General features: G+C 67.5%; 54 protein-coding genes, 4 tRNA genes and 2 pseudogenes (1 of these 60 only partly in view). 32 read left to right on the top strand and 28 right to left on the bottom strand.

Annotation, left to right across the window (positions count from 1 at the left end; genetic code table 11):
• Positions 1-532, bottom strand: partial view of a glycosyltransferase gene (locus GVY39_RS08200; protein WP_159922591.1) — the 5' portion only. The gene continues 461 nt to the left of window position 1, outside the view; 532 of the gene's 993 nt are visible here — the first part of the coding sequence; its start codon is at positions 530-532; its stop codon lies beyond the left edge, outside the window.
• A gap of 147 nt (positions 533-679) precedes the next feature.
• On the opposite strand from GVY39_RS08200, the gene GVY39_RS08195 reads away from it, so the two are divergent.
• Together GVY39_RS08195 and GVY39_RS08190 are read left to right on the top strand one after the other, a co-directional pair.
• Positions 680-1,216, top strand: coding sequence for a GtrA family protein (locus tag GVY39_RS08195; RefSeq protein WP_159922593.1), 537 nt, complete (start codon positions 680-682; stop codon positions 1,214-1,216).
• A 134-nt stretch (positions 1,217-1,350) separates the two neighbouring features.
• The gene (locus GVY39_RS08190) at positions 1,351-3,264 is read left to right on the top strand and encodes a glycosyltransferase (protein WP_159922595.1); all 1,914 of its coding nucleotides are present in this window, start codon (positions 1,351-1,353) and stop codon (positions 3,262-3,264) included.
• 94 nt (positions 3,265-3,358) lie between these two features.
• Here the strand turns inward: GVY39_RS08190 and GVY39_RS08185 are convergent, their stop codons facing one another.
• From GVY39_RS08185 to GVY39_RS08155, 7 genes are all read right to left on the bottom strand, one after another.
• Positions 3,359-4,210: an NAD(P)-dependent oxidoreductase gene (locus GVY39_RS08185; protein ID WP_159922597.1), complete on the bottom strand. Its 852-nt coding sequence runs from the start codon at positions 4,208-4,210 to the stop codon at positions 3,359-3,361.
• 144 nt (positions 4,211-4,354) lie between these two features.
• The gene (locus GVY39_RS34300; protein WP_223519974.1) at positions 4,355-5,050 is read right to left on the bottom strand and encodes a hypothetical protein; all 696 of its coding nucleotides are present in this window, start codon (positions 5,048-5,050) and stop codon (positions 4,355-4,357) included.
• A gap of 56 nt (positions 5,051-5,106) precedes the next feature.
• Positions 5,107-6,153: a ribosome small subunit-dependent GTPase A gene (gene rsgA, locus GVY39_RS08175; RefSeq protein ID WP_159922599.1), complete on the bottom strand. Its 1,047-nt coding sequence runs from the start codon at positions 6,151-6,153 to the stop codon at positions 5,107-5,109.
• 279 nt (positions 6,154-6,432) lie between these two features.
• Positions 6,433-7,461, bottom strand: coding sequence for a glycosyltransferase (locus GVY39_RS08170; protein ID WP_236565363.1), 1,029 nt, complete (start codon positions 7,459-7,461; stop codon positions 6,433-6,435).
• A 187-nt stretch (positions 7,462-7,648) separates the two neighbouring features.
• The gene (locus tag GVY39_RS08165; RefSeq protein WP_159922601.1) at positions 7,649-8,506 is read right to left on the bottom strand and encodes an ABC transporter ATP-binding protein; all 858 of its coding nucleotides are present in this window, start codon (positions 8,504-8,506) and stop codon (positions 7,649-7,651) included.
• Positions 8,507-8,516: 10 nt separating this feature from the next.
• Positions 8,517-9,398 (bottom strand): ABC transporter permease, encoded by an 882-nt coding sequence (locus GVY39_RS08160; RefSeq protein WP_195069795.1) that lies wholly within the window; start codon positions 9,396-9,398, stop codon positions 8,517-8,519.
• A 224-nt stretch (positions 9,399-9,622) separates the two neighbouring features.
• The gene (locus GVY39_RS08155; protein WP_159922603.1) at positions 9,623-10,228 is read right to left on the bottom strand and encodes a bacterial proteasome activator family protein; all 606 of its coding nucleotides are present in this window, start codon (positions 10,226-10,228) and stop codon (positions 9,623-9,625) included.
• A 252-nt stretch (positions 10,229-10,480) separates the two neighbouring features.
• Between GVY39_RS08155 and GVY39_RS08150 the strand changes: the two genes are divergently transcribed.
• Entirely contained in the window at positions 10,481-11,683 is a 1,203-nt protein-coding gene (locus GVY39_RS08150) for a cysteine desulfurase-like protein (RefSeq protein WP_159922605.1), read from the top strand.
• Positions 11,684-11,698: 15 nt separating this feature from the next.
• Here GVY39_RS08150 and GVY39_RS08145 read toward each other — a convergent pair whose 3' ends face one another.
• Complete coding sequence (locus tag GVY39_RS08145) at positions 11,699-12,703, bottom strand: NAD(P)H-quinone oxidoreductase (protein WP_159922607.1); 1,005 nt, start codon at positions 12,701-12,703, stop codon at positions 11,699-11,701.
• A gap of 156 nt (positions 12,704-12,859) precedes the next feature.
• Between GVY39_RS08145 and GVY39_RS08140 the strand changes: the two genes are divergently transcribed.
• The 3 genes from GVY39_RS08140 (at position 12,860) to GVY39_RS08130 (ending at position 14,689) form a co-directional block, all read left to right on the top strand.
• Positions 12,860-14,038 (top strand): lactate 2-monooxygenase, encoded by a 1,179-nt coding sequence (locus tag GVY39_RS08140; protein ID WP_159922610.1) that lies wholly within the window; start codon positions 12,860-12,862, stop codon positions 14,036-14,038.
• A gap of 131 nt (positions 14,039-14,169) precedes the next feature.
• Complete coding sequence (locus GVY39_RS08135) at positions 14,170-14,580, top strand: MarR family winged helix-turn-helix transcriptional regulator (protein ID WP_195069944.1); 411 nt, start codon at positions 14,170-14,172, stop codon at positions 14,578-14,580.
• 24 nt (positions 14,581-14,604) lie between these two features.
• Positions 14,605-14,689: transfer RNA gene (locus tag GVY39_RS08130), tRNA-Ser, on the top strand.
• 61 nt (positions 14,690-14,750) lie between these two features.
• On the opposite strand, the gene GVY39_RS08125 is transcribed toward GVY39_RS08130, so the two are convergent.
• Positions 14,751-15,824 carry a nitric oxide synthase oxygenase gene (locus tag GVY39_RS08125; protein WP_159922688.1) on the bottom strand — a complete coding sequence of 358 codons (1,074 nt, stop codon included), beginning with the start codon at positions 15,822-15,824 and terminating at the stop codon, positions 14,751-14,753.
• 536 nt (positions 15,825-16,360) lie between these two features.
• Here GVY39_RS08125 and GVY39_RS08120 point away from each other — a divergent pair.
• Together GVY39_RS08120 and GVY39_RS08115 are read left to right on the top strand one after the other, a co-directional pair.
• On the top strand, positions 16,361-17,392 hold the full coding sequence (locus GVY39_RS08120) for a HoxN/HupN/NixA family nickel/cobalt transporter (RefSeq protein ID WP_159922690.1): 1,032 nt from the start codon (positions 16,361-16,363) through the stop codon (positions 17,390-17,392).
• A gap of 71 nt (positions 17,393-17,463) precedes the next feature.
• Entirely contained in the window at positions 17,464-18,537 is a 1,074-nt protein-coding gene (locus GVY39_RS08115; RefSeq protein WP_159922614.1) for an alpha/beta hydrolase family protein, read from the top strand.
• On the opposite strand, the gene hisC is transcribed toward GVY39_RS08115, so the two are convergent.
• Positions 18,534-19,607 carry a histidinol-phosphate transaminase gene (hisC, locus tag GVY39_RS08110; RefSeq protein ID WP_159922616.1) on the bottom strand — a complete coding sequence of 358 codons (1,074 nt, stop codon included), beginning with the start codon at positions 19,605-19,607 and terminating at the stop codon, positions 18,534-18,536. The genes GVY39_RS08115 and hisC overlap by 4 nt on opposite strands.
• A 117-nt stretch (positions 19,608-19,724) precedes the next feature.
• Between hisC and GVY39_RS08105 the strand changes: the two genes are divergently transcribed.
• The 6 genes and pseudogenes from GVY39_RS08105 (at position 19,725) to GVY39_RS08085 (ending at position 22,915) form a co-directional block, all read left to right on the top strand.
• The gene (locus tag GVY39_RS08105; protein ID WP_159922618.1) at positions 19,725-20,432 is read left to right on the top strand and encodes a dienelactone hydrolase family protein; all 708 of its coding nucleotides are present in this window, start codon (positions 19,725-19,727) and stop codon (positions 20,430-20,432) included.
• Between the two features lie 88 nt (positions 20,433-20,520).
• Positions 20,521-20,610 (top strand) — tRNA-Ser (locus GVY39_RS08100).
• A 34-nt stretch (positions 20,611-20,644) separates the two neighbouring features.
• A tRNA-Arg gene (locus GVY39_RS08095) sits at positions 20,645-20,717 on the top strand.
• A 171-nt stretch (positions 20,718-20,888) separates the two neighbouring features.
• A pseudogene (locus tag GVY39_RS35220) lies at positions 20,889-20,981 on the top strand (hypothetical protein); the annotation flags it as partial.
• A gap of 185 nt (positions 20,982-21,166) precedes the next feature.
• Positions 21,167-22,270: an IS607 family element RNA-guided endonuclease TnpB gene (gene tnpB / locus GVY39_RS33845; protein WP_236565364.1), complete on the top strand. Its 1,104-nt coding sequence runs from the start codon at positions 21,167-21,169 to the stop codon at positions 22,268-22,270.
• Between the two features lie 189 nt (positions 22,271-22,459).
• Positions 22,460-22,915, top strand: a complete 456-nt coding sequence (locus GVY39_RS08085) for a DUF6228 family protein (protein ID WP_159922620.1) — start codon at positions 22,460-22,462, stop codon at positions 22,913-22,915.
• A gap of 47 nt (positions 22,916-22,962) precedes the next feature.
• Here GVY39_RS08085 and GVY39_RS08080 read toward each other — a convergent pair whose 3' ends face one another.
• From GVY39_RS08080 to GVY39_RS08060, 5 genes are all read right to left on the bottom strand, one after another.
• Entirely contained in the window at positions 22,963-23,688 is a 726-nt protein-coding gene (locus GVY39_RS08080; protein ID WP_159922622.1) for a maleylpyruvate isomerase family mycothiol-dependent enzyme, read from the bottom strand.
• A gap of 71 nt (positions 23,689-23,759) precedes the next feature.
• Entirely contained in the window at positions 23,760-24,152 is a 393-nt protein-coding gene (locus tag GVY39_RS08075) for a RidA family protein (RefSeq protein ID WP_159922624.1), read from the bottom strand.
• Positions 24,153-24,286: 134 nt separating this feature from the next.
• Positions 24,287-24,985 carry a DUF998 domain-containing protein gene (locus GVY39_RS08070; protein WP_223519994.1) on the bottom strand — a complete coding sequence of 233 codons (699 nt, stop codon included), beginning with the start codon at positions 24,983-24,985 and terminating at the stop codon, positions 24,287-24,289.
• Between the two features lie 222 nt (positions 24,986-25,207).
• The gene (locus tag GVY39_RS08065) at positions 25,208-25,636 is read right to left on the bottom strand and encodes a very short patch repair endonuclease (RefSeq protein WP_159922626.1); all 429 of its coding nucleotides are present in this window, start codon (positions 25,634-25,636) and stop codon (positions 25,208-25,210) included.
• On the bottom strand, positions 25,633-26,766 hold the full coding sequence (locus GVY39_RS08060; protein ID WP_195139662.1) for a DNA cytosine methyltransferase: 1,134 nt from the start codon (positions 26,764-26,766) through the stop codon (positions 25,633-25,635). Before GVY39_RS08060 ends, GVY39_RS08065 begins: the two co-directional genes overlap by 4 nt.
• Positions 26,767-27,093: 327 nt before the next feature.
• Here GVY39_RS08060 and GVY39_RS08055 point away from each other — a divergent pair, with 327 nt between their 5' ends.
• The 5 genes from GVY39_RS08055 (at position 27,094) to GVY39_RS08035 (ending at position 35,150) form a co-directional block, all read left to right on the top strand.
• Complete coding sequence (locus GVY39_RS08055; protein WP_159922694.1) at positions 27,094-28,344, top strand: KasA/KasB family beta-ketoacyl-ACP synthase; 1,251 nt, start codon at positions 27,094-27,096, stop codon at positions 28,342-28,344.
• Between the two features lie 108 nt (positions 28,345-28,452).
• Entirely contained in the window at positions 28,453-30,381 is a 1,929-nt protein-coding gene (gene fadD32, locus GVY39_RS08050) for a long-chain-fatty-acid--AMP ligase FadD32 (RefSeq protein WP_201295188.1), read from the top strand.
• A 296-nt stretch (positions 30,382-30,677) separates the two neighbouring features.
• On the top strand, positions 30,678-32,489 hold the full coding sequence (locus tag GVY39_RS08045; RefSeq protein WP_223519999.1) for an ABC transporter ATP-binding protein: 1,812 nt from the start codon (positions 30,678-30,680) through the stop codon (positions 32,487-32,489).
• Positions 32,486-34,486, top strand: a complete 2,001-nt coding sequence (locus GVY39_RS08040; protein ID WP_159922632.1) for an ABC transporter ATP-binding protein — start codon at positions 32,486-32,488, stop codon at positions 34,484-34,486. The genes GVY39_RS08045 and GVY39_RS08040 overlap by 4 nt, the downstream gene beginning before the upstream one ends.
• A 49-nt stretch (positions 34,487-34,535) precedes the next feature.
• A complete protein-coding gene (locus GVY39_RS08035; RefSeq protein ID WP_159922634.1) occupies positions 34,536-35,150 on the top strand; it encodes a putative glycolipid-binding domain-containing protein in 615 nt (204 codons plus the stop codon).
• Between the two features lie 22 nt (positions 35,151-35,172).
• Here the strand turns inward: GVY39_RS08035 and GVY39_RS08030 are convergent, their stop codons facing one another.
• A complete protein-coding gene (locus tag GVY39_RS08030) occupies positions 35,173-36,123 on the bottom strand; it encodes a prephenate dehydrogenase (protein ID WP_223520003.1) in 951 nt (316 codons plus the stop codon).
• A gap of 58 nt (positions 36,124-36,181) precedes the next feature.
• On the opposite strand from GVY39_RS08030, the gene GVY39_RS08025 reads away from it, so the two are divergent.
• The 4 genes from GVY39_RS08025 (at position 36,182) to GVY39_RS08010 (ending at position 37,865) form a co-directional block, all read left to right on the top strand.
• Entirely contained in the window at positions 36,182-36,721 is a 540-nt protein-coding gene (locus tag GVY39_RS08025) for a tRNA adenosine deaminase-associated protein (protein WP_159922638.1), read from the top strand.
• A 43-nt stretch (positions 36,722-36,764) separates the two neighbouring features.
• The gene (locus tag GVY39_RS08020) at positions 36,765-37,199 is read left to right on the top strand and encodes a nucleoside deaminase (protein ID WP_159922698.1); all 435 of its coding nucleotides are present in this window, start codon (positions 36,765-36,767) and stop codon (positions 37,197-37,199) included.
• Positions 37,200-37,249: 50 nt separating this feature from the next.
• Positions 37,250-37,340 (top strand) — tRNA-Ser (locus GVY39_RS08015).
• 69 nt (positions 37,341-37,409) lie between these two features.
• On the top strand, positions 37,410-37,865 hold the full coding sequence (locus tag GVY39_RS08010) for a deaminase (protein WP_159922640.1): 456 nt from the start codon (positions 37,410-37,412) through the stop codon (positions 37,863-37,865).
• A gap of 5 nt (positions 37,866-37,870) precedes the next feature.
• On the opposite strand, the gene GVY39_RS08005 is transcribed toward GVY39_RS08010, so the two are convergent.
• The 5 genes from GVY39_RS08005 to GVY39_RS07985 form a co-directional block, all read right to left on the bottom strand.
• The gene (locus GVY39_RS08005; protein ID WP_159922642.1) at positions 37,871-38,815 is read right to left on the bottom strand and encodes an antibiotic biosynthesis monooxygenase; all 945 of its coding nucleotides are present in this window, start codon (positions 38,813-38,815) and stop codon (positions 37,871-37,873) included.
• A gap of 6 nt (positions 38,816-38,821) precedes the next feature.
• Positions 38,822-40,228, bottom strand: coding sequence for an amidohydrolase family protein (locus GVY39_RS08000; RefSeq protein ID WP_159922644.1), 1,407 nt, complete (start codon positions 40,226-40,228; stop codon positions 38,822-38,824).
• A gap of 53 nt (positions 40,229-40,281) precedes the next feature.
• The gene (locus GVY39_RS07995; RefSeq protein ID WP_159922646.1) at positions 40,282-40,899 is read right to left on the bottom strand and encodes a hypothetical protein; all 618 of its coding nucleotides are present in this window, start codon (positions 40,897-40,899) and stop codon (positions 40,282-40,284) included.
• A 4-nt stretch (positions 40,900-40,903) separates the two neighbouring features.
• Positions 40,904-41,212 carry a hypothetical protein gene (locus GVY39_RS07990; protein WP_159922648.1) on the bottom strand — a complete coding sequence of 103 codons (309 nt, stop codon included), beginning with the start codon at positions 41,210-41,212 and terminating at the stop codon, positions 40,904-40,906.
• A 66-nt stretch (positions 41,213-41,278) separates the two neighbouring features.
• Complete coding sequence (locus tag GVY39_RS07985; RefSeq protein ID WP_159922650.1) at positions 41,279-41,563, bottom strand: DUF6191 domain-containing protein; 285 nt, start codon at positions 41,561-41,563, stop codon at positions 41,279-41,281.
• A 184-nt stretch (positions 41,564-41,747) separates the two neighbouring features.
• Here GVY39_RS07985 and GVY39_RS07980 point away from each other — a divergent pair, with 184 nt between their 5' ends.
• Both GVY39_RS07980 and GVY39_RS07975 read left to right on the top strand, forming a co-directional pair.
• The gene (locus GVY39_RS07980) at positions 41,748-41,948 is read left to right on the top strand and encodes a hypothetical protein (RefSeq protein WP_159922652.1); all 201 of its coding nucleotides are present in this window, start codon (positions 41,748-41,750) and stop codon (positions 41,946-41,948) included.
• 217 nt (positions 41,949-42,165) lie between these two features.
• On the top strand, positions 42,166-42,420 hold the full coding sequence (locus tag GVY39_RS07975) for a hypothetical protein (protein ID WP_159922654.1): 255 nt from the start codon (positions 42,166-42,168) through the stop codon (positions 42,418-42,420).
• 59 nt (positions 42,421-42,479) lie between these two features.
• Here GVY39_RS07975 and GVY39_RS07970 read toward each other — a convergent pair whose 3' ends face one another.
• Complete coding sequence (locus GVY39_RS07970; protein ID WP_159922656.1) at positions 42,480-44,774, bottom strand: MMPL family transporter; 2,295 nt, start codon at positions 44,772-44,774, stop codon at positions 42,480-42,482.
• A 206-nt stretch (positions 44,775-44,980) separates the two neighbouring features.
• Between GVY39_RS07970 and GVY39_RS07965 the strand changes: the two genes are divergently transcribed.
• The 5 genes from GVY39_RS07965 to tgt all read left to right on the top strand — a co-directional run bounded on the left by GVY39_RS07965 (position 44,981) and on the right by tgt (position 51,151).
• Entirely contained in the window at positions 44,981-45,574 is a 594-nt protein-coding gene (locus GVY39_RS07965; RefSeq protein ID WP_159922658.1) for a TetR/AcrR family transcriptional regulator, read from the top strand.
• Between the two features lie 38 nt (positions 45,575-45,612).
• Positions 45,613-46,116, top strand: coding sequence for an Rrf2 family transcriptional regulator (locus GVY39_RS07960; protein WP_159922660.1), 504 nt, complete (start codon positions 45,613-45,615; stop codon positions 46,114-46,116).
• An 89-nt stretch (positions 46,117-46,205) separates the two neighbouring features.
• Positions 46,206-47,939, top strand: a complete 1,734-nt coding sequence (locus GVY39_RS07955) for an ABC transporter ATP-binding protein (RefSeq protein WP_159922662.1) — start codon at positions 46,206-46,208, stop codon at positions 47,937-47,939.
• Entirely contained in the window at positions 47,936-49,840 is a 1,905-nt protein-coding gene (locus GVY39_RS07950) for an ABC transporter ATP-binding protein (protein WP_159922664.1), read from the top strand. Before GVY39_RS07955 ends, GVY39_RS07950 begins: the two co-directional genes overlap by 4 nt.
• 66 nt (positions 49,841-49,906) lie before the next feature.
• Positions 49,907-51,151, top strand: coding sequence for a tRNA guanosine(34) transglycosylase Tgt (tgt, locus tag GVY39_RS07945; protein WP_159922666.1), 1,245 nt, complete (start codon positions 49,907-49,909; stop codon positions 51,149-51,151).
• Between the two features lie 5 nt (positions 51,152-51,156).
• On the opposite strand, the gene GVY39_RS07940 is transcribed toward tgt, so the two are convergent.
• Positions 51,157-51,936, bottom strand: a complete 780-nt coding sequence (locus tag GVY39_RS07940) for a queuosine precursor transporter (RefSeq protein ID WP_159922668.1) — start codon at positions 51,934-51,936, stop codon at positions 51,157-51,159.
• Positions 51,937-51,965: 29 nt separating this feature from the next.
• On the opposite strand from GVY39_RS07940, the gene GVY39_RS07935 reads away from it, so the two are divergent.
• The gene (locus GVY39_RS07935) at positions 51,966-52,478 is read left to right on the top strand and encodes a DUF4190 domain-containing protein (RefSeq protein WP_159922670.1); all 513 of its coding nucleotides are present in this window, start codon (positions 51,966-51,968) and stop codon (positions 52,476-52,478) included.
• Between the two features lie 75 nt (positions 52,479-52,553).
• Here GVY39_RS07935 and GVY39_RS07930 read toward each other — a convergent pair whose 3' ends face one another.
• The 3 genes from GVY39_RS07930 to GVY39_RS07920 are packed head-to-tail and all read right to left on the bottom strand — an operon-like array spanning position 52,554 to position 54,713.
• On the bottom strand, positions 52,554-53,210 hold the full coding sequence (locus tag GVY39_RS07930) for an RDD family protein (protein ID WP_159922672.1): 657 nt from the start codon (positions 53,208-53,210) through the stop codon (positions 52,554-52,556).
• 46 nt (positions 53,211-53,256) lie between these two features.
• Entirely contained in the window at positions 53,257-54,174 is a 918-nt protein-coding gene (gene gluQRS, locus GVY39_RS07925) for a tRNA glutamyl-Q(34) synthetase GluQRS (protein WP_159922674.1), read from the bottom strand.
• Between the two features lie 56 nt (positions 54,175-54,230).
• Entirely contained in the window at positions 54,231-54,713 is a 483-nt protein-coding gene (locus GVY39_RS07920; RefSeq protein ID WP_159922676.1) for a DUF309 domain-containing protein, read from the bottom strand.
• A gap of 424 nt (positions 54,714-55,137) precedes the next feature.
• Here GVY39_RS07920 and GVY39_RS07915 point away from each other — a divergent pair, with 424 nt between their 5' ends.
• Positions 55,138-55,347: a DUF397 domain-containing protein gene (locus tag GVY39_RS07915; RefSeq protein ID WP_159922678.1), complete on the top strand. Its 210-nt coding sequence runs from the start codon at positions 55,138-55,140 to the stop codon at positions 55,345-55,347.
• Positions 55,348-55,444: 97 nt separating this feature from the next.
• Here the strand turns inward: GVY39_RS07915 and GVY39_RS07910 are convergent.
• Positions 55,445-56,172 (bottom strand): annotated as a pseudogene (locus GVY39_RS07910) (cytochrome b); the annotation flags it as partial.

The raw sequence follows: 56,172 nt of genomic DNA, 5'->3' as shown, positions 1-56,172 counted from the left end.
CGGTCTCGATCTCGAACTCGCGCGACACGGCGGGGAAGCTCTTGACGAACCGCCGGGAGAACACCCGGAAGCCGGAGAGCATGTCTTCGACGTTGTCGCCGAACACCTTTCCGACCACGCCGTTGAGCACCTTGTTGCCGGTCTCGTGTCCCGTGCGGTAGGCCGAGGCGCCTTCGTCCTGCTTGCGCACCCCGAGCACGTGGTCGTAGGGGCCGTCCAGCAGCGTCTTGATCATCAGCGGCGCGGCGGAGGCCTCGTAGGTGTCGTCGCCGTCGATCATCAAGTACACGTCGGCCTCGATGTCGGCGAAGGCGCGGCGCACCACATTGCCCTTGCCCTTGGTGTGTTCGTGCCGCACGATCGCCCCGGCCTCACGGGCCCGTTCGGCGGTCTTGTCCGTGCTCAGATTGTCGTAGACGTAGACGACGATTCCCGGCACAGCGGCCTGCAGATCGGCTACGACCTTGGCGACCGAAGCCTCTTCGTTGTGACACGGAACCACGGCGGCAATACGGAGCTCGGTGGAGTCCACCCGGGTCAATCCTCGCGATCGGTGGTGAATGTGGGAACACGGGGAGGGTACAGGCAACTCACAGCTCGTGCGTGGCCGACCTCACCGCGCGCGGGAGCGGAATTCACCCTCGCGGGCGGTTCCCCGAGCCTGCGGTACCGTCGGGCGGTGCCATCCAGTGAGTCCACCGCACCCGCGGGCGAGCCAGTCACGCAGGAGACCGCAACGGTCCTTCGCAAGGTGCTCACCGCGCTGCGCAGAGGCGGCGCTTTCCTGGTGGTCGGCGCGATCGGTTTCCTGGTCGACGCGGGCACGTACAACCTCCTGGTCTTCTGGGGTGGCGAGGGCGTGCTCTATCACTACCCACTCCCGGCCAAGATCATCGCGATCGCGGTGGCGACGGTGGTGACCTATTTCGGTAACAAGTGGTGGACCTTCGCGCACAAACAGACCGACAATCCCGGGCGCGAATACCTGTTGTACGCCGTGTTCAACGTGGTCGCGATCGGCCTGCAACTGGGCTGTCTCGGCTTCTCCCGGTACGTGCTCGACCTGTCCAGCCCGCTGTCGGACAACATCTCCGGTACGTTGATCGGGCAGATCGTGGCCGTGGTGTTCCGGTACTGGGCTTACGACAAGTTCGTCTTCACCGGGACGCGCGCAGGCACGGGCAGCGCCACCGAAAACGAATCGGCGAACGTTTAGCAATTGTTCGAGCACACGTCGGCGTGGCTGTACGGCGGGCAAGCGCAGAGGGCGGTTGATATCCTCACCCCCGCCGTGAAGGCATCGAGGGGCGTGTCTGTCCCGTCCGGCACAATGAGAATTTCGAGGATTTCATGGATCAGTCGGCTATCGAGGCCGTTACCGAAACAAACGATCGCTCGACGGCCGCTGAGGCGCCTGCCGCGCTGCGGGCCGACCATCGGGCGCCGGACCGGCTAGTGCTGCAGCGCGGTATCTTCACCGGTCCGTCGGCGCGAGTGAGCGACGAGCTGTACGCCGTCGTGAAGGGCGGCGCGCACCGGGAACGCCTCACACTGAGATTGGACAAGGGCGCGACCGCGCACACGAACACCTACTTCGGCCGGTTCGCCGCCAGCTACTGGCAGCGCTGGACCACGGTCACCGAAGTACGGGTCACCATGGTGCTCGACGTGGTCGCCAAGGCGAAGATCCGCCTGGTGGCCTCCGACATCGCGGGCCACCGCAGAATCATCGACAACGCCCGGGTCGACGCGAGCGGCTCGGTGACGCTGAGCGCCCCGCTCGACCAGTACGTCGACGGCGGCGCGCTGTGGCTGGAGTTCGACGCCATCGGCGGCGCGCTCGGCATCGCGGAGCTGACCTGGACCGCCGTCGCGCCGGAGCGCGTTCGCCCGGTCGCCATCGCGATCTGCACCTTCAACCGCGCGGCGGACTGCGCCGAGACGGTCGCGGCGCTCGCCTCCGACCCGACCGTGCTCGCCGCGATCGACGCGGTGTACGTGGTCGACCAAGGCACCGATCTGGTCGAGAACCGGCCGCGCTACCAGGAGGTCGTGCCGGTCTTCGAAGGAAAGCTGCGCTACCTGCGCCAGCCGAACCTCGGCGGGGCGGGCGGCTTCACCCGCGGGCTCTACGAGGTGTCCGCGGTCAACGAGCACGCCGACGTCATCCTGATGGACGACGACATCCTGTGCGAGCCGGAGACGGTGCTGCGCCTCAACGCGTTCGCCAACCTGACGGTCGAGCCGACGCTGGTCGGCGCGCAGATGCTGTTCCTGCTCAACCCCGACTACCTCAACGTCGGCGCGGAGGAGGTGCACCTGCACCGGCTGCGGCACGGCCAGAAGGTGCCGAAGGCGCTGCGCAACACGAGCATGCTGAAGAAGAACCAGGAACGCCGCGTGGACGCTGGCTACAACGCGTGGTGGACCTGCCTCATCCCGGCCGAGGTGGTCGCGAAGATCGGCCTGCCGATCCCGATCTTCTTCCAGTGGGACGACGTGGAGTACGGCGTCCGGGCGCGCGAGCACGGTTTCGTCACCGTCACGCTGCCCAACGCCGCGGTCTGGCACGCGGACTTCTACTGGAAGGATTACGACGACTGGGCGCGCTACTTCAGCACGCGCAACTCGCTGATCGTCGGTTCCATGCACGCGGAACTGGACGGGAAGGAGATCAGCCGAAAGCTGTTCCGGGAGATGTCCGAGCAGCTGGTGGCGATGCAGTACGGCTTGGTGCACACCACTTTGCAGGGCATCGAGGACTTCCTCGAGGGCCCGAAGGTGTTGCGGGACGGCGGTATCGAAGCGCTGGCCGCCGCGCGCACCAGCCGGGCCGACTACCCCGAGACGATCAAGCACCCCGCTGCGACGCCGCCGGTCCGCTCGGCGGACATCACCCTGCGTCGAGCCGGTGGGGAACCCAGCCGCGCGCTGCTGGTGCTGATCAAGCGCGCGATCAACCAGTGGCTGGGCCGCACCCAGCACGGCATCATCGGCGTCACCAGGGAAGACGCCTACTGGTGGCATGTCTCGCTGTTCGACCACGTGGTGGTCACCGACGCCTCGCAGTCCGGCGTCCGGGTGCGCAGGCGCGACAAGGCCCGCGCGATGCGGTTGCTGCGCCGCATGGTGCGCGTGCTGCGTCGTTTGCGCCGGGAACTGCCCGCCCTGCAGGCGCAGTACCGCGCCGCCATGCCGGAGCTCACCAGCCGGGAGAACTGGGAGCGGTTGTACGGGATCGAGAACTCCCGGCGCGACAGCTGATCGGCGTTGGTACGTGGGGGACGGGCTGACTTGCCCATTCCCCACTGTCGGCCGCCGTCGCGGCACCTGACTGCGGCCTGGAGGCGGTCAGAGGTCAGAGAAAGAGGTCGGTGGTGAGTTCGCCGTCGCCCGGGGTGACGCGGTACCTGTCCAGGTCGGTGATGCCGTGGGCGGCCAGGACCTCGTCATCGATATAGAAGTTGCCGCTGTTCTCCTTGCCGGGCGAGGTGAGCACCAGGTAGGCGGCGTCGGCGTAGATGTCGGGGGTGCGCGAGGTGGAGATCATCTCCTCGCCGCCGAGCAGGTTCTTCACCGCGGCGGTCGCGATGGTGGTGCGCGGCCACAGTGAGTTGACGCCGATGCCGTCGTTCTTCAGTTCCTCGGCCAGCCCCAGCGTGGTCAATGACATTCCGTACTTGGCGATGGTGTAACCCAGCGCCATGCCCGCCCACTTCGGGTCCAGGTTCAGCGGCGGGGACAGGGTGAGAATGTGCGGGTTGCGCCCCGCCTTCGCGGATTCGCGCAGATGCGGGATGCTCAGCTTGGACAGCAGGAAGCTGCCCCGGCAGTTGATGTCCTGCATCAAGTCGTACTTCTTCATCGGCAGCGCGTCCGTGGGGGACAAGTCGATCGCGGAGGCGTTGTTCACCACGATGTCGATGCCGCCGAAGCGCTCCACCGTCTGCCGGACCGCCTCGGCCACCGACTCGTCGATCCGGACGTCACCCACGAACGGCAGTACCTGCCCGCCCGCCGCCTCGAGTTCCGCGGCGGCGGTGTGGATGGTGCCGGGAAGCTTGGGATGCGGCTGATCGGTCTTCGCGATCAGCGTGATGTCGGCGCCGTCGGCCGCGGCCCGCTTGGCGATCTCCAGCCCGATGCCGCGGCTGCCGCCGGACATGATCATCGTCCGGCCCGCTAGCGGCTTGGATCCCGGTTCCGTCATGTGACCTGCTCCTTCGTTTCCGCCGCGGGCAGCAGCCGGCGGCTGTACGCGCTTGCAGACCAATCGTAAACCACCACCCTATGCAACCAGTTGCATAGGGTGTGCGAAGAGAGGGCACCGGCGCGCCGGTGCCCTCTCCGCGATTCAGATCGTGGCGATGATCAGGATGTTCAGCAGGAACATCACTGCGACCAATGCCCAGACGATGTACAGGAACAACATGCCCGGCGCCTTCTGCGGAACCGGTCCGATCGCGCCGTTGAGGAAGATCACCACCGGCGCTTTGTAGTAGAACCGCGTGGCCTGTCCCTCGGCGATCGGCACGGTCACATTCGCCGGACCCATGTCGAACAACCACGGGGTGGTGACCCGGACGTGATACTGGCCGGGCCCGACCGGGATGTGATTCGCGCCCCAGCGGGTGTTGGGCACGCGCTGGCCGTTGACCAGGATCTTCGGCTTGGTCAGCGCGAGCAGGAACGTCCAGATCGAGTACGAGGCATCGATGGTGATGCCGGGCGGGTCGGCGGGCTGGCCATAGCCCTGCTGCGGAGCGAACTGCTGGGGCTGGCCGTACGGTTGCGGCTGCCCGAACTGCTGGGGCTGACCGTATGGCTGCGGCTGGCCGTATTGCGGCGCGGGTTGTCCGTACGGCGGCTGCCCCAGCTGGGGTTGAGCGAGATGCGGTTGGCTCGGATGCTGCCCCGCGGGCGGCCCGTACTGCGCGGGCGCCTGCGGAGGCGGGTACTGGCCGACTGCCGGCTGCTGACCGAACGCCGGCTGCCCAGGCCATTGGCCGGGCTGCTGGCCGTGTGGCGGGTACCCGCCGGGTTGACTCATCTATCCCTCCCAGATAGCGAACGATGCGAGGGGCACCCTACCGTGCCCCCGCTCGATCAGCGTCGCGAGTTCTTCTCCCGGAACATCTTGCGGTGCTGCTTGGTGATGCCCCGCCAAGCCCGATCGCGTTCGGCTTGCAGCCGCTTGTCGGTGCGCGCCTGCATCCACTCGTTCTCCCGCGCCAGCTTGTTGTAACTGTCTAGCCTGCGCTGGGTGAGCTCGCCGTTGTCGATCGCCTCCCGCACCGCGCACCCCGGTTCGCCGCGGTGTGCGCAATCGCCGAAACGGCACTGAGCGGCAAGGGATTCGATGTCGCTGAAGGTCTTCTCGATCCCTTCGGTCGCGTCCCATAATCCGATACCGCGCAGCCCAGGGGTATCGATCAGCGTGCCGCCGCCGGGAAGGGGGCGCAACTCCCGGTGCACCGTGGTGTGCCTGCCCTTCTTGTCCACGTCGCGGACCGCGTTGGTGGCGAAGATCTCCGCGCCGAGCAGTGCGTTGGCGAGGGTCGACTTCCCAGCACCGGAGGGCCCGATCAAGGCGACGGTGCCCCCGAGCATCGCGGTGAGCACATCGAGGCCCGCGCCGGTGTTCGCGCTCACCTCGAGCACGGCCGCGCCGGGCGCGACGGCGCGCACCTCCTCGACCGGGACGTCATAGGCCGCGTCGGCTTTGGTGAGCACCACGATCGGCTGGGCATCGCTTTCCCAGACCACCGCGAGCATGCGTTCGATGCGGCCGAGGTCCACGTCGCCGTCGGCGGCGGTGCAGATCAGAACAGTGTCGACATTGGCGGCGAGCACCTGGCCCTGCGACCGGCCGGATACCGACGACCGCACGATCGCCGACCGGCGCGGGAGCAACCCGCGTACCGCCGAGGTGGCGTCGACGGTCACCCAGTCTCCGGTGCACAGCCCGCTGACCTCGGAATCCGGGCGCGGGCAGCGGGCGCGAGCGAGCCCGGTCGGCGTGGCCACGTCGCATTCACTGCGATCCATGCGGATCACTCGCGCGGGCACACAGCCTTCCTCGATCATCGAGGCGTACCGGGCGGAAACGGCTTCGGTCCAGCCGTAAGGGACGAGAAGGTCGTGGTCGACCATGATGGAAGGAATCCTTCGTCGGGCGCTGAACCCGACGAGGGGTTCAGCGAGCGGAGAATGAGCAGGAGTTTCGTGTGGCGGCATGACCGAGGTCAGCTCGCCAAGACACGACAAACCGAACGTTCCTCGACACGGTCCACACCTCCTTACTTCTCTCGCAGTGCACCAACTCTGGCACTCGCCCGCGCTCCGCACAACCGAATTTCCGTTCCATCTATCGGAACGTGCGCCTCGCACCCGCTGAGCCGATGGCAGGGACCGAGTGTGCGAGTCCACCGATCAGTCGGGCTTGCCGAACTGCTCGTGGCGACCGAGGGAGCGGAGGTGGAACCATTCCTTCAGGCCGGCCGGGTCGCGACGGGTGACCAGGAAGAACCAGGAGAAACGGATCCATTCCTGCGGCAGCAGTTTTCGCATGCCGGGCTGGGACATCAGGTAACCGCGGTTGCGGTAGGTGAAGTAGCGCTTCACCGGATCGTCGGGGTATTGCGTATGCATCCGGCCGCCGAGAATCGGCTTGAACTCGGCCGCGCCGTTGGGATGCAGATACGCCGTCTGCAGGCAGGTGCCGAACGGCAGCCCGGAACGCACCAGCCTGCGATGCACCTCCACCTCGTCGCCGCGCACGAACAGGCGCAGATCCGGCACGCCGATCACGTCGACCGCCTGCGCGGAGATGAGCGCGCCGTTGAACAGCGAGGCTATGCCGGGCAGGAAATCCTCGTCGCCGAGTTCCGACCGCAGCCGTCGCCAGACCACGCCGCGGCGCAGCGGGAAGGCGAGGCGGTCGGGTTCATCGATATCGCAGACCACGGGTGAGACCTCGACCAGGCCGTGCCGGTTCGCGCAGTCCAACAGGACCGACAGCACGTCGGGACCTTCGGGCCTGCCGTCGTCGTCGGCCAGCCACACCCAGTCCGCGCCCATGCTCAGCGCGTGCAGCATGCCGAGCGCGAATCCGCCCGCACCGCCGAGGTTGTGCGCCGAGCCCAGGTAGGTCGATTCCACCGGCTGGTCGCGCACCAGGTCGGCGACCTCCGGCTCGTTGCCGTTGTCGACCACGATCAGGTGATCCACCGGCCGGGACTGGGACGCGACGACCTTCAGCGACTCGGCGAGCAGTTCGCGGCGCTTGTGCGTGACGACGACGGCCACGATGCGCTGCTGCGAGTCCGGCTTCGGCGTCGCGGATTCCGTCGGGAGCGGGGCGGTGAGGTCGTCGAGTTCGACGCCCTCCTCCGGCGCGGAGCCGATCCGGGCTTGCGCCCCTTCGTCGATCGGGGTGTCCTGCCCGGTCGGCTCACTCATGCTGTCGCCTTTCGCTGCCGCCTCCGGGCCTGACCACTCATGCTGTGCCTGTTGTCGGCATGAGTGGGGCCCTGCGTGGTCGCCTTTCGCTGCCGCCTCCGGGCCTGACCACTCATGCTGTGCCTGTTGTCGGCATGAGTGGGGCCCTGCGTGGTCACACTTCGCTGCCGCCTCCGGGCCTGACCACTCATGCCTGGTTCCGCTCCAATTCTCGTTCGTTCGCCCCGGCCGCCGGCTCGGTCGAGGCGGCCCGTTCTGCTTCCATTTCGCGCAACACGGTCGCGACGTGATTCCCCGCCTCCGGCCCCTCATAGGCTCGCACCACTTCTTCGATGCCGCCACGCAGGCGGATCTGACCGTGATCGATCCACAGCGCCGTATCGCACAGCTGCGCGAGGAATTCGTTGGAATGGCTGGCGAAGACCAGGATGCCGGAACGCGCCACCAACGACTGCAACCGCAGCCGGGCCTTCTTCATGAATTCCGCGTCCACCGCGCCGATGCCCTCGTCGAGCAGCAGGATCTCCGGATCGATCGAGGTGACCACGCCCATGGCCAGGCGCACGCGCATACCGGTGGAATAGGTGCGCAGCGGCATGGACAGGTACTCGCCGAGCTCGGTGAAATCGGCGATCTCATCGATCTTCGCCAGCATCTGCTTGCGTGTCTGCCCGAGGAACAGGCCGCGGATGATGATGTTCTCGTAGCCGGAGATCTCCGGGTCCATGCCGACGCCGAGGTCGAACACCGGCGCGACCCGCCCGCGGATGCGCGCGCTGCCGCGCGAGGGTTCGTAGATGCCCGAAAGCAGGCGCAGCAGCGTCGATTTGCCCGCCCCGTTGTGGCCGACCAGGCCGACCCGGTCGCCTTCGCGCAGCGAGAGGTTGATCTCCCGCAGTGCCTCGACCACGACGACGTCGGACTTGTTGCGCCCGATCGCGCCGCCCGCCTTGCCGAGGAACGCCTTTTTCAACGACCGCGATTTGGCGTCGAAGATCGGGAATTCGACCCAGGCGTCCTGGGTTTCGATACTCACACGACTCATCGGGGCGCTCCTATACCCAGTACGGCACGCGCGAACGGTACTGCTTCATGGCGAAGATCGCCACGACCCAGCCCACCAGGGTGATCGCGCCGACGATCAGCCAATGCCGCAGTTCCTGAGGTTCGCCGAGCAGGGGCGCCCGGACGATTTCGAGATAGTGGAACGTCGGCACGATCTCGGCCAGTTTCGCGCGATCGCCGGTGCCGATCTGCGATTCCAGGGTCTTCGTCGTCCACATGACCGGAGTCAGCACGAAAAGCATCAGCGTGGTGCTGCCGAGAATCGGCGCGATATCGCGGTAGCGGGTGCTGAAAATGCCGAACACGATCGACACCCACATGGAATTCAGGAAGATCAGCACGATCGCCGGGATCGCCATCAGGCTGGCCACACCGAGATTGCGCCAGACGCCGAACGCGGCGAGCATCACCACGTAGATGACCATGTTGTGGGCGAAGAACAGCAGCTGCCGCCACACCAGCCGGTAGACGTGCACGCTCAGCGCGGAAGGGAGCTGTTTGATCAGGCCCTCGTTGGCGATGAAGACCTCCGAGCCCTCGAGGATGCTCGCCTGGATCACATTCCAGATGATCAACCCGACGGTCACGTAGGGCAGGTACTCGCGCAGCGGCTGGCCGAGCAGCGCCGCGTACAGCACGCCCATCGCGATGGCTTGCAGGCCGGTGGCGATGGTGATCCAGAACGGGCCGAGCACCGAGCGGCGGTAACGCTGCTTGATGTCCTGCCAGCCGAGCGAAAGCCACAGCTCACGCTGGGAGAATCCGCCCGCGAAGTCCTGGAACGCCCGCCGGAACGTCTGGGAGTCCGAGACGATCTTCGCCTCGGTGGCTCCGGAGTGCAGGGTCTGCGCCTGCGGCGCGGCCGCGCTCACCGGAGACTCCGGTGAGTCGTCGCCGGAACGCACCGTGTGCTCGGCCGAGGAGGTCGGCGAGCTGTCATCTGAACGCGCTTGGTCATCGGAACCAACTGAGCTCTCTTCAGGACGCACCGCACCCGGGTCGGAGACCGAGTCGGAGCGAGCGGCAGCGGCGGGCACGGTGCACGAGACTACCCCTGCGGCTTACGACCACCGTGTGGCACACCGCGTCGCCGGTCTCACAGGTACTGGCCGGAACCGCCGGTGACGTGGCCGGCCTGGCCGCCGCGCGGGTCGGCGGCGTGGATGCCGGGCGGCAACGCGCCCTGACGCATCTGTTCGAGCTGGGCGCGGGCCGCCATCTGCTGGGCGAACAGCGCGGTCTGGATGCCGTGGAACAGGCCCTCCAGCCAGCCGACCAGCTGGGCTTGGGCGATCCGCAGCTCGGCGTCGGTCGGGGCGGTGTCGTCGGTGAACGGCAGGGTGAGCCGCTCGAGCTCCTCCCGCAGTTCGGGGGCGAGCCCCTGCTCCAGCTCACGCACCGAGGACTTGTGGATCTCCTTGAGGCGAATGCGGCTGGCGTCGTCCAGGGGAGCGGCCCGTACCTCCTCCAGCAGCTGCTTGATCATCGTGCCGATCCGCATGACCTTCGCGGGCTGCTCGACCATGTCGGCGAGCGCTTCGCCGGAGTCGCCCCGGTCGTCCGACTTGTCCTTACTATCGTCGTCGGTCACCACCTGCGCGGTGAAGGGCGCATCCGATCCGGCTGCCGCCGGGATGGCCAACGGCCTGCCGTCGGGTCCGACAACGACGATGTGGTCCGGTGCCTCATCCGAGTGCGTCATGGTCCCTATCATGTCGTGTCCGGTCCGAACGCGCTAAGCCGGTGCTCCCGCGCCGGGCGTCGGTACGGGGTTCGGCGCCCGTCACCGGTCCACGCCGCCGTGCGAGGTCGGCGTTCTATTCTGTTCGGGTCGTGTGGTTCGGATTTGTCGAAAGTCGGTCGCCATGCTGAGTCCCAGGTCGCTGTGCTCTCGCCACGATGCGGAGGGGAACGCGGTTACACAGGCTCGCCCGCTGCCCTTAGAGTGGCCAGCATGACTTACGACGTCGCGCGGGTTCGGGGCCTGATACCGTCCCTGGGCGACGGCTGGATCCATTTCGACCCGCAAGCCGGCATGCTGGTTCCGGACGCGGTATCCCGCGCGGTTTCGACGGGTTTTCGAACCTCTTCCTTTTCGCATATCGGACGCCACGGCGCGGCCGTGCGCAGCGCAGCGATCCTGGACGCGGCCCGCGAAGCGGTCGCGGACCTGGTCGGCGGAGATCCGGCGGGCGTCGTGCTCGGTCCCGACCGCGCGGTCCTGCTGGCCTGGCTCGCCGAATCGCTGAGTTCCCGGCTCGGCCTCGGCACCGGCATCGTGCTGTCCCGGCTGGACGACGAGGCCAACGTCGCGCCGTGGCTGCGCATCGCCAACCGCTACGGCGCGCACGTGCGCTGGGCCGAGGTGGAGATCGAGACCTGTGAGATGCCGTCGTGGCAATTCGAGGAACTGATCGGGCCCACCGCGCGACTGGTCGCGCTCACCGCCGCCTCGCCGATCGTCGGCTCCGCTCCCGCCGTGCGGGTTGCCGCGGACCGGGTGCACGAGGTGGGCGGTCTGCTGGTGGCCGACGCGTTCGGCGCCGCGCCCTACGCCCTGATCGACATCGATGAACTGAATGCCGACGTCGTCGCGTTGAGCGCACCGGCATGGGGCGGTCCGCAGATCGGCGCGCTGGTCTTCCGAGACCCCGCGTTCTTGGACCGGATCCCGTCCATGTCGTTGAACCCTTATGCGAAGGGCGCCGAAAGACTCGAGGTCGGCGGGCATCAGTACGCGCTGCTGGCCGGCCTGACCACCTCGATCGACTTCCTGGCCGGGCTGGACGAGCGAGCGCGCGGCACTCGGCGCGAACGCCTGGAGATGTCGATCACCTCGTTGCAGGACTATCACGACCAGCTGTTCGAGCACTTGATGAGTGTGCTGGACTCGATCCCGAGTCTCACCGTGATCGGCCGCGCGTCCACCCGCATACCCACGGTCAGCTTCACGCTGGCGGGCATGCAGGCGGAGAAGGTCGCGGCCAAGCTCGCCGACAACCGGATCGGCACGGTCAGCGGCGTGCACGGCGGCAGCAGGCTGCTGGACGCGCTCGGCGTCAACGACGAGGGCGGCGCGGTGACCATCGGCCTCGCGCCCTACACCACCAAGTTCGAGATCGACCAGCTCGGCAGAGCGCTGCTGGCGCTGGAGTGAGCGGCGCCGCCGCCCTCAGAGTTCCTTCACCCGCAGCACCACCTTGCCGAACACCTCACCGGAGTCCAGCAGCTGGTGCGCGTCGGCGGCCTCCTCGATCGGCAGTTCGGCGGCGATGACCGGCGCGACCGTGCCGTCGGCGATCAGCGGCCACAGCCGGCCGCGCACCTCGGCGACGATCTCGGCCTTGCTGCCGATACCGGTGGCGGGCCGCGCGCGCACGTTGGTGGCGTGGACGGTGCCCCACTTACGCAGCAGCGCACCCAGATTCAGCTCGGCGCTCACCCCGCCCTGCATGCCGATCACCACCAATTTGCCGTGCTCGGCCAGCGCGTCGACGTTGCGCCCCAGATAGGCCGCGCCCATGTTGTCCAGGATGACGTCCGCGCCGGGGCCGCCCGCGCCGGACTCCTCGGCGCGCACCGCCGCGACGAAGTCGTCCTCCTTGTAGTTGATCAGCACGCTCGCCCCCAGCTCCGCGCAGCGCGCCAGCTTCTCGGCCGATCCGGCGGTCACCGCCACCCGAGCGCCGAGGGCGCGGGCGACCTGGATGGCGTGCGTGCCGATCCCGCTGCCGCCGCCGTGGACCAGCACCAGCTGGTTCGCGCGCAGATCGGCGGTCATCACGAGGTTCGACCACACGGTCGCCGCCACTTCGGGCAACCCGGCCGCCGCGCCCAGGTCCATGCCGTCCGGAACCGCGAGCACCTGCGTCGCGGGCACCACCACCCGTTCGGCGTAACCACCGCCGGAAAGCAGCGCGCAGACCCGATCGCCCACCGTCCACTCACGCACTCCGTCGCCGATTTCGGCGATGACACCGGAACATTCGAGGCCGGGGAACGGGCTGGCGCCGGGCGGCGGCGGGTAATAACCCTGACGTTGCAACAGATCGGCACGGTTGACGCCCGCCGCGGCCACCTCGATCAGCACTTCCCCAGGTCCGGGCGCCGGATCCGGCACCTCGGCCCAGGACATCACCTCGGGGCCGCCGAAACTCTTCAGATCTATCGCGCGCACCGTGCCATAGTGCTCCGCCGGTACGCGGCGCTGCGCGCGGACCCCCGAGTCGGACCGATGGGCGCGGTGCGGCGAGCGTGGCGCGGAAACGGAACGCGGGAACGCAATCTGGCAAGCGGCCTGCGGTGACCGGCGTCACGGACTACCGTTCCGGGGGTGAGCGGCGGCTTCATCGACTTTCAGAACGAGATCTACCTGGGCGGGCTGGGTGGCGTGACCCCCGAGTTGCCCATGACCGCCGCGGGTTTGGAATCGCTCGCGCGGGAGCGGCTGGATCCGGTCGCCTTCGCGTACGTCGCGGGCAGCGCGTCCGCGGAGCGCACCGCCGCGGCCAATCGGTCCGCCTTCGACCGCTACCGCCTGCTTCCCCGGATGCTGCGCGGCTCCACCGGCCCGGGCGCCCGGGATCTGTCGGTCGAGGTGCTCGGCACCAAGCTGGCCGCGCCCGTGCTGACCGCGCCGATCGGCGTCCTCGAACTGTTGCACGAGGGCGGCGAGGTGATCGTGGCCGAGGTCGCCAAGGAACTCGGCATCGGCACGGTGCTGTCCACCGCGGCCTCCTCGACCATCGAGGACGTGGGCGCGGCGGCCGGTGCGTGGTGGTACCAGTTGTACTGGCCCGCGGACGACGAACTGGCGTGCTCGTTCGTCCGGCGTGCCGAGCGGGCCGGAGCTTCGGCGATCGTGGTCACCGTGGACACCCCCACCCTCGGCTGGCGGCCGCGCGACCTGGAACACGCGCACCTGCCGTTCCTGCACGGCAAAGGCATCGCCAACTACCTGTCCGACCCGGTGTTCCGGGGCAAACTCGCCGCCGCACCGGAGGAGAGCGACGAGGCGATGCGGACGGCCATCCTCATCTGGGCCGGGCTGTTCGGCAACCACACGCTGCGGCTCGCCGATCTGGCGCGGCTGCGCGAATGGACCGACCTCCCGATAGCGGTGAAGGGCATCCTGCATCCCGACGACGCGCGCCAGGTGGTGGACGCGGGCGCCGACGCGGTGGTCGTGAGCAATCACGGCGGCCGTCAGGTGGACGGCTCGATCGCGGCGCTGGACGCGCTCCCCGCGGTGGTCGCCACCATCGGCGACCGTGCCGACGTGCTGTTCGACTCCGGAGTGCGCACCGGTTCCGACGTGCTCGTCGCGCTGGCCCTGGGTGCGAAGGCCGTGCTGTACGGGCGGCCGTGGGCCTATGGCCTCGGCCTCGCCGGCGCCACCGGGGCTCGGCACGCGCTTCGAATCCTCCTCGCCGATTTCGACTCCGCGCTCGGCCTCTCCGGCTGCACGAACCCGGCCGCGGTGAGCCGCGCACTGCTGTCCATGGTGCGCTGACCTGCGGCAGCCGATCATTTTCGCAGTTCGCCGGGCATAGAATGGCCACCGTGCATCCCGAACCGAGCGGTCGTGTCGTGGCCGAGCCCCGCTGGCTGACCCCGGCCCAGCAGCGTGCCTGGCGCGCGTACATGGACGGCCACCAGCGCCTGATGACGGCGCTGAATCGTCAGTTGCAGCGGGATAGTGACCTGACCGTCGCCGAATACCGGATTCTGGTCCTGCTCTCCGAGGCGCCCGACCGCTCGTTGCGGATGAGCGAGCTGGCCGACGGCGTGTTGTCCTCACGCAGCAAGCTGACCCATCAGATCCGGCGGCTGGAGGCCCAGCGGATGGTCCGCCGCAACACCTGCCTCGAGGACGGCCGCGGGGTGCTCGCCGAACTCACCGACGAGGGCATGCGCCGCCTCGAAGCCGCAGCGCCCGGCCACGTCGAAGCCGTCCGCCGCCACTTCATCGACCTGCTGGCCCCCGCCCAGCTCGAAGTGATCGGTGACGTCTTCGAACGCGTCGACGAGGAAATCGGCAAGCACTCCGGCTGAGGCGTCCGCTACGATCAGGTCCCTGGAGACGTGGCAGAGCGGCCGAATGCACTCGCCTTGAAAGCGAGCGTCGCGAGAGCGACCGGGGGTTCAAATCCCTCCGTCTCCGCAAAGAAACCGGCACTTCGATCTTCGTGGCATGGACAAGCACCGGGCTTCCAGCAATGTGGTCACAGCCCTATGTCGGCATCGAAATCCCTGCGGACGAAGTTCGGCCGGATGTCCAGGTCGGGCGGGTCGTAGTAGCGGTGGAAGGTCGGGGTCAGCCCGGATGAGATCGGCGGGTTGATCCAGGACCAGTCGGTGGGGCAGGCGCGGCCCGCGGCCTCCTCGCGCTTGACGTGATCGCAGAACTGCTTGGCGACGGTGTGGTGGTCGACGATGTACACGCCCGCCTTGCGGAAGCTGTAGAGCACCGCGCGGTTGAGCTCGACCAGGGCCTGATCGCGCCAGAGATTGCGCTCGGCCCTGGTGTCCAGGCACATCATCTCCGCGATCAGCGGGAGCATGTTGTAGCGGTTGGCGTCGCTGAGATTGCGCGCGCCGATCTCCGCGCCCAGATACCAGCCGTTGAACGGCGCGAACGGGTACGTCATGCCGCCGACCTCGAGATTCATGTTCGACACCGCGGGCAGCGCGTGCCAGCGCAGTCCGAGACCGGCGAACCACTCGAACTCCGGGTGCTCGAGTTCCACCTCGCGTGCGAGCTCGGGCGGGATCTCGAACCAGCGGACCGGCTCGTCCGGCGTGCTGATCAGCAACGGAAGGATGTCGAAAGGCGTTCCGGCCCCCTGCCACCCGAGCTGCACGGCGAATTCGGTGAGCTCGATATTGGCGGCGTCGCCGGTGACCGTGCCATCCCCGTTGCGATAGCCCGCGTATCGGATGATCTGCGGGCTGACGATGCGGAACTCGCGGCCGTCCGGTTGCCGCGGCGGGCCGACGGTGATCATCGACTGGATGGCGCCGCCGTTGGTGGCCATGTGCAGGTGCTGCCAGCAGACCTCGGCCAGCTCGCGGGCCGAGCGCACGCGGCGGGCGTCGAGCAATTTGAGGGAGCGCCAATGTTTCCGGCCGACGCAGCGCGCGTGATTTCGCCAGGCGAGTTTGGCTCCGATCAGGATCTCCTCGGCGGTCTGCAGATAGGCGCCGGTCTGTTCGAGCTGCTCGAGCGCGCCACGCCTGCGCTGAGCGCTCAAGTGCGCCAGTTCGGGCAGCCGGAAGAACTCGTCGCACTCCCGCATGCGGCGTCGCAGATCGGGGATGAAAGGTTCTGTGTGCGATTCGTTCTCGATCGAGGAGACGGGTGACACTGGATTCACGATTTTCTCCGGTCGGGCATTGGTGCTGCGATGAAACAGGCGAGTCGAGCAGAGAATTCGCGCGGAAGCGCGGGCGGCAACGATTCGCGGCAGGTGGCCCACGACGGCACTCGGAACGGATGCCAGAAAATAGCCTCGGAACGGGACTTACTCGAATACCGGCGCGATGTCCACGACTGGAAACCGGGCGGACGGTCCACTTCGGACACCACGGCATACTGCGATGACCTCGGTGCTGATGGTATGGATGCGCGATCATGCCCGTCCTAGTTCGATACCCGGAGGAGGCTCGCCGCACAGCGTACGGCGAGTGTGCTGACGGTGTGCCATGATTTGCTGGATTTGCTGGATTTGCTGGGTCGTCAGAAGAAGCGGGCCCGAATCGGCGGTGTCCAGTATCGTTGACCCGATCTGCTTTTCGAGGGTTGAGGGGTTCGCTCGTGCGCAGTGTCATCGGTATGGCGATCACCGTCGTCGTGCTTCATATCCTCGGCTGGGGGACGCTTCTGCTGTTCGTCGTGCCGGGCCACTATGTGATCGGTGGTTCGGTATTCGGCGTCGGCCTGGGAGTGACGGCGTACACGCTCGGCATGCGGCACGCGTTCGACGCCGACCATATCGCCGCGATCGACAACACCACGCGAAAGCTCGTGGCGGAGAGTGGGAAACAAAAGGTCCAGACCGTCGGTTTCTGGTTCGCGCTCGGCCATTCCACCGTAGTTTTCGTACTGGTGGCTTTGCTCGCCTTCGGCGTGCGGGCGCTGGCGTCCGGGTTGGAGGATGAGGACTCCGCCCTGCAACGCTGGACGGGCCTGTGGGGAACCGGCGTGTCAAGTGCGTTCCTGATCCTGATCGGCCTGCTGAATCTGGCCTCGCTGGTAGGCATCTGGCGGGTGTTCCAGCAGATGCGCCTCGGCGAGTACGACGAGGCGCAGCTGGAACGACAGCTGGACAGCCGTGGCCTGCTCAACCGGGTGCTGCGGCCGGTGATCGGTCTCGTCCGCGAGCCGCGGCACATGTATCCGGTGGGCGTGCTGTTCGGCCTCGGTTTCGACACCGTCACCGAAGTCGGGCTGCTGGTGATCGCGGGCGGTGCCGCGGCGACCGGGCTGCCCTGGTACTCGATTCTGGTGCTGCCCGTGTTGTTCTCGGCGGGCATGGCGCTGTTCGATTCGCTGGACGGGTCGTTCATGAGCTACGCCTACGACTGGGCCTTCGCTCGGCCGGTGCGCAAGATCTACTACAACCTGGTGATCACCGGCCTGTCGGTCGCGGTCGCGCTGTTGATCGGAGGGCAGGAAATCGTCTCCATCTTCGCCGAGAAACTCGAAGTAGAGTCGGGTGTGGTTGCCTGGGTCGGGAATCTGGACCTGGGTGATCTCGGCTACATCATCGTGGGGCTGTTCGTGCTCACCTGGGCGGTCGCCGTCGCGGTCTGGCGATTCGCCGGAGTGGAGCGACGCTGGCAGGACGGACTGGCCGCGCGATGAGCGCCACACGCGTGCCCCGCCAGGGCGACGGCTGTCGTCCCACCTGCGGGGGCTCTGGCAGGATGGGTCGCATGCTGTCTCGGCGCGCGGTGCGGCGTTGGGTCTCCAGCGCCCTGATAAGCGCCGCACTTGTCTCCGGTGCGGTGGGATTGGGTGCTTCCCAGGTAACGGCGGTCCCCGGGAAACCGCCGCCGGTGAACAGTGGGTCCTCCGACGGTCCCGGCCCGGCCGAGCCGACCACCAAGCGACCCTCCATCGCGCGGATCGAGCGCATCGAACCGATCCACGATCGGTGGCTACGGGTCTACGTCGCCTCGCCCGCGATGAGCCGGGTGGTCGAAGTGCAAGTTCTGCTGCCGCGCGACCAGTCGCGCCCGCGTCCGACCGTGTACATGCTCGACGGCCGCAGCGCGAGCCCCGACAGCAACAACTGGACCGAACTCGGGCACGCCGACCGCTTCTACGCGGACAAGGACGTCAACGTCGTGCTCACCGTCGGCGGTCCCGCCAGCTTCTACACCGACTGGCAGCAGCCCGACCCGGTGCTCGGCACGAACAAGTGGGAGACGTTCCTGACCAAGGAGCTGCCTCCGCTGATCGACGCGGAGTTCGACGGCAACGGCACCAACGCCGTCATGGGCGTCTCGATGGGCGCGGAGGCGGCGATGATGCTGGCGTTCCGGCAACCGGCGCTCTACACCGCGATCGCGGCGCACAGCGGCTGCTTCTCGATGGGCACCGACATCGGCCAGGCGCAGGCGCGCGCCGTGGTCGCCACCTACATGGGCGAGCCGGACAACATGTTCGGCAAGCAGGACGATCCGGCCTGGCTCGCGCACGACGTCACCCTGCACGCGGACGCGCTGCGCGGCAAGACGATCTATCTTTCGGTCGGCAGCGGCCTGCCCGGCGTGCACGACGTGCCGGGCAACCCGAACGTCGACCTTCCCAGCGCCATCACGTTCGGCGGGCCGCTGGAGGCCGCGACCAACGCCTGCACCAGGCGGCTCACCGATCGACTGCGGTCCCTCGACATTCCGGTCACCGCGCATTTCCGGGCCACCGGTACGCACTCCTGGCCGTACTGGGAGGACGAGCTGGCCCTCTCGTGGCCCACGATCGCGCCCGCGATCGGCGTTCGTTAACCCAGAAACCGCGCGAGCACATCCGGCGCACCGGCGAAGCTCAGGAACAGGTCGTTCTCGTGCGGGTCACCGATGGTGACACGCACCCCGTCGGTTCCGTACGGCCGCACCAGCACGCCGGCCGTCGCGCTCGCCTCGCCGAACTCGGCGCTGCGCGCGCCCAGCGGCAGCCAGACGAAATTCGCCTCGCTCGGCGGCACCGGATAGCCCGCCGTCACCAGCGCGTCGCGCACGCGCGCGCGTTCGGCGACCAGAAGGTCGGTGCGATCCAGCAGCTCGTGACGGGCCTCCAGCGACGCGATCGCCGCCGCCTGCGCGAGCCGGTTCACGCTGAACGGGATGTGCACCTTCAGTAGGGCCGTGATCACGGCCGGGTCGCCCACCGCGTAGCCCACTCGCAGCCCGGCCAGGCCGTACGCCTTGGAGAAGGTGCGCAGCACAACCACATTGGGCCTGGTCCGGCCGAGCTCGACGCCGTCAGGGCGGTCCGCCAGCCGGATGTATTCGTAGTACGCCTCGTCCAGCACCACCAGCACGTGCGACGGCACCGCGTCCAGGAACCGGACCAGCGCCGCCTTGCCGACGGCGGTGCCGGTGGGATTGTTCGGGTTGCAGACGAAGATCAACTTGGTCCGCTCGGTGACGGCGGCGGCCAGCGCGTCCAGATCGTGGACCTGGCCGGGTGTGAGCGGTACCTGCACGGCGGTGGCGTTGCCCACCTTCGTCACGATCGGGTACGCCTCGAACGAGCGCCACGCGAACAGCACCTCGTCGGACGGCGACGCGCAGGTGATCTGCACCAGCTCCTGGCACAGCGCGACGCTGCCGCACCCGACCGCGATATTGTCGAAGCCGACCCCCAGGAACTCGGCCAGCGCCGTGCGCAGCTCGGTGACCTGGTTGTCCGGATACCGGTTGGCCAGCTCGGCCGCCTCGGCGATGGCTTTCGCGGCGGCGGGCAGCGGACCGACGGTCGTCTCGTTGCTGGCCAATTTGACCGCGCCGGGATTGCTGCGGCCGGGGGTGTACGCCGGGATCGATTCGAGGTCCGGCCGGATCTGCGCTGTCACACTCCAACCCTAATCCGTGCCGTGGAAGGCCTGATCGGCCTACCGGAAAATCTCTGGGCGATAGGCCCTCACGTGCAATTTCTACCGAAGATCAGCAACTCGCCCTAGGCTGGTTTCATGTCGGGCACCTACGACGATATGGCCCCGCTGCGGGGTAGCGACCGGGAAGAAGTGCGGCCGACCAGCGGTGGGCAGGTGCCCATCACGGTGGTGGAGCCGGAAGGAAATGCCCGTGGCGGAATCGTGCTGCTGCACGAGTCCGGCGAGTTCACCGGCGCGTTACGCGACCTGATGAACGCACTGGCCGGCGAGGGATGGACGGTGGTCGCACCCAAACTCTTCCATCGCGAGGACGGCCAGGCGGGCGGCGGGGTCTTCGGCGACGAGCTGTTCGAAGACTTCGACGCCTGCTTCGACTGGCTCACCCGGCGCGGGGTGTTTCCCGACACCATCGGCGTGCTCGGTTTCGACTCCGCGGGCACCGCCGCGTTCCTCGTCGCGACCAATCGTCCGATCGGCGCCGCGGTGAGCGTAGCCTCGCCCGGCATCATCGAGCCGCTCACCGACCAGGCCGACGCCTTGGTGCGCGCCGCTCCCCACCTACAGGCGCCGTGGCTCGGCCTGTTCGGCGTCGACGACCCGGCCACCCCGCCCGCCCAGGTCGACCAGTTGCGTGACGCGACCGCCCGCGCCGCGGTCGCCAGCCTGGTCGTCACCTACCCCGGCCTGCACCACCGCGCCGACACCCCCGAGGCGGACGAGGACATGGAGACCGTCGATTCGCAGACCAGAATCTTCGACTGGTTCGACAGCAACCTGCGCTGACCAGCCGTTTTGTGATCTGAACGGTAGCTGCTGTAACCTTTGGGCTCGGCGGTTCGAAAGGACCGGTGCCCTCGAAGAGAAGGCTCCAGGAGGCGTGCCAGAGCGGCCGAATGGGACTCACTGCTAATGAGTTGTCCCTTCACGGGGACCGGAGGTTCAAATCCTCTCGCCTCCGCCACGCCCGGGAAACCGGGTACAACTGAATAACACATGCGCCCGTAGCTCAACGGATAGAGCATCTGACTACGGATCAGAAGGTTGGGAGTTCGAGTCTCTCCGGGCGCACCGAACTGAGGCTTTCGGCGGTCACGCCGGGAGCCTCGGTGCAATTCTCATTACGTTGGAGCGTGGGCGGGAGCTTGCCAGCGGGGCGACTCCGCGGCAGTGGGACCCAGACGCGAAGGTAGGGGAACGAGTTCGGGGGCGTAATCGGATATCGCTATACGGGGGCGGCGTATGAGTGTCAGCGGTGACGTGCTGGTCGTACATGTAGTGCAGGCATATCGCTTCGCTTTGAATCCGACCCCCAGTCAGGTGGCAATGTTGCTCTCCCACTGCGGGGCGCAGCGATTCGCGTTCAACTGGGCGCTTGACCTGGTTAGCGTGAACCTTCGGCAGCGAGCGGCGGAGCGTTCCTACGGCATCGCAGAAAGCGAGCTGACGCCAGCGGTGGGATGGTCGGCCTATGAGCTGCGTAAACGCTGGAACCAGGTAAAGGGCGAAGTCGCTCCCTGGTGGCGGGAGAACTCGAAGGAAGCGTATTCCAGCGGCATAGCGAATCTGTCGACTGCCCTCACCAACTGGTCCTCGTCCCGTGCGGGGAACGCCGTGGCGCACGTGTCCGCTTTCCGCGATTCAAAGGTCGGAGAACCGGCGCATCGTGTCGATTCACCACCGGGGCGATGGGGCTGGCCGCCGCTGACCGACGCCACGTGAAGCTTCCCCGGATCGGCATTGTGCGGACCTGCGAATCGACCCGGAAGCTCGCACGCCGACTCGATGACGGCACTGCACGAATTCGCTCGGCCACCGTGTCTTCGCGACATGGACGTTGGTTCGTATCGTTCTCCGTGGAGGTGGAGCGATCGGCGAACAAGGCTGGTCGCCCGGATGCCGTAGTGGGCGTGGATCTCGGAGTAAAGCATCTAGCGGTGCTTTCCGAGCCTGTACGCGGATTGACCGACAGAGAGGGGATGCTGCCGAACCCCAAGCATCTCGACAAGGCCCGGAAAAAGTTACGGAGGTTGCAACGCCAGGCCGCTCGCCGCCGTCTTGCGGCGAGCTCGGATTCGCGCGACGAGCCATCGAAGCGATTGCGATCCACCAATCGCCGGATCGCGAGGTTGCACGCGAGGGTAGTGCGGGCACGAGTTGATGGACTGCACAAACTGACGACCGCGCTCACCGCCCGCTACGGGACGATCGTCGTAGAGAATCTGAATATCGCCGGAATGGTGCGTAACCGCCGTTTGGCCGGCTCTATCGCCGACGCGGGGTGGGGTGAATTAAGGCGGCAGCTGGACTACAAGGTTCGATGGAACGTAGGAACACTCGTCGTCGCCGACCGCTGGTACCCATCATCGAAAACCTGCTCCAACCCTCGCTGTGGTGCGGTGAAAGCCAAGCTGCGTCTCAGCGAGCGCGAGTTTCGATGTGAGCACTGCGGTCTGGTGATCGATCGCGATCGCAACGCTGCGCGAAACCTGGCCGGTTTGGCGACGCGACGTCCTCCCCGAGTTGCGGGGCGACGGAAAACGAGCCTGCTGGAAATCCGCGTAAGCCCGGTCGCACGGTCGGCGGAGGATATTGCCACGGGAACGCCTCACCTGGCGAGGTGAACGTCGTGTGAGTAATCACGCGACTGCCGTCTGCATGTCCGATGACATCCGACGGCAACGGTTCGAATCCCTTCGGGCCAAGGCCGTCACGTTTACAGCTTGTCCGGGAACGCTGGTCAGACGCCATCCTCGCCGAGCAGTTCTCGGAGCTAGCCTGAGTCCGTGGGCTGCGAATTCGACTCGGAGTCGGTGGAAGCCGGGCAGGCCGTGGAGTTGGTCTGTCCCGATCCGGGAAACAGAGTCAGGCTCTGGAACCGTGTCGCGCCCTATGGGGACGATGTCGTGGCGTTGTGTGCCGAATTCTCCGGCGATCAGATGCGTGCCGCGGTTCATGGGCTCACTGTCGATTTCTATGGGGGCGGCTCCCTACCGCTGTTCCTGGACGGGCTGGCGTCGGAGTTCGCTGGCTGGCAGGGGGTTCAGAGCTGGGAAAGCCTGGATCACGATCTGCGAGTCGATGCGCAGCACGATCCGCGTGGCTACGTCGAGATGACCTGGACGTTGAGCCCACGCAGCTGCTCGCGCCCGGACAGCTGGACCGCAACCGTGGTCACGGCGCTGGAAGCAGGCGAGGAGATGCGCCGACTCGCCGACTCGGTCCATCGGTTCCTTCGACCCTCGTCAACCCAACCGATGGGTCGATGAGCCACTCGGTGCATCGGAACAACCCTTCGTAGCCGGCGGTGCGGGATCTACTTCCAGGCGGGCAGGCTCGGCAGGTCGCCGGTCAGATCCGAACCGGTGCTGCGGCCGATCAACCACGCGGCGAGGGACGAGGACGGGCCTGAGATGGTGTGGGTGGCGGGGGAGCTTCCGATGGTGGCGGTGTAGTCGGAGTCCATGGCGCGCAGGGTGAACGGCTCGAGGGGGGTGTCTGCGGTGAGGCGGGTGAGGTCGGCGGTGACTTGGGAGAGGATGCGGGTGACGAAGGAGGACGGCCAGTCGGAGGGGTGGTAGTTCGCGTTCAGGTCGACGTGGTGGATTTCGACCTCTTGCAGACGCATCCACAGGATTTCGGTCGCCGGGATCGGCCGGCCCTGGCGGGTGCGGACTTGCGCTCGCCAAGCGTCGTCGGTGAGCGAGCGTGCGAGGGCGAGGAAGCGGGTGGCGGCGGCCTCGTTGTCGGCCAGATGCTCGGTGAGCGGACGGGCCGCGCCCGCCTCGATGTCGTGGTCGCGCAGGAAAGCGCTGGCGTATTGCGGGATCTCGACGTCAGTGTGCGCCCACAGCAGCAGGTTCACCAAGCTGTCGGCGTTGCGGGCGAGATGAGCAAGGACGTGGCCGCGGGTCCAGCCGGGCAGTGCGGAGGGGCCGGTGACGGCGTGCTCATCGAGGCCGCGGATGGTGTCGAGCAGGCGGGCGGTCGCCTCGGCGACGGTGTCGAGTTGCACGGGGGTCTGTGAGGCGGCGGTGGTCACGGTTTCGACCATAGCGAGGGAGAACCCGGTCCGCCGCCGACGACAGGCCGGGTTCGCAGAGGAGGGGCGGACTACCCGCCGACGATCGCGTCGGCTTCGATCTCGACCAGCAGGGCCGGGGTGATCAAAGCCTTGATCTCGTACATGGCCGTCGCGGGACGGATCTCGCCGAACACCTCGGCGTGCGCCTTGGCGACCTCGGGCCAGCGTGCGATATCGGTGACGAAGATGCGGGTGCGCACCACGTCGGCCAGGCTCGCACCCGCCTCTTCCAAGGCGGAGCCGATGCGCCGCAGCGTTTCCCTGGTCTGCTCGCCGATGTCGTCGCCGCCGACCGCCGTGCCGCCGGGGGCCGAAGCGGTGGTCCCGCTGACCGCGATGACATTGCCGAGCCGGACCGCCCGCGAGTAGCCGACGATGTCTTCGAACTCCGAACCCGAGGAGATGTTCACGCGATCGCTCATGGGCGAAAGCATCGCACGCCGCCTCGCGTTCCCGTATCCACCGAGGTCACCGGCCCGCTCCGAATACCGCAACGCTCCGCTGGCCGCGAGGGTGGCCGACATGTTGCCACACGATGTGCGGCAATGGGTAGGTATCAGCCCGGTTCGGTCCGCTCCCGTTCTTCCACGACGACCGCCGCGGCCAGCGCGATCAACCACAGCGACATCGCGCCCACCTGAATGCGCTGCGCGATCCCGAGGGCGTGGTTGCCGGGCAGGTTGTCGGCCACCAGCATCCACACCGTCGCCAGCGACCCGATCACCAACACCACCAGGCCGAATTCGCGTAGCACCCGAAATCGCCGGTAGCGGAACGCGGCCAGGTCGAAGGTGAACGCCGCGACCGCGATCGAGGTGACGGCCAGTGTGCTCGTCAGTGCGTGCGGCTGGTGCAGTTGCGGGAACAGTTCACTCGGGCCGCCGCACCCGCTCTCGCCGGGAGTGCAGTCGCGCAGCGGCAGCAGGGCGTCGGCGATGGTCGCCGCGCCGAAGCAGAACAGCGCGATCCAGCCGACGGTGGTCAACCCGCGTCGGGGAAACGACAGGAGCCCCGCGATGGCCGCGGGCATGAGCGATGCGCCCACGATCAGGTCCGCGGTCGCGAACACCTCCCGGTACGGCTTGCCCTCCGCGTCGAGTTCGCTGAGGAAGGAGTCGAGGGGGTCGAGGTCGATTTTCAGCGCGAATTGGAGGACCCAGGACGAATAGCAGAGCCCAGCGAGTGCGATCGCGGCCGCGACCAGCACCGATGCCGGTCGGATACGCCGAACGGAGGTCTGCGAGCCACCCGCCACGTTTCCATTGTGCGGCGTGTTCGAGCGCGCCGGGCAGCGGCGGGCCGCACACGTCATTACCATCCGGCACACAGGGTCTTGTCAGCTTCGCCCGGCACGCTGGACGACAGCTGCAACTCGAGGAGGTTCCCCATGCTCGGCTTCGCGACCGCCGCCGCCGCCGGAATCGCGGTCATGACGGTGATGGTGGTGTCCGGCTACCTGGCCGCCCACGCTCCACGTTCACTCGTGCGGGTGCGACGCCGCTGACAGCGCGGCTTGGACGCGGTCGGCCGCGCTGACGGGATCCTCGTGCTCCCAGACGCGGATCACGTGCCATCCCGCCGCGATCAGCGCGGCGTCGGTGGCTCGATCCCTGGCCACGTTTCCGGCCAGTTTGGCCGCCCACCAGTCGGCGTTGTTCTTCGGATCGGTGGCGTGCTGCGGGCAGCGGTGCCAGAAGCAGCCGTCCACATAGACGACGACTCGCCGGCGCGGGAACACCAGGTCGGCGCGTCGTCGCTGCCCGCGGATCGGTGCGCGGTCGACGTAGTAGCGCAGCCCGCGGCGGTGCAGTTCCCGGCGCAGCGCGAGTTCGGGATCGGTGCCGGTGCGCCGCTGGCGCGCCATCCGGGCGCTGGTGGCGGCGTCGGTAGCGGGCCGCTGGGTCATGCCGCCCAACCGCCCATCCGGTCCAGATGGCTCTCCACGTCGGCGAGGAATCCGGGCGGAAAACGCAGACTGCCCATGGTGGTCCGGCGCAGGAATCCGGCTGTCGCACGGGCGGAGAGCAACTGCGCGTCGGTGAGGAAGTGGGTCAGGTCCTCGTAGGGCTCGTGCACCGGCCAGGTGGAGACGGGCACGCGATAAGCCGCACCGTTGTGACCCCACGCGGCGACCGGCCACGGCGTTCCCGGAGCCAGCGGCTGATCGCCGGGGATCGGATCGAGCGGAGCGGCCAGCCGCGCCCCCACCCAGGACGCCATCCGAACGCTCACCGCGTTGCCGACCAGCTTCCAGCGGTGGCCCTTCCGCACACCCGGCACGTCGGTCGCGGGCGCCGTCCAGCCCGCGTCGAAGCCCTGGAGGCGTTCGGCGTCGGCGATGCCGGGCGTGACGATCTCCCCGGACGGCAGCCGCACCGCGGGCGGGCTGGCGATGCCGAGCGCGGAGCCGCCCTTCAGCGTCGGCACCGCGTTCACCGCCCAGCCGAGGCCGCGCACCCCCTCGGTCCAGTAGAAGCCGCACGGGTCGAACGCGGGATCGCCAACAGTCCGTGGACCGGCGTCTTCACCGAACAGCACGCCGCGCGGGTCCTCGGTGCGGGAGGCCAGCATGAGCACTCGCTGTCTGCGCTGGGGCAGGCCGAACGCGCGGGCGTCCACCACCCGGTAGGCCCAGGTGTAGCCGAGTTCGTCGAGCGCGCCGGTGATGTGCCGCATGGCTGCGCCGCGGCCCAGCTGCAGCATGAACGGCACGTTCTCGATCAGCAGCCAGCGTGGGCCGCGCTTGCGGCGCACCAGCCGGAATACTTCGTCGACCAGACTCGAGCGCGTGCCGGTGATTCCGGCGGTTCGTCCCGCCTGGGAGAGGTCCTGGCACGGAAATCCCGCCGCGACCAGTTCCGTCCTCGCCGGGATGGCGCGCAGCCGGGTGATGTCGGAATGCAGCGGCACGTCCGGGAATCGGGCGGCGAGCACGCCTTGGGCGCCGGGCTCGATCTCGCACAGCAGCTCGGTGTGCCAGCCGTGCCTGCCGAGGCCGAGCTCGAGTCCGCCGATCCCGGCGAACAGCCCGACCATCCGCACGCCCGTCAACGACCTTCCCTTTCTCGCGTCCACACCGGACGCCCCCACGCGTCCCGTGCCCGGGGAGCAGGTTACTCGAGTCGGCCCGGGGCGATCCCCGAACATCGGGACCATCGTCCCCGGCACCTGGTACGGTCCGCGTGTCACGCGGTGCGATCGGTGCGTTTTTCCAATAATGCACAGGGGTGGTCGCACAGGACGTGATGACCGGTCGATCCGCCTGCGTTCCACCGCGGGCCGCCCACGATCCTGGTGGCGCGCTCGCGCATTGCTTTTGCTCGACGAAGTTCCAGAGCGACGCTAGGGAAAGTGAGCGAAAACATGCCTTTGCCTTCCAGCAGGAACGGACAATTCCCCTCCGTTGTGGTCACCAGCCTGGCGGCGACCACGTCTCTGGCGGCCGACGTGGACTCCACATGGAAGGGCCTGCTCAATGGCGACAGCGGCATCGACACCCTGGATGACGATTTCATCGACCAATTCGAGCTGCCGGTGCGCATCGGCGGGCATCTGAAGGTGCCGCCCACCGCGTACCTGGACCCGGACGAGCGCCGCAAGCTCGCCTACGTGGAGCAGCTGGCCATCGTGCTCGGGCGCGAGGTCTGGCGCAACGCGGGCAGCCCCGAAGTGGACAAGCACCGTCTCGGGGTGTCCATCGGCACCGGGCTCGGCGGACCCGAGGCGCTCATCCACGCTCGGGACAAGCTGCACAACGGGGGCTACCGCAAGGTTTCGCCGTACACCGTCCAGGCCATGATGCCCAACGGCGCCGCGGCATGCGTCGCGCTGGAACTCGGTGCCCGCGCGGGGGTGTCGACGCCGGTGTCGGCCTGTTCGTCCGGCGCGGAGGCGATCGCCAACGCGTGGCGGATGATCGTCATGGGTGACGCCGACGTGGTGGTCACCGGCGGCGTCGAGGGTTCGATCCAGGCCATCGCGATCGCGGCGTTCACCATGATGCGCGCCATGAGCACCCGCAACGACGCGCCGAAGAGCGCTTCGCGTCCGTTCGACGCCGACCGCGACGGTTTCGTGTTCGGCGAGGCGGGCGCGCTGATGGTGCTGGAGACCGAGGAGCACGCCAAGGCGCGCGGCGCGACCATTCACGCCCGGCTGATGGGCGCGGGCGTCACCTCCGACGGCTTCCATCTGGTCGCGCCCGACCCCGAGGGCGTCGGCGCCGCGCGCGCGATGACGCGGGCGATGCGGACGGCCGGTCTGGCCAAGGGCGACATCACGCACGTCAACGCGCACGCGACAGCCACGCCGATCGGCGATACGGCGGAGGCGCGCGCGATCCACCAGGCGGTGGGCGACCATGCGTCGGTCTACGCGCCGAAATCGGCCCTCGGTCATTCCATCGGCGCGGTCGGCGCGCTCGAATCGGTGATCACGGTGCTCAGCGTGCGGGACGAGATCGTGCCGCCCACGCTGAATCTGGACAATCAGGATCCGCAGATCGAGCTGGACGTGGTGCACGGCGCGGCCCGGCCCGGCCGTATCGATTACGCCCTGAACAACTCCTTCGGATTCGGCGGGCACAATGTAGCGCTCGCCTTCGGCCGGTACTGACCGCCAGGTGGCCGGGACACCTGCTAGCCTTCCCGACGCTTCGTTATCGACCTGTGTTCGGTGTCATTGCACGGCCCGAGTGTCTGTGCGCTGGAAAAGGATAAGGCGATGATCGACGAAACCTTCGACGACTTTCTGAACGATCAGGGCAAGATCGAAATCCGCGGGAACAGGACCCTGATCGACTTCGTCGACAAGCACAGCACCGAGAACGGCGATGGCCTCGCCTACCGCTTCATCGACTACTCCAGGGAACAGGACGGCGAATACCACGAACTCACCTGGCAGCAGTTCGGTGTGCGCCTGCGCGCGGTGGCGGCCCGGTTGCAGCAGGTCACGCAGCCGGGGGACCGGGTGGCGGTTCTCGCCCCGCAAGGGCTCGACTATGTCGTCTCGCTCTTCGCCGCGGTGTACGCGGGCAATATCGCGGTTCCGTTGTTCGATCCGGAGGAACAGGGTCACACCGATCGCTTGCACGCGGTGCTCGGTGACTGCAAACCCGCCGTGATCCTCACGACGGGTTCCGCGGCAGGCGGTGTGCGGAAGTTCTTCCGGCACCTGCCGCCGCCGGAGCGGCCGCGCATCATCGCGGTGGAGGCGATCCCGGACAGTGTCGGCGTCTCCTGGGTGCGCCCGAACATCGACATCGACAGCGTCGCCTACCTGCAGTACACGTCGGGATCCACCCGGACGCCCGCGGGTGTGGAGATCACCCACCGCGCGGTGGGCACGAATCTGCTGCAGATGATCGACGCCATCGGCGTCACGGAGAACTCGCGCGGAGTCACCTGGCTGCCGCTGTTCCACGACATGGGCCTGCTCGCGGTGATTCTGCCGACCGTCGGCGGTGGATTCATCACGATCATGTCGCCGAGCGCGTTCGTACGCCGGCCCTACCGCTGGATCAAAGAACTTGCCGCGGCCTCCGACGGCGCTGGAACCTTCGCCGCCGCACCCAATTTCGCGTTCGAGCACGCCGCAGCGCGCGGCAAGCCCAAGCCCGGCGAGGAATTGGACCTCTCCAATGTGATCGGGCTGATCAACGGCAGCGAACCGGTTTCGGTGTCGTCGATGAAGAAATTCAACGACGCGTTCGCGCCGTACGGATTGCCGGAGACGGCGATCAAGCCGTGCTACGGCATGGCCGAGGCGACGGTGTTCGTCTCCGCCACCAAGGCCGAGGACAAGGCGAAGGTCGTGCATGTCGATCGAGCCGAGCTGAACGCGGGGCGGATGGTCGAGGTCGCGCCGGACGCCGACAACGCGATCGCGCAGGTGTCCTGCGGTTATGTAGCGCGGTCACAGTGGGCGGTGATCGTCGACCCGGAGCACGGCACCGAGCGACGCGACGGTGAGGTCGGCGAGATCTGGCTGCACGGCGAGAACATGGGCATCGGTTACTGGGGGCGTCCCGAGGAGACGAAGGCCACTTTCCGCGCGAAATTGGCCGAGCGGCTGCCGGAGGGCAGTCACGCGGAGGGCACGCCGCAGGACGCCAACTGGATGCGCACCGGCGATTTCGGCGCGTATCTCGACGGCGAGCTGTACATCACCGGCCGGGTCAAGGACTTGGTCATCGTGGACGGCCGCAACCACTATCCGCAGGATCTGGAGTTCTCGGCCCAGGAATGCAGCACGGCGCTGCGCCCCGGCTTCGTCGCGGCGTTCTCGGTGCCTGCCAACGAATTGCCCGCGCTGGTCTTCGAGCAGGGCAGCCACTCCGGTCTGACGTTCGACGCCGAGGACACCTCCGAGCAGTTGGTGATCGTCGCGGAGCGCAACACCCGTGCGGGCAAGCTCGAGTCGGAGCCGGTCGCCGACACCGTGCGCGCCGCGATCGCGCGCCGTCACGGCGTCATGGTCCGGGACGTGCTGCTGGTGCCCGCGGGCTCGATCCCGCGCACCTCCAGCGGCAAGATCGCCCGCCGCGCCTGCCGGGCGGCCTATCTGGAAGGGACGCTGCGCGGCGGTCATCAGCAGCAAGCGTTCCCGGACGCGCCGCAGGAGTGGGAGTCCGAGAGCGTGGTCGTGAACTAGAACCGGAACGGGGGGAACGACACCACCTCGCGGTAGCGGTCGGGGTCGGTGACCAGCGACGATCAGCACACGACCGGGTGTAGATCCGCGCGGCTTGACCTCGAGCTCGCTCGAGGTTGTTGGCTTGGTGAATGAGTGTCGAACCCGGCGCCTCGACGAGCGCGGATGTCCGGCGGCAGCCGGAAAATCGGTTGGTCGAGGCACGCCGCGGTGCGACCCTGGAATGTCGGACTCCGATGCCAACATCACCGGAGGTCCCGCTCTCTGCCGCCAGTCACATACCTCGAGGGGGAGTTTTGTCTGTCGCGCTGCACGTTTCGTCGGCCGAACCGGAGGTCGACAGAACGCGGCGGCCCGCCGCCACGGGCCGCCTGCACTCACTGCGCCGATTCTGGCCGTACCTGCGTCCGCACGTCGGCATCCTGCTCGCCGCCAGCGGACTCGCACTGCTGGCCGGCCTGACCGCCGTGGTGATTCCGCTGATGATCGCGCGGATCATCGATGGCCCGGTCGCACATCGTGATTTCGCGGGCGCGCTCGGGCCGGTGGCCGTCGTCCTGGTGCTCGGCCTGCTGGAGGCGGCCGGCGTGTGGGGACGCCGCTGGTTGATCGCCGCTCCAGCCACTCGATTCGAGATCACTCTGCGCGCCGGGATCTTTCGCAAGCTGCAGGCGCTGGCGATCGGCAGGCACGACGCGTGGGAGTCGGGGCAGTTGCTGTCGCGTGCGATCGACGATCTGGCCACCCTGCGCCGGTTCGTCTCCTTCGCGGGGCCGTTCTTGCTCATCCACACCGTGATCATCCCGGTCGGCCTGCTCGTGTTGATCGCGCTGAGCCCGCAGATCGGCCTGATCTTCGTGGTGATCTCGATTCCGTTGGCCGCCATCTGCATTCGCTTCGAGCGCCGGTATTCGCTGGCTTCGCGGCGATCGCAGGACCAGTCCGGCGACCTGGCCACCACGGCCGAGGAGTCCGCGCAGGGCGTGCGGGTGCTCAAGGCGTTCGGGCGGGGCGTGTACTTCGGCCGCCGTTTCACCGCCCAGGCGCACGAGCTGCGGCAGACCGAGTTGCTGAAAGCCCGCCTGGACGCGACGCTGTGGTCGAGCATGGTGAGCCTGCCGCAGCTGGCCATCGCGTTCGCCCTCGGCTACGGCGGTTACGCGGTGGCGCACGGCACGATGACGCTGGGCACCTTGATCGCGGGCATCACGCTGGCGACCTTCCTGCAGTGGCCGATCATCTGGACCGGCTTCCTGCTCGCCGAGCTGAACGACGCGCGTACCGCTGCCGATCGGTACTGGGAGATCATCGACACCCCGGTCGATATCACCGACCCGGCCGACCCGGTGGATCCGCCCGAGCATATTCGCGGCGAATTATGTTTGGACGAAGTGCATTTCGCTTTTCCGGAGGCCGAAGGCGAGGTACTGCGGGGCGTGTCGCTGCGAGTGCGTCCCGGTGAGACGGTGGCGCTGGTCGGTGCGACGGGTAGCGGCAAGACCGCACTGCTGAACCTGATCCCACGCCTGTACGACGTGACGGGTGGCGCCATCACCATCGATGGCATCGACATCGCGGCGATGCGAGTCGCCGGCCTGCGCTCGCTGGTGTCGGTCGCGTTCGAGGACCCGGTGCTGTTCTCCGCGAGTGTGCGGGAGAACGTCGCGCTCGGCGACCCAGCGGCCACGGACGCCGACGTGCGCCGCGCGCTGGATGTCGCGCAGGCCACCGAGTTCGTGGACGACCTGCCCTGGGGCCTGAACACGAGGATCGGCGAGCAGGGCCTGAGCTTGTCCGGCGGCCAGCGGCAGCGACTGGCGCTGGCTCGCGCGGTGCTCACCGGTGCGGGCGAGCGCAGCCGGATCATGGTGCTCGACGACCCGCTGTCCGCCCTGGACGTGGAGACCGAGGAGCGGGTGCAGGAACGCCTGCGCACCGTGCTGGCCCATGCGACGACGCTGCTGGTCGCGCATCGTCCGTCCACGGCGGCGCTGGCCGACCGGGTGGCGGTGCTCGCCGACGGCCGGATCGTCGCCGAGGGAACCCACGAGCATCTTCTGCGTACCAGCAGGAACTACCGAGAACTCATGGGAGGTGAGCAGCGATGAGTACCACGGCGGTCGACACGGAAGACGTCACTCCGCAGAGTGATCCCGCACGCGCGGACGAGGCGGGGGACTGGCGCGGCATCGCGAGCGAGGACAAGGAGGTCACCCAGACCGGCAACTTGGTGCTGGCCGGTCGTTCCCGGCGCCTGCTGCTCGATCTGGTCCGGCCCTACCGCAAGCTGGCCGCGCTCGGGCTGTTGCTCATCGTGCTGGACAACGCCGCGATGGTGTCGGCGCCGCTGTTCGTCGCCTACGCGCTGGACACCGGCATCGCGCGCGGTGCCGAGGGGAACTGGGCGCCGTTGGCCTGGACCGTGACCGGCTACCTCGGCTCGGTCCTGCTGAACGTGGTCAGCACGTTCACCTTCCTGCGCGTGTCCGGCAGGCTCAGCCAGAGCGTGCTGTTCGATCTGCGCGTGCGTTCGTTCACGCACATGCAGCGACTCAGCGTGGCCTTCCACGAGAAGTACACCTCGGGCAAGGTGGTCGCGCGGCTGACCGGTGACATCGAGACCTTGCAGGAACTGCTGGAGAGCGCGCTCAACCAGGCGCTCAGCGCGATCCTGTCGGTGCTGACCATCGCGGTGCTGCTGATCTATCTCGACCAGGCGCTCGCCGCGATCGTGCTGGCCGGTTTCGTCCCGCTGGTGGTGGTCACCCGCTGGGCGCAGCGCAGGCAGCGGGCGGGCTATCGCCGCACGCGCGGCGCGATCGCCAAGGTGGTCGTGCAGTTCGTCGAGTCGATGGGCGGCATGCGGGCGGTGCAGGCGTTCCGCCGGGAGCAGCGCAACGAGTCGGTGCTCGCGGTCGAGGACGCGGAATACCGCCAGGCCACCACCGCGGCCATGCGCGGCATGGGTGACTACGCGGGCCTGACCAAACTGCTCGGCAACCTGACCACGGTGACCGTCATCGTGGTCGGCGCCTGGCGGGTGATCGAGGGTGACCTCGCGGTCGGCGTGCTCGCGGCCTACCTGCTGTACCTCAACGAGTTCTACGGTCCGCTGGACCAACTCGCGCAGGTGTTCAACGCCTACCAGTCCGCGGCCGCCGCGCTGGAGAAGATCTCGGGTGTGCTCGAGGAGGAGCCGTCGGTGCCCGAGCCCGCGCACCCGGTGGCGTTGGACAAGGCGTCCGGCGCGGTGCGGATGGAGAAGGTGTGGTTCGGCTACGGAAGCGCGCCCACGGCCGATTCCGGTGGTGGCGATACCGGTCATGCCTCGGCCGGGGCGCCGAAGGCGGGGGAAGACGCCGAGGCGGTGCCGTCGGACTCGGACTCGGGAATCTTCGGCAAGTCCGACCGCCGCACGCGACCGGTGCTGCCGGAGTTCACCCTGGACATTCCCGCCGGGCAGGTGATCGCGCTGGTGGGTGCGACCGGGGCGGGCAAGTCGACACTGGCGAAGTTGCTGACGCGGTTCTACGACCCGTCCGGCGGCGTGGTCACCCTGGACGGCGTCGACCTGCGTGATCTCTCCGACGCCGACCTGCGCCGCAACGTGGTGATGGTCACCCAGGAGTCCTACTTGTTCTCCGGTTCGGTGGCCGACAACATCCGGCTGGGCAGGCCCACGGCCACCGACGCGGAGGTGTACGCCGCGGCGCGCGCGGTCGGTCTGTACGACTTCGTGCAGGCGCTGCCCGAGGGCTTCGCCACCGACGTGCGCAAGCGCGGCGGCAGGCTCTCGGCCGGGCAGCGGCAGCTGGTCGCGTTCGCACGGGTGTTCCTGGCCGATCCCGCCGTGATCGTGCTGGACGAGGCCACCTCGAGCCTGGACATCCCCAGTGAACGGCTGGTGCAGCGGGCGCTGGAGACCGTGCTGCGCGGGCGCACGGCGGTGATCATCGCCCACCGGTTGTCCACGGTGGCGATCGCCGACCGGGTGCTGGTGCTCGAGTCCGGCCGGATCGTCGAGGACGGCGCGCCGGAAGCCCTGATCGCGGGGACCGGCCGGTTCGCCGACCTGCACGCCGCCTGGCGGGAGTCGCTCGTGTGATCAGCGACGGTTGTGCGGGCCGGGGCCGGGTGTCGCTTACGGTAGATACGTGACGACCCCAGCCTCCGACCCCGAGCGCCCCGCCGCGAGCCCGCAGGAATCCCGGTGGCCGGCGATCCTCACCTGGCGCGCCCACGACGCGACGCGGATGGAGTCGGTGCGGGTGCAACTCAACGGCAACCGCATCCGCGCCGCCGGGCGCATGATCGGCGGCGCGAGCGCGGACCACCCCGCGTTCAGCGCCTCCTACGACCTGGTCACCGACGAGAACGGCGCGACCAAACGACTGTCCCTGCGTACCACGACCGCCGCCGGTGAGCGGCACGCCTCGATCGCCCGCGACGAGGAGAACTACTGGCTCGTCGACGCGGGCGGCAACCACGTCCGCTCCACCTTCGCCGGGGCACTCGACGTGGACGTGGTGCTCAGCCCGTTCTTCAACACCCTGCCGATCCGTCGCTACGACCTGCAGCACGCGGTCGAGGAAGTCCAGGTCCCGGTGGTCTATGTGCGCCTGCCCGACCTGCTCGTGCAGGAGGCCACGCTGATCTACAGCAGCGCCGCCGGCGGCATCAGCGTGCTGTCGCCGGTCTCCAGCGCGACGGTCACGGTGGACGCGGACGGTTTCCTCCTGGACTACCCGGGCCTGGCCGAGCGGATCTGAGGCGGCGCCGGTGGGCGGAAGGTCAACTCAGCTGAGTGATGACGCCACCGCGCTCGCCTGCCGCCCGCAGGTCTTCCAGCCAATCCCGCTCGCCCGGTCGGATGTCCGTGATCGGCCGGCGCCGCGCGGAGTCGTAGCGTCGTCGCGCGTCGTGCCCGGCCTCGACCAGATCCGCGAGGGACTGTTCCTCGCGCAGGCTGTCGCGCGCGTCGCCGAGGACCGTGAGGGTTTCGTCCAGCACTTCCAGCAACGCGGCCGAATTCGGTTCGCAGATGGCGCGAACCAGATCGGGGGCGGTACCCGCGACCCGGGTGCCGTCCCGGAACGACCCGGCCGCGAGTCCCAGCGCGAGATCACCCCCCGCGGCGCCCGCCAGCGCCAGTGCCTCCGCCAGCACATGCGGCAGATGGGAGATGCGCGCGACGGCGCGGTCGTGCTCCGCGGCCACCACCGGTACGACCACCGAGCCACAATCCAGCGCCAGGCGCACCACGCGGGTCCACGGGTCGACCTTCGTGCCCTCGTCCACGCCGACGGCCCACACGGCATCGCGGAACAACGCGGGATCGGTGGCGGCCCACCCCGATTCGGAGGTGCCCGCCATGGGGTGACCGCCGACGTACCGGTCGGCGAGACCGCGGGCGCGCACGGCGGCCGCGACCGGCGCCTTGACGCTCACCACATCGGTGAGCGCGCAGTCCGGCGCGTAGGTCGCGATCGCGGAGAGCATGTGGTCCACCGCGGGCATCGGCACCGCGACGACGATCAGCGCGTCGGTCTCCGCGGCGCGGCGCAGCGCGGCGGGCAAGTCCTCGGTGACATCGAACCCGTCGGCGCGCGCGGCCTGCGCCCCCGTCGCTGAGCGGTTGTATCCCCAGCCGTCGTAACCCGCGGCGACGGCCGCGCGCAACAGCGACCCACCGATCAAACCGGTCCCGAGGACGCATACGGGTGCTTTCTTCGCCGAAGTCACCGGAACAGATTGGCATACGACTTCAACATTTGAGCTCGAGCAGACTACCGTTGCGGCCATGGCAGCACAGCGCTCGGGCACGAACAGGGCGGCGTCGGACGATTACGACGACGTGGAAGGGTTCGCAGTGGCGGTTGTCCGCGAAGAAGGCAAATGGCGGTGCAGTCCGCTGAGCCGGGACGCACTCACCGATTTGTCCGCCGCGGAAAACGAACTGAAGGCTTTGCGCAGCTCCGGAGCGGTGTTCGGCTTACTCGACATCGACGACGAGTTCTTCATCGTGCTGAGACCCGCGCCGAGTGGGACCCGGATGCTGGTGTCGGACGCCACGGCCGCGATCGACTACGACATCGCCGCGGACGTGCTCGAGGCGCTCAACGTGGAAATCCCCGATATCGACCCGGACGAACTGGACGACGTCGAGCCGTGGGAGGAGGGCGACCTCGGTGTGCTGGCCGATCTCGGCCTGCCCGAACCGGTACTGAGCGTCATCCTCGCCGAGACCGAGCTCTATCCGGACGAGCAGCTCGGCATGATCGCCCAGCGTCTCGGCTTCGCCGACGAACTCGCCGCGGTGCTGGACAAACTGCCGCGCTGACGTGGGCGTTCTACCGGACGGCCCGAGCCTTTCGGACGCCGAAATGGTGCGCGCCGCGATCGACGCCGCGGCGGCCGCCGGTGATCGTGACGTGCCGGTCGGCGCCGTCGTGTTCGACTCCACCGGAAGGGAACTCGCGCGCGCCGCGAACGCGCGAGAAGCGCTCGGCGATCCGACGGCGCACGCGGAGATCTTGGCGTTGCGCCGTGCCGCCGCGGTACACGGCGACGGATGGCGGCTGGAGGGCGCGACCCTCGCCGTCACGCTGGAGCCGTGCACCATGTGCGCGGGCGCGCTGGTGCTCGCGCGGGTCGGCCGTCTGGTCTTCGGTGCGTGGGAGCCGAAAACCGGCGCCGTCGGGTCGCTGTGGGACGTGGTGCGTGACCGTCGTCTCAACCATCGGCCCCAGGTGCGCGGCGGCGTGCTGGAGGACGAATGCGCGGCGCTGCTCGACGCGTTCTTCCGCACCCAGCGCTGATGCCTCCTGGCGATTTAGTGATCCGGCGAGGGTCCGGTATGGTTGTCGGCGGTGGCGTGTCCGAGCGGCCTAAGGAGCACGCCTCGAAAGCGTGTGAGGGGTAACCCCCCTCCGAGGGTTCAAATCCCTCCGCCACCGCCACAGCCCTTCATCTGTTCGCCCAGGTGAGGGGCTTTTCTTCTGCATAGACCGCTGAAGGAGGTCGTCCCGGTGACCGAGCCCGACCACCACTACTGGATGAACCGGGCGATCGCGCTCGCGCGACTGTGCCCGGTGGCCGAGGGCGCGTTCTCGGTGGGTGCGGTGATCGTCGCCGACGGGGCGGAGATCGCGACCGGCTACTCCCGCGAGTCCGACCCGAAGCAACACGCCGAGGAGGCCGCGCTCGGCAAGCTCGATTCGGAGGATCCGCGGCTGGGGCGGGCCACGCTCTACAGCACGCTGGAACCCTGCTCGGAACGCGCGACGAAGGACCGGTTGCCGTGCACCGACCGGATACTGCGGGCACGCATCCCGGTCGTGGTGATCGCGTGGCGTGAGCCGTCCACGTTCGTCGTGAATTGCGTCGGTGTGGAGAAGCTGCGGCAGGCGGGCGTGACCGTGCTCGAGCTCCCCGAGCTGGCCGAGGCGGCGATGTCCATGAACCGCCATCTCGACCTGTCCTGAGCCGTTCAGTCGTTGTAGTCCCAGTACTGCAACCATCGCACCGACGCGAACAGCAGCAGCGTCAGCGCGTAGAGCGCGATGATCACCGCTGCCCCGGCGATGCTGATCCGGCGGCCCGCACCGTCGACCGGATCGAGCCACCGGCGGAAATAGGTGGCGACCGCAGGCGACAGGAAATAGCTCATCAAGCCCACGCTCACGATCTGGCTCAGCCACAACGCCAGCCACGGTTGCGCACCGAGCCGGTCGAGCACGGGCCCGAAGAAGCGCGACAGCACCATCACCGTCGGGTACAGCACCAGCAACACCAGCATCGCGGTCTTCCACGTCGGGGTCATCCTGGTCTCGCCGCCGACCGTTCGCACCGTAGAGCCGAACGGCGTGGTGTGCGCGTCCACGGTGAAGTCCTCGGTCAGCTTCGAGCGCAATTCCGGCAAGGCGGCGGCGCGTTCGTCCGAGCGCATCCATTCCGACAACTGCCGTGCCGTGCGGAAGCGCAGCACTGAAAACCACCGACCTCCGTCGGACGGGAACAAGGCGGCGCCTTCGAATCCCGGGAACCTGGAACTCGCGGCGACGAGACGCGCCTCGGTCGCCTGGAATTCCGCTTCCTTGCCGGGCGCGACGTTGTGCCGGAATACGCCGATACCGGGCGGCGGTGACTCGCCTTCGACAATGATCAGATCCGCACTCTTGCAGTGGAAGCCGAGGGATTCGCCCTCGGAAAGGACGCTCGCCCGTTCGGTCGAATCCAAGAATTCGTGCAGCGACGGCTCGGATCGGAACGTTACGCTGAATCCCGGCTCGAACAGCGGGTGTTCGGTAACCGACACAGAGGAGTTCACGAATCCGTCTACACATCGGGCGATTTCGGTCATCCTGGCCGACCACGCCCGGAAATCCGCGTCGTGCGCCAGTCGGTGAAAGACCGTGACGGCGGTGGCGGTCATCGAAAGCTATAGGACGTCGATGCGTCGACCCTGCACGTAGACCTCGGCGATCGCGGGCTCGCGGATGCCCATCAGCAACGCGAACAGCGTCTGATCCCGGGCCAGTGCGGGGTCTTCGGAACGAATGCCGTGCGCCAGCATGCTTTCCAGCGCCGGAACGCGCGCCGGTTCGACAACGACGAAATCGGCTTCCTTACCGACGTCGAAATTCCCGAACCGATTTTCCATATCCAAGGCACGCGCGCCCGCCAGCGTGCCGGTGAACAGCATTTCCGCCGGGTGCATCGAGACGCCGTGCTCGCCCGGTTCGGAAATGTGCACTTTGAACGCGGCCGACAGCACCTGGGGAATCAGCCATTCGTCGCCGCCGCCGTAATCGGTGCCCGCGGCCACCGTGACTCCCGAGGCGAGCGTCCGCTTCCACGGCATGGTGCCCGAGCCGAGGAACTGCTGGGACACCGGACAGTGCGCGACCGACGTGCCAGTTTCGGCCATCCGCCGCAGCTCGACGTCCTGGCAGTGCACGCAGTGGGCGAGGATGCTGCGCCTGCCCAGCAGGCTTTTGCCCCCTGCCGCGGAACCGGGCAGGAACTTGCCGTCATAGGTGTCGAGATAGGTGGCCACGCCGTACGCCTGCTTGGTGGCGTCGACTTCGCCGGTTCCCGGACGGTTGTTCTCGTTGAGGTGACTGTGGAAATAGACGCCGCGTCCGCGCACCGAATCGTACAATTCGCCGAGGTTTTCCAAGGTCCGGCGAGTCACCGCCAGAGAAAAGCGTGGCACGATCGCCACGTGCAACAGCGCGGTGTTCATGTCACCGGTGTCGGCCGCGTGCCATTTGTCGATCTCCTCGCTCGTCAGCCGGATGGCGTCGTCCTCGGTGGTGATCAGGGCTGCCGCCGAGCGCTCTCCCGTCGTTTGGATACCGCGCCCGCCGACCATCCGTAGACCACACCTGCGCGTCTCGGTGAACAGCGCGTCCTGCGCCTGTGGAAACGCCGAGCCGAAGACCATCGCCGCCGTGGTGCCCGCGGCGATGCGCCGTGTACAGAATTCGGCGGCCGCCGACCGTGCGAATTCCGGGTCGGCGTACCGGGATTCCGCGGGATAGATGCACGATTCCAGCCACTCCAGCAGTTGGCCACCGCCGTAAGCGTCACCCGCGAAGGTCTGGGGGAAATGAACATGGGTGTCGACGAACCCGGGAAGCAGGAATCCGGGCCGATGATCGAACACTGTTTCGACGCGATACTCGGCCGGGATATCGGAGCGTGATCCACAAAATGCGACCCGGCCGTGAACGTCGATTATCAGAGCCCCGTCCGGCACGTCGACCAGCGCGGTCGGAACATCGTCGGCAGCAGGACTGCCGGCGATGTGAAAAATGTGCCCCAAGTGGACTTGGCTCACCATTCGAGGAGAACACAAAACCATCCGGTACGCGAGCGGATCGCTCGAAACGCCGGTCAGACCCCGCGTGAGAACAATGTCACCGGCGCCGGCATGCGGTAGCCGGCGAGTTTGATGAATCGGGCGCTCACGCTGGGCTGCCTGCCCTCCAGCGGGCCCGCCCCGACCGCGTTCATCATCCGATTGATCACGTTGAAGTACGTGCCCACCCAGACGGCCTCGTCGAACGCATCTCGGGAAACACCCGCCAGCCGGACCACCGCGGCGTCCTCGGGAGTCAACCCGTCCGGGTCACGGGCCATTTTCGCGAGGAAGCCGAGCATGACGCGCGCTTCGGGGCGCAGGGGGGAGTCCGCGCCGTCGGCCAGCGCGCGGGTCACCACGTCGGCGTCGACGTACGCGCCCGCGATCGCCTCGTGCGAGGTGGCGCAGAACGGGCACTCATTGGCCAGGGAGGTGTGCGTCGCGAAGATCTCGCGTTCGGCGACGGTCCAGTACGAAGGTCCGCGCATGACGTCCTGGATCGACTCCGACAGCGGCGAGCCGAAGAACCGATGCCGATAGAAGAGCACTTTCAGCACCGCGGGGACCTCGACGCCACTGAACCGCCGCATCGTCCACAGCATGAATCTGGTCGGCCGGTCGTGCCCGGACCGTACAGCCTCGAGCCACATCTTCTTATCCTTCCCACGCTCGGCGCGCGGCCCGCAAGCGCCGGTCCGCCGCGCCGTAGGCGGCGACGGCGGTCGCCTCGAAGATCTCGTCGTCGTCGTGCCCGGCGGTCTTCAGCGCCGCGATGTCCTGCTCGGTGACCCGGTAGGACCGGTCGGCCACGAGTTCGGCGAAGGCGGCGAGTTCCGGCGCGATGTCCTCGTGCGAGTCCGCGGTCGCGGCGGTTCTCGCGCGCAGGACTTTGCGGACCCCGCTCGGCAACCGCCCCGGCGCGGACTCGAGGTGCTCGCCGAACCGTTGCCATCTCTCACTCATCGAGCCACGCATGGGCCTCATTCTGCTCCGAGCACCGTCGCCTTCGCAGGCGTGCAGGGGAATTCGCTATCCGCTCACGTTCCTGCGCAGCACAACCTTGCGGCGGTCGAGGTCGATCGCGACCAGTGGGGGCGCGTCCCCCTCCTGCTCGTCGCGCAGCATGGACACCGATTCCCGGTGATCCAGTTCCATACGTTTGGTCGCGTAGAACAGCGCGGTGAACTCGTCGGTGAACGTGCCGGAAACCGGAGCGCGGCGGCGCCTGCGGCGTTTGTTCACGGTCAGCTCGTAGACCGCCACTAGCACGAGAAGGATCACCCACCCGGGAATCGACCACTGCAGCAGCGCCACGCTCGCCGAAGGTACCAGCGGACGACCCACGCCCGCCCGTACCCCGACAAGGCCCGAAAATTGCCGTGCGGCGACGGATATCGGACGGAATCCGGGGTATACGCCCGATACGGTAAGTGCGGGAAGGACGCGATGCCAGATGCGCCGTCGGACAATCCGCGCGGGAACGATGCGCGAGAGAAACATGAGAATCGGAAGCATAATCGTTTTGGTCTGGTTGCTGATCGGCGTGATCGCCGCGGCACAACGCAACTATTTCGACAGCGGGCCGGTCAACTGCGCCGGTTTCGGCACCGTCGTCGTCACGGTCATCGCGGGGCCGCTCAACTACATGGGCGTGAACCCGAAGGTGGAGGACTGCAACGTCCCACAGCCGAGTCCGTAGTCGAGCGTCACTGAGGACGGACGGCCAGGCGCGGTGCGCCGCCTGGCCGTCCGTTGTCGTGTGAGGTGGGGCGGCAAGTGACGCGGTCGGGTCTCACATTGCGTAAGCTGAATATTAGCTAAAGATGCACTCATGCGGTTTTACCAGTGATTATTTAGGTAACTGTGTGCATTCCGGGTATCCGCCCCATGGGAGGAGCACGGAAGGAGCCGATGAGATGCGCGATTACGAACGCCGTGCGCGTGCCAGGCGCGGTCCAGGGGCGGGCTCCCAACTGTTCGGGTTCCTGCTGCTGGCATGGCTGGCGATCGGGTTGCTGGCAGCCGGTCAGCGGCATTATTTCGACAGCGGCCCTCCGATCAACTGCGCCGGTTGGGGCACGATCGGTCTCACCGCCCTCGCCGGTCCGCTCAACTACGTCGGGGTGAACCCGAGAGTCGGCGCGTGCGAACTTCCGCAACCCAGCTCCTGAAACGCACTCGGCCCCGCGCCCGAGAGATCCGGGTGCGGGGCCGAGTGACGGTTGTCGGATCAGCCGACGCCGACCGGCTGCTTCGCCGTCTCGGCCGAACGCTGCTGCAACTCACGCAGCTTCGTGCCCTCGACGTCGATGTCGGGCAGGATGCGGTCGAGCCACTTCGGCATCCACCACGACCACTTGCCCATGATCACCAGCAACGACGGGATCAGCACCATCCGGACGACGAACGCGTCCAGCAGCACGCCGACCGCCAAGGCGAAGCCCATGGACTTGGCCGTCACGTCGGTCTCCATCAGGAACGAACCGAACACCGAGATCATGATGATCGCCGCCGCGGTCACCACGCGGGCGCCGTGGTGGTAACCGGCGACCACCGCGTCCGTCGGCGACTTGCCGTGCACGAACTCCTCGCGCATCCGGGTCACCAGGAATACCTGGTAGTCCATCGCCAGACCGAACACCAGACCGATCAGCATGATCGGCAGGAAGCTCACCAGCGGATGCGGATCCTCGATCAGGCCGAGCGCGCCTTCCTGGAAGACGAGCACGGTCGCACCGAAGGTCGCGGCCATCGACAGCAGGAAGCCGAGCGCCGCGGTGAGCGGCACCAGGACCGAACGGAACACCAGGATCAGCAGGACGAACGCGGCGCCCGCCACGATCGCCAGGTACGGCACGATCTTGCTGAGCAGCACATGGTCGATGTCGGCGTAGATCGCCGTGGTCCCGGTGACGCCGTACTGGATGCCGTACTCGGCCCGCAGCGCGCCTTCGGCTTCACGGGCGTCTTGCACCAGGTCCTTGGTGGCCTGGTTGTTCGGTCCCGACTTCGGCACACCGTCCAGTAGCGCGCCCTGCTTGTCCTCGCTCCACTGCGGCGCGGTCACGTAATCCATGCCCGGGTACGACGCGAGCTTGGTGCGCAGCGCCTCGACCGCCGCATCGCGGTTGTCGGCGGGGACGTCGGCCAGATCGACGGCCACGTTCAGTATGCCGTTACTTCCTTCGCCGAAGCCCTCGGTGCGCAGCTCGTAGGCCTTGCGGACGGTCGAGGTCTTCGGCATGCTGTCCTCGCCGGGCAGGCCGAGGTTCAGGCCGGTGGCGGGGGCGGCGAGCGCGCCGAGCACCACGATGCTCAGCAGCAGCGCGGCCCACGGCGCCTTGCCGATCAGCCTGCCGAAGCGCATGCCGTTGGTGACCGAGTTGTCGTCCTCGGGGTCGTGCTGGGCGATCAGCGGCAACTTCGGCTTGAACAGGAAGCGGCCGAACGCGCCGAGCAGGGCGGGCATCAGCGTGATCGCGGTGAGCACCGCGAAAGCGGCGGCGATCGCGCCACCCAGACCCATGAACGTCATGAATTCGACGCCGACCACGCTCAGGCCCGCGAGCGCGATGATGACCGTCAGGCCGGCGAACACCACAGCGGAACCGGCCGTGCCGAGGGCGCTGCCCGCGGCCTCTTCCGGCGAATCCTGCACCGCCAGTTCGTGCTTGTACCTGGAGACGATGAACAGCGCGTAGTCGATGGACAACGCGATGCCGATCATCGAGGCGAGGAACGTGGTGAAGCTGGGCACCTCGATCACCGAGGTGCCGACCATGATCAGCGAGGTGGCCGCGCCGAGGCCGACGATCGCGGTGACGATCGGCACGAAAGCGGCGACGATCGCGCCGAACGCCACGATCATCACCAGCAGTGCGACAGCCATGCCGATCATCTCGGACTTGCCGCTGGGGGCTTCCTGCTTCTGCGCGATAGAGCCGCTCATCTCCACGGTGAGCCCGGCGTTGCGCGCGTCGGCGGCCACGTCGTAGGCCGCCGCGCGATGCTCGTCGGTCACGTCGGTGAATGTCTTGATCGTGAACGGCACGTTGATCACCGCCACCGTCTCCGGCGCGGTCTTGCTGAGCACGTTCAGCGGCGCGCCACTGCACTGCGCGGGATCAGGGGCGGACAGGCAGCCCATCTGCTCGGCCGCTTCGACCGGGTCGACCACCGGCTTGCTGTGATCGACGATGTCGAGCTGGCCCAGCTTGGCGATGAACGCTTCCAGCGCCGCACGGCTCGCCGGGTCGGTCAGCTTCTGCCCCTCGAGCGCGCCGATGACGTATGTGCCGGTGACGGCGTCGAACTTGAACGCGGCGGAGGCGCCGGGGAAGTGCTTGTCGAGGATCTCGTTGGCGCGTTCGGAGGGCAGGTTCGGCAGGCTGAAGTCGTTCGTCATCGGCTTGCTGAGCTGTGCTCCGAGGCCACCGAGGAGCACGAACAAGACGAGCCAGACGGGAAGGACTATCCATTTCCTGCGGAAAGCGAACTTTCCCCATCTATACAGATAAACGGACACGAGTGGTTTCTCCTAGCGATGACTGGGATCGTGCTGGTTCTGCGTGTAGACAGCACTCTCGCGGAGATGCCCTGCCTGTCTCCGCCTCCACTGACGCTTTCTGCCTACCGTGCGGTAGGTAGACTACCCAGGAGCTAAGCGGAGGTACAACCTCTATTCTGCCGGGCGATATTCGCTCGATGTGAAGGTGATGAGAGGATCATCGGATGTCTGTGCGTGACACACCCGGCGCTGTCGCCGCAGGTGGAGGCACTAAAAGCGCGATTCGCGAGGCCGCGATGAAGCTGTTCGGCGCCAAAGGATTCGAGCAGACCAGCCTGCGCGAGGTCGCGGATGCGGTAGGAATCACAAAGGCGTCACTCTACTATCACTACGCGTCGAAGCTCGATCTGCTATTGGCGATCATCGATCCGATCGTCGATCACATGCGTTCGGTAGTCGACGATCTCGACCAGGTGCCGCACGACGCCGAGAGCATTCGCCAGGTCCTGCGGGTCTACTTGCGCGGCCTCATCCATCACCGTGACGCCGGTGCGCTCGTCGTGCGCGACACCGTCGCGATCGTCAACGTCATGGCGGACCGCTATCCGGATCTGATGGACGCCAGCCGGGCGCTGCGCGAGTGGCTGGCCGGACCGGACGCCACCGACGAGGCGCAGTTGCGCGCCTGCGCGGCGCTCGAGGTGATCGGGGTGGCGCTGGTGTCCAAGGAACTCGTGCCTGGTGCGGACGATTCGGTGGTGGAATCCTCACTGCTGGATGCCGCGACCTGCGTGCTGGCAGGTGGCGGCGCCGCGTAGATTCGAGCTATCCCACCTCGACGCCAGGAGTCATCGCTGTGCACATCACCGCGAAGGTCGATTACGCGGTGCGAACGCTGCTCGAAATCGCAAGTGCGCCGCGGCTCGACCAGTCCGTGCTCGGGCTCGGCGCACCGCTCGTACAGGTCGCACCGGTGGTGAAGGCCGAAGCGATCGCGACCGCCCAGCGAATTCCACCCAAAGTGCTCGAGTCCGTGCTCGGCGAATTGCGCCGAGCCGAACTGGTGATCAGCAGACGCGGTCCGGACGGCGGCTATTGGCTGGCCAGGCCCGCCGCCGAGATCTCCATCGCCGACGTGATCCGCGCGATCGAGGGCCCGCTGGCCTCGGTGCGCGGTGCGCGACCGGAGGACGTCCACTATTCCGGCGCGGCCGAGCCGTTGCAGCGGGTGTGGATCGCGCTGCGGGTCAACATCCGGGCGGTGCTGGAGAACGTCACCATCGCCGACATCGCGAGCAACCGGCTGCCCGGATTCGTCGAAGCGCTCACCGAAGATCCCGGCGCCTGGGCGCGCCGCTGACTCCGCGCACACCCCGACGGGAGAGCATTCATGCAGGTCAGGAATCTCCACGACGTATCGCGCCGACAGCCGGTAGCCTGCGATTCATCATGCTGACCAGACTGCTACGCACACATCTGTACCCCTACCGCGCCCAGCTCGCGGGGGTCGTTGTGCTTCAGCTGATCTCCGTCATCGCGATGCTGTATCTGCCCAGCCTGAACGCGGACCTGATCGACAACGGCGTCACCAAAGGTGATATCGGCTACATCTGGACCACCGGCTTGTGGATGCTCGCGGTCACGGGCGTGCAGATCGTCGCGTCGGCCGCCTCGGTCTATATCGGCGCGCAGGCCGCCATGGGCGCCGGCCGCGACCTGCGCGGCGCGCTGCTGCACCGCGTCGGCACATTCTCCGCGCGGGAAGTGAAGATGTTCGGCGCGCCCTCGCTGATCACCCGCAATACCAACGATATTCAGCAGGTTCAGCTGCTCGTCGTGATGTCGGCGACCATCCTGGTGATGGCGCCGATCATGTGCGTGGGCGGCATCATCATGGCGTTGCGCGAAGACCTGGGTCTGTCCTGGCTGCTGCTGATCGCGGTGCCCGCGCTGGGGCTGTCCATGGCCGTGCTGATCTCCAAGATGGTGCCCGGTTTCCGGGACATGCAGGCCAGGATCGACGAGGTGAATCGGGTGCTGCGCGAGCAGATCACCGGCATCCGCGTGGTCAGGGCGTTCGTGCGGGAACGGCAGGAGACCTGGCGGTTCGGCCTGGCCAACACCGAACTCACCGATACCGCGGTGCGCGTCGGCCGGTTGATGGCGCTGATGTTCCCCACAGTCATGCTGATAAGCAATGTCACCGCCGTCGCGGTGATCTGGTTCGGCGGGCACGCGATCGACGAAGGGCACATGCAGATCGGTTCGCTCACCGCGCTGCTGTCCTACATCATGCAGATCCTCACGGCCGTGATGATGGCCTCGTTCCTGGCCATGATGGCGCCGCGCGCCGCGGTCTCCGCCGACCGGATCGGCGAGGTGCTCGACACCGAATCCTCGGTCCACCCGCCGCGCCTGCCGCAGCCGTTCACCGACGACCCGGCCGTCGTGGACATCCAATTCGCCGAGTTCGCCTTCCCCGGCGCGGAGAAGCCGGTGCTGAGAGCCATCCGGTTCCAGATGCGTCCCGGCACCACCACCGCGATCGTCGGCTCCACCGGCTCCGGGAAAACCACACTGGTCAACCTGATCCCCCGGTTGATGGACGTCACCGACGGCGCGGTCTACGTCGGCGGCACCGACGTCCGCCATATCGACCTCGAGGTGTTGCGTGCGCAGATCGGCCTCGTCCCGCAGAAGGCGTATCTGTTCTCCGGCACGGTCGCGAGCAATCTGCGTTACGGCAATCCGCACGCCACCGACGAGGAACTATGGCGTGCGCTGGAAATCGCGCAGGCCGCCGATTTCGTGCGGGAGATGCCGGAGGGATTGCAAGCCCCCGTCGCCCAAGGCGGCACAACGGTTTCCGGAGGTCAGCGTCAACGGCTGGCCATCGCGCGAGCGCTGGTGAAGAAGCCGAGGGTGTACCTGTTCGACGACTCGTTCTCCGCGCTCGACGTCGCGACCGACGCCAGGCTGCGCGAAGCGCTGAAGCCGGAGACCGCCGACGCCTCGGTCCTGATCGTCGCCCAACGGATAGCCACCATCCGGGACGCGGACCAGATCGTGGTGCTCGAAGACGGCGCGATGGCGGGTGTCGGCACCCACGAGCAACTCATGCGGGATTGCTCGGAGTACCGGGAGATCGTCGAGTCGCAGCTGAGTGCCGAGGAGGCGCGATGAGACCCGGAATGCCCGGTCCCGGTGCTCCGGACAGCAAGGCGAAATCGTTCGGACCATCCCTGAAACGACTGCTGCGCAGGCTCGCCCCGGAACGGTTGCAGGTCGGGCTGATCATCGCGCTCGTCCTCGCGTCGGTGGTGCTGAACACCCTCGGCCCCTACATTCTCGGCAAGGCGACCAACTTGGTCTTCGACGGCGTGGTCGGCAAGCAACTGCCGCCCGGCGTGACCAAGGAACAAGCGATCGAAGCGCTGCGAGCCGAGGGCGACGACACCTTCGCGGACATGCTCGGCGCCATGGACGTGGTCCCCGGCGTGGGAGTGGACTTCGGCGCGGTCGGCCGGGTTCTCGCCGTGGTGCTCGCGCTGTACATCGGCGCCGCCGTCTTCGGGTGGTTGCAGGGGTACCTGCTCAACATCGTGATCAACCGGACGGTGAAGCGGCTGCGCAGCGACGTCGAGGACAAGATCCATCGGCTTCCGTTGCGCTACTTCGACTCCGCGCCGCGCGGTGACGTGCTCAGCCGGGTGACCAACGACGTGGACAACGTCTCCCAGAGCCTGCAGCAGACCATGAGCCAGCTACTCATCTCGGTGTTCTCGGTGCTCGGCATCCTGGTCATGATGTTCTGGATCTCGTGGGCGCTCGCGGTGATCGCGTTGCTCACCGTCCCCGCCGCGATCGTGGTCACCGCGCAGATCGCGAAACGGTCCAAGCCGCACTTCGTCAACCAGTGGAAGTACACCGGACTGGTCAACGCCCAGGTCGAGGAGGCCTACACGGGGCACGAGGTGGTCACCGCGTTCGGCCGCAACCGCGAGGTCGGCAAGGAGTTCGACCAGCGCAACGAAGAGCTCTACCAGGCCAGCTTCAAAGCGCAGTTCATCTCGGGCCTGATCATGCCCGCGATCATGTTCCTGGGAAACGTGAACTTCGTGCTGGTCGCGCTGGTAGGCGGCCTCAAAGTCGCGACGGGCAGCCTCTCGCTCGGTGAGGTGCAGGCGTTCATCCAGTACTCCCGCCAGTTCAGCCAGCCGCTGACCCAGCTCGGCGCGATGGCCAACCTGTTGCAGTCCGGCGTCGCCTCGGCCGAGCGGATCTTCGAGATCCTCGACGCCGAGGAGCAGAGTCCGGACCCGGTGATGGCCGACGCCCGCCCGGTCGACCGCGGCCGGGTGGAATTCGAGGCCGTCTCGTTTCGCTACGAACCCGACAAGCCGGTGATCGAGCGGCTCTCCCTGGTGGCCGAGCCCGGCCATGTGGTCGCCATCGTCGGCCCGACCGGCGCGGGCAAGACCACGCTGGTGAACCTGCTCATGCGGTTCTACGAACTGGACGCGGGCGCGATCACGGTCGACGGCGTCGACATCACCGAGATCACCCGGGACCACCTGCGTTCGCGCATCGGCATGGTCCTGCAGGACACCTGGCTGTTCCGCGGCACCATCCGGGAGAACATCGCCTACGGCAACCCGAACGCGAGCGAGGAGGATATCCTCGCCGCGGCGCGCGCCGCCTACGTCGACCGCTTCGTGCACGCCCTGCCCGACGGCTACGACACGGTCATCGACGAGGAGGGCTCCGGGGTCAGCGCGGGCGAGAAACAGCTGATCACCATCGCGCGCGCGTTCCTGGCCAAACCGTCGATCCTCATCCTGGACGAGGCGACCAGCTCGGTGGATACCCGCACCGAGGTGCTGGTGCAACATGCCACCGCCGCGCTGCGTCGCGACCGGACCAGCTTCGTCATCGCCCACCGCCTGTCCACCATTCGCGACGCCGATCTGATCGTCGTCATGGAAGCGGGCCGGATCGTGGAACACGGCACGCACGAACGCCTGCTCGCCGAACGCGGGGCGTACTACCGCTTGTACAACGCCCAGTTCGCGGGAGTGGTGTGATCCGGCCACCGGCGCCGACCGGCGGCCTGCCGCGGTCTGCGATCGGCGAACTGCGAGGATAGCGGGGTGCCCGGTCCCGAATCCTTCTCCTTCACCGTCGGTACGCGCCTGGACGGGCGGCACGGCCGGTCCGGGGTGATCGCCACGCCGCACGGTCCGATCGCCACGCCCGCCTTCATCCCGGTGGGCACCAAAGCGACGGTCAAGGCGGTGCTGCCGGAGACCATGCGTGAGCTCGGCGCCCAGGCGCTGCTGGCCAACGCCTACCACCTCTACCTGCAGCCGGGCCCCGACATCGTGGACGAAGCGGGCGGGCTGGGCGCGTTCATGAACTGGCCGGGACCGACCTTCACCGACAGCGGCGGGTTCCAGGTGATGTCCTTGGGTGTGGGCTTCAAGAAGGTGCTGGCGATGGAGGCGGTCGACGTCCGCAGCGACGACGTGATCGCACCCGGCAAAGAGCGGTTGGCCACCGTGGACGACGACGGTGTCACGTTCCGCTCACACCTCGACGGCTCGGCGCACCGGTTCACCCCCGAGGTGTCGATGGGCATCCAGCACCAGCTCGGCGCCGACATCATGTTCGCTTTCGACGAGCTCACCACCCTGCTCAATACCCGTGCCTACCAGGAGCGCTCGGTGCAGCGAACGCACGAGTGGGCGCAGCGCTGCATCGACGAGCACGAGCGGTTGACCGCCGCCCGCACCCACCGCCCGTACCAGGCGCTGTTCGCCGTCGTCCAAGGCGCGCAGTACGAGGACCTGCGCCGTAAGGCATGTCGCGGGCTCGAGTCGATTCGCGCGAGCGGGGGAACGGCATTCGACGGTTACGGCATCGGCGGCGCGCTGGAGAAGCACAACCTGGGCGCCATCGTCGGATGGTGCTGCGACGAGCTGCCCGAGGACAAACCGCGTCACATGCTGGGCATCAGCGAACCGGAGGACGTCTTCACCGCCGTCGAGAACGGCGCGGACACCTTCGACTGCGTCAACCCGTCCCGGGTTGCCCGCAACGCCGCGATCTACATCGACACCGGCCGGTTCAACATCAACACCAGCCGTTTCCGTCGCGACTTCACCCCGATCGACGAGAACTGCGACTGCTACACCTGCGCCAACTACACGCGCGCCTACCTGCACCACCTGTTCAAGGCCAAGGAGATGCTCGCGGCCACGCTGTGCACGATCCACAACGAGCGATTCACGATTCGCCTGGTCGACCGTATCCGGGACAGCATCGAGGGCGGCTACTTCGATGAACACAAGGCCGAGACACTGGGCCGCTGGGGGAGTGGGAGAAGTTCTATGTGATTTCGTCAGGTGCGCAGCGGATCGCCTTGCGTGGGCGCGTAGGTGGGTTCGTGCTTCTTGAGGAACGCGATGACCCGGTAGGTGATCGGAAGCACAATTACCTCGCAGAGCGTTTTCCAGATGAAGCCGACGATCACGTAGTTGACGAACTGCTGCCAGGTGTCGATACCGATGGCGCCCGCGGCGATCGAGCAGAAGATCAGCGTGTCGGCGAGTTCGCCGACGATGGTCGACCCGATCAGCCTGGCCCACAGGTACTTTTCCTTCGTCCGCTCCTTGATCAGCACCAGCGTCGCGGAATTGAGCAGCTGGCCGACGAAGTACCCGGCCAGACCCGCGACGACCAGGCGCGGCGTCGTCCCGAGGACGGTGCGGAACGCCTCTTGGTTCTCGTAGAACCCCGCGGCGGGCAGCCGGATGGCGATGGCGAAGCAGACGACCGTCAGCAGCAGTCCGGCGAAGCCGTAGTAGATGGCGCGCCGAGTGGCGCGGAAGCCGTACACCTCGCTCAGTACGTCGCCGAGGATGTAGGCCAGCGGGAACAGGAAGAAGGCGCCGTCGGTGGCGATCGGCAGGATTTGCAGCGGTCCCAGCGACACCGAGCGATCGCCGAGGAACTCCACCCCCTTGGTGGCGCAGATATTGGAAATGATCAAGGTCGCAGTGAACAGTGCCACGATCGGTGCGTAGTACCCCCGCGCCACCTGGGCAAATGCCGCATGGTCCGCGGGGCGCCCAGGCCCGCCGTGCTCTTGGGTGGTTTTCGACTCACTCACCCGCATCATCCAACCAGGTTGTGGAATACGCTGTAGCAATGACGAATCCCGGCGATTCCGACGAGTGGTGGAAGCAGTACGGCGGCCAAGGCGTGTCGCCGGAGTCCGGTGGGCAGAGCTCGGTGCCGCAGTACCCGAGCCCTGAGCAGCCGCCGTCGGGTTACCCGTCGGCGCCGCAGTACCCGGTACAGCCGCCCTCGCAGCCGATGACGCCGCCTCCGCAACCGCAGTACCCGCCCTATCAGCAACAGCCGTACCCCCAGCCGAACTACGGCTATCAGAGTCCCTATCAGCCCTACGGCGTCCCGGCGCAGGGCACCAACGGCATGGCGATCGGTGCGCTGATCTCGTCGCTGGTCGGGTTCGTCACCTGTGGGCTCGGCTCGATCGTCGGCATCATCCTCGGCGTGGTCGCACTGAACCAGATCAAGCAGAGCGGTCAAGAAGGGCGCGGCATGGCGCTGGCCGGCATCTGGATCGGCGTCGGCGCGATCGTGCTCGGCATCCTGTGGTTCGTCGTCGTGATCATCGCGGGAGCGACCAGCGCGTAGCGGCGCGGGCCGGGAAGCAGCAGGGGCGCACCCGATTCGGGTGCGCCCCTACGCATTCGGTGCCGCTGTGGCGGATCAGGCCTTGACGACCTGGGTGCCGCCCGCGAACTTGTCGTGCCAGCCCTGCTTGTTCGGGTCCTGCGAGATGGTGACCATGATGTAGATCGCCAAGCCGAGCGAGACGAGGCCGCCGACGCACGGAATGATGTTCGCCGCGACGAACACGTTGCGCTTCAGCGAGGTGACCGGGTCGATCTTCGCGGCGCCACCGGGGGCGAGCACCTTCAGGCCGAGGATCTTCTTGCCGAGCGTGGTGCCCTGCGAGGTCTCCATGCCGACGAAGTAGCCGAGCTGGACCAGGGTCCAGACCAGGCCGAGACCGATGGTCAGGCCCACCGAGTTGTTGACCAGGAGGTAGAGGATGAAGTACGGGATCATCAGGATGATCGCGTCGATGACGCGGGCGCCGATGCGGGTGCCGAGATCGCCCGGCTGGCCGCCGTAGTTGTTGAACCCGGGCTGCTGCGGGTACTGACCGTAGGGATCCTGCCCGTACTGCGGCTGCTGGCCGTACTGCGGCTGTTGCTGCCCGTACTGGGGCTGCTGACCGTACTGCGGCTGCTGACCGTACTGCGGCTGCTGACCGTACTGGTCGCCGCCCTGCGGGTACGGCTGCCCGTACGGCTGCCCGCCCTGCGGATACTGGTTGGGGTCGTACCCACCGCTTGTCATAGTTGTTTGTCCTCGTCGATTGATCAGTAGTTGGACGATGCGTACGTTACGGACATCGGCTGCGTTGCAACAACCCATTCACGTCGAGTATCCATGGTTCGCGGGGTAGCCGCCCGGCGTCGAAACGCGCGAGTAGCTCGGACGACGATGTCGCGGCGCAGCCGAGCGAAGCGGCCAGTGCCGAGACTACTTCCTCCGGCGTGTTGCCGAGCGCCAAGCGTTCGCGGAGTGTCACCGCCCCATCCCGTTTCGCCAGTCGACGCCGTTCGGTGTTGAGCACCAGCGGCACGTGGGCGTAGCGCGGCACCGGAAGGTCGAGCAGCGTCGCGAGGTATGCCTGTCGCGGGGTCGACGGCAAAAGGTCGTCACCGCGCACCACCTGGTCCACGCCTTGTGCCGCGTCGTCGACCACGACGGCGAGGTTGTAGGCCGGGATGCCGTCGCCACGGCGCAGCACCACGTCGTCGACCGGACCGCGGTAGCGACCGTGCAGCTCGTCGTGCACTTCGAACTGCGTCGCGGTGGCCCGCAGGCGCAGCGCGGCCGGGCGGCCCTCGGCGCGCCACCGGTCGCGCGCCGACGCGCTCAGCGTGCGACAGGTGCCGGGGTAGGCGCCCGACGGCCCGTGTGGCGCCGACGCGGCCTTCTGTATTTCCCTTCGGGTGCAGAAGCATTCGTAGGTGAGCCCGGCGGCGGTGAGGCGTTCGATGGCCGCCTCGTACCGCGGCAATCGATCGGACTGGCGTACCACCGGTCCGTCCCAGTCCACGCCGATCGCGGCGAGATCCTCCAGCTGCCGCTGCTGCGCACCGGGGCGCACCCGGTCCAGATCATCGATGCGGAGCAGGAACCGGCGGCCGGTGGAGCGAGCGAACGCCCAGGCCAGCAGCGCGGTGCGGAGATTGCCCAGGTGCAGGTCCCCGGACGGGCTCGGCGCATACCGGCCCGCGCCCGGCTCAGGCACGGGCCCGGCTGGTAGACGATGAGGTGCGCACGTCGGCCATGGTAAAAGCCGGGCGGTCAGACGCGCAGACGCGGCCGCAGGTCGGCCTCGGACGGTTCGTCGCCGACCGCCAGCGTGGCGAGTAGTGATTCGGCGTGCGCGACCAGTCCGGTGAGGTCGATATCGTAGGGCGCCTGCCCACTCTCGGGGCGGTATGCCGTCAACCGCGACACAGCGCGGGCGAGCAGTGTACGCGCTCCCTTGGGATTTCCGCGCTGTATGTGGGTTAGCCCGACAGCGAACTGCGCGAGCGCCTGCCACAGCATCCGCTCGGCGAACGGTCCGTTCTTCCACGCGGCCTCTAAAACCTCATGTGCGTTGAATGCTAGTCCGTCGTCCAGCAGTTGCTGGGCGAAGGCCAAGGTTTGCTGGGGTGGAAGATCGAGATCGTCGGGAATTCGGGCAACTCCGGTGCTGCCGGGAGGCAGTGGACGCCCGAGGCGGTCGCGCGGACGGGCATTACGGGCACGACCTGCGTCGTCGCGAGCGCGTTCGACCATAGGTTCCATCATGCACGGCCGCCGCCGCGGCGTCGACGCGGCCCGTGGCCGTGCGCGAATTGTCGTCCGATAACAGAGCAATCACATCCGTTAAATACATTGTGGTACGCCGGTGCTGGGAATGAATGCCACGGGCTGGCAATGCTCCCGCAACTTCCCTGCTTCGCAAACGTGTGTGGTTGCGATGATTGAATAGGCAAGAGCCCGGCAAACTTTCGAGGGACCTGCTAGTGTTACCGCGCGGGGACAGGCCCCGCGCGAGGTTAATTTCCTCTCGAACTCGATGTGCGATATCGACGCACCGAGAATGTGCGCTCCGGCGAGGAGTGCACCACGGGATTCGGCTTCCGGAGTCGGGTACCGATGCTAGCTGGAACGATGTCAGGAGAAATCTCGCTCTCGACGCAGCAAAGGAGCTAGTGCCGTGGAGGTTGATTGGACGGGCGCTGTGTGGCGCAAGAGCACATACAGCGGTCCGGATGGGAACTGCGTGGAAGTCGCTTTTCTCGTCGACGGCAGTGTCGCGGTTCGTGACACCAAGGACAGTGGAAGTGGCCCGGTCTTGGCGTTTGCGCCGGGTGAGTGGGATGCATTCCTAACGGGGGTCTCGACGGGAGAGTTCCGGCGCGGCTGAACCGCTCCGGAATCGCCTGAACAAGGCAAAGCGGGCCCCGGGTCGCGTGGACTCGGGGCCTTCGCGGTTTTCGGGCAGGAGGGGCGGTGCCCTCGAATCATCGGTGGCCGGAGCCGTTTCCGTCACCGTTCGCCCGTTGCTGAACCGTGCGCAGCACGGCGAGCTGTTTGCGTTCCTCTTCGTGCTCGGTCGCGAAGTGCCGCTCGCTCTCCTCGCGCGGATCCGCCCGCAGGAAGCTGCCCGTGCCCGGCTTGCCCGCCGCGCCCAGCTTGCTCATCTTCTTCGGTACCGGCGCGCCCTGGTACTCCAGCGGGATCGGGTGACCGTGCTCGTCCACCGGGCCGAGCGGCTGGTGCACCTCGATGTACTCGCCGTGCGGCAAGCGCTTGATCACGCCGGTCTCGATGCCGTGCTCGAGCACCGCGCGGTCGCTGCGCTGCAGCCCGAGACAGATGCGGTAGGCCAGGAAGTAGGCCAGCGGAGGTCCGAGCAGAATGCCGATCCGGCCCACCCACGTGGTCGCGTTCAGGGAGATATCGAACTTGTAGGCGATGATGTCGTTGACGCACGACAGGGTCAGGACCACGTAGAACGCGATCGCCATCGCGCCGATCGCCGTGCGAACGGGCACGTCACGCGGGCGTTGTAGCAAGTTGTGGTAGGCCCGGTCGCCGGTGAGCCGCTTCTCGATCCAGGGATAGGCGATCAGGACGGCGAACACCAAGCCCATGATCAACGCGACCCAGAACACCGCGGGCACGGTGTAGTTGCCGATGTACAGCTCCCACGGCGGCATCAACCGGGCCATGCCGTCGGTCCACATCA

The organism is Nocardia sp. CY15 (genome assembly GCF_009829295.1).
Lineage (GTDB): Bacteria > Actinomycetota > Actinomycetes > Mycobacteriales > Mycobacteriaceae > Nocardia > Nocardia sputi.
The sequence above is the reverse complement of the archived record's forward strand: the minus strand, read 5'-3'. Positions and strand labels throughout refer to the sequence as shown.

What these genes read in the sequence shown, in the direction of transcription:
- GVY39_RS08125 (WP_159922688.1), bottom strand. Translation starts at nt 15,824, where the DNA reads ATGCGGGAGTGCGACGAGTTCTTCCGGCTGCCCGAACTGGCGCACTTG.
- GVY39_RS08005 (WP_159922642.1), bottom strand. Translation starts at nt 38,815, where the DNA reads ATGACCGCCACCGCCGTCACGGTCTTTCACCGACTGGCGCACGACGCG.
- GVY39_RS08190 (WP_159922595.1), top strand. Translation starts at nt 1,351, where the DNA reads ATGGATCAGTCGGCTATCGAGGCCGTTACCGAAACAAACGATCGCTCG.
- GVY39_RS07930 (WP_159922672.1), bottom strand. Translation starts at nt 53,210, where the DNA reads ATGACAAGCGGTGGGTACGACCCCAACCAGTATCCGCAGGGCGGGCAG.
- GVY39_RS08000 (WP_159922644.1), bottom strand. Translation starts at nt 40,228, where the DNA reads ATGGTGAGCCAAGTCCACTTGGGGCACATTTTTCACATCGCCGGCAGT.
- GVY39_RS07920 (WP_159922676.1), bottom strand. Translation starts at nt 54,713, where the DNA reads ATGGTCGAACGCGCTCGCGACGACGCAGGTCGTGCCCGTAATGCCCGT.
- GVY39_RS08155 (WP_159922603.1), bottom strand. Translation starts at nt 10,228, where the DNA reads ATGACGCACTCGGATGAGGCACCGGACCACATCGTCGTTGTCGGACCC.
- GVY39_RS08115 (WP_159922614.1), top strand. Translation starts at nt 17,464, where the DNA reads ATGCTGTCTCGGCGCGCGGTGCGGCGTTGGGTCTCCAGCGCCCTGATA.
- GVY39_RS07995 (WP_159922646.1), bottom strand. Translation starts at nt 40,899, where the DNA reads ATGTGGCTCGAGGCTGTACGGTCCGGGCACGACCGGCCGACCAGATTC.
- GVY39_RS34300 (WP_223519974.1), bottom strand. Translation starts at nt 5,050, where the DNA reads ATGAGTCAACCCGGCGGGTACCCGCCACACGGCCAGCAGCCCGGCCAA.
- GVY39_RS08105 (WP_159922618.1), top strand. Translation starts at nt 19,725, where the DNA reads ATGTCGGGCACCTACGACGATATGGCCCCGCTGCGGGGTAGCGACCGG.
- GVY39_RS08185 (WP_159922597.1), bottom strand. Translation starts at nt 4,210, where the DNA reads ATGACGGAACCGGGATCCAAGCCGCTAGCGGGCCGGACGATGATCATG.
- GVY39_RS08120 (WP_159922690.1), top strand. Translation starts at nt 16,361, where the DNA reads ATGGCGATCACCGTCGTCGTGCTTCATATCCTCGGCTGGGGGACGCTT.
- GVY39_RS08170 (WP_236565363.1), bottom strand. Translation starts at nt 7,461, where the DNA reads ATGAGTGAGCCGACCGGGCAGGACACCCCGATCGACGAAGGGGCGCAA.
- GVY39_RS07940 (WP_159922668.1), bottom strand. Translation starts at nt 51,936, where the DNA reads ATGATGCGGGTGAGTGAGTCGAAAACCACCCAAGAGCACGGCGGGCCT.
- GVY39_RS07955 (WP_159922662.1), top strand. Translation starts at nt 46,206, where the DNA reads ATGCTGACCAGACTGCTACGCACACATCTGTACCCCTACCGCGCCCAG.
- GVY39_RS07990 (WP_159922648.1), bottom strand. Translation starts at nt 41,212, where the DNA reads ATGAGTGAGAGATGGCAACGGTTCGGCGAGCACCTCGAGTCCGCGCCG.
- GVY39_RS08060 (WP_195139662.1), bottom strand. Translation starts at nt 26,766, where the DNA reads ATGGTCGGGCTGTTCGCCGGGATCGGCGGACTCGAGCTCGGCCTCGGC.
- GVY39_RS08065 (WP_159922626.1), bottom strand. Translation starts at nt 25,636, where the DNA reads ATGACCCAGCGGCCCGCTACCGACGCCGCCACCAGCGCCCGGATGGCG.
- GVY39_RS08135 (WP_195069944.1), top strand. Translation starts at nt 14,170, where the DNA reads ATGGACGGCCACCAGCGCCTGATGACGGCGCTGAATCGTCAGTTGCAG.
- GVY39_RS07950 (WP_159922664.1), top strand. Translation starts at nt 47,936, where the DNA reads ATGAGACCCGGAATGCCCGGTCCCGGTGCTCCGGACAGCAAGGCGAAA.
- GVY39_RS07980 (WP_159922652.1), top strand. Translation starts at nt 41,748, where the DNA reads ATGAGAATCGGAAGCATAATCGTTTTGGTCTGGTTGCTGATCGGCGTG.
- GVY39_RS08150 (WP_159922605.1), top strand. Translation starts at nt 10,481, where the DNA reads ATGACTTACGACGTCGCGCGGGTTCGGGGCCTGATACCGTCCCTGGGC.
- GVY39_RS08165 (WP_159922601.1), bottom strand. Translation starts at nt 8,506, where the DNA reads ATGAGTCGTGTGAGTATCGAAACCCAGGACGCCTGGGTCGAATTCCCG.
- fadD32 (WP_201295188.1), top strand. Translation starts at nt 28,453, where the DNA reads ATGATCGACGAAACCTTCGACGACTTTCTGAACGATCAGGGCAAGATC.
- GVY39_RS08055 (WP_159922694.1), top strand. Translation starts at nt 27,094, where the DNA reads ATGCCTTTGCCTTCCAGCAGGAACGGACAATTCCCCTCCGTTGTGGTC.
- GVY39_RS08020 (WP_159922698.1), top strand. Translation starts at nt 36,765, where the DNA reads ATGGTGCGCGCCGCGATCGACGCCGCGGCGGCCGCCGGTGATCGTGAC.
- GVY39_RS08040 (WP_159922632.1), top strand. Translation starts at nt 32,486, where the DNA reads ATGAGTACCACGGCGGTCGACACGGAAGACGTCACTCCGCAGAGTGAT.
- GVY39_RS07975 (WP_159922654.1), top strand. Translation starts at nt 42,166, where the DNA reads ATGCGCGATTACGAACGCCGTGCGCGTGCCAGGCGCGGTCCAGGGGCG.
- GVY39_RS08025 (WP_159922638.1), top strand. Translation starts at nt 36,182, where the DNA reads ATGGCAGCACAGCGCTCGGGCACGAACAGGGCGGCGTCGGACGATTAC.
- rsgA (WP_159922599.1), bottom strand. Translation starts at nt 6,153, where the DNA reads ATGGTCGACCACGACCTTCTCGTCCCTTACGGCTGGACCGAAGCCGTT.
- GVY39_RS07965 (WP_159922658.1), top strand. Translation starts at nt 44,981, where the DNA reads ATGTCTGTGCGTGACACACCCGGCGCTGTCGCCGCAGGTGGAGGCACT.
- GVY39_RS07935 (WP_159922670.1), top strand. Translation starts at nt 51,966, where the DNA reads ATGACGAATCCCGGCGATTCCGACGAGTGGTGGAAGCAGTACGGCGGC.
- GVY39_RS08075 (WP_159922624.1), bottom strand. Translation starts at nt 24,152, where the DNA reads ATGAGCGATCGCGTGAACATCTCCTCGGGTTCGGAGTTCGAAGACATC.